A 56,025-nucleotide genomic window follows, 5' to 3' on the forward strand; every position below is an offset into this window, starting at 1 on the left:
GATCATCCGGGTTGCCGTGCGGGTAGAAGATCTCCACCCCGTCCTCGTCGGTGACGCTGGTCGGCGCCCCGTCGTCCTTGCGTTTGGTGGGCGCGCCGTTCTGGGTGCGGTACTCCACGTCCATCTCCGCGCGGGTCGCGGCCTTCGCGGCGCGACGATCTGCCTGCTCCTTCTTCTTCTCCGCGCGAGTGGGCCGGGAGTGATCGTCCAGGCGCAGGTCGGTGCCACGCGGGCCGCCCAGGTGTTCGGCGCCGGCAGCCATGGTGGGCTCCCAGTCGAAGACCACACCATCAGCCTCGGAGCCGATGACCACCGCATCGCCAGGCTTGGCGCCCTGCTTGAAGAGCTCATCCTCGATGCCCACCGCGACCAGCCGGTCGGCCAGGTAGCCCACGGCCTCATCGTTGCCGAAGTCGGTCTGCAGGATCCAGCGCTCGGGCTTGTCACCGCGCACGCGCCACAGCGGCTCCCCGCCCTTGGACTCCGCGGTGATGGTGAACTGCTTGCGGTTCACTGCCCGCGGCCGCACCGTGACCGGCACCGGTGCAGGTTCGATCTCGCGCTGGGCGCGCGCCTGCAGCACCAGCTCGGCCATCGCGAAGCCCAGGTCACGCAGGCCCTCGCGGTTCAGCGCGGAGACGTCGAAGACCCGATAGCCGCGAGCCGTGAGATCGGCCCGCACCATCTCTGCCATCGCCGCCCCATCAGGGAGGTCTGTCTTGTTCAGCGCGATCAGCCGGGGACGCTCGTTCAGCGGGACCGCGTTCGAGGAGGCGTCCTCGGTGCCACCGGCACCTTCGACCTTGTCCGGGGCGTAGGCGGCGAGCTCGGCCTCGATGGCATCGAGGTCGCCCAGCGGATCACGATCGGTCTCCAGAGAGGCGCAGTCGAGCACGTGTACCAGGGCGGCGCAGCGTTCCACATGGCGCAGGAACTCGTGTCCCAGACCCCGGCCCTCGGCGGCTCCGGGGATCAGCCCGGGCACATCAGCCACGGTGAACCGGGTCTCGCCGGCCTGGACCACTCCCAGGTTCGGCACCAGAGTGGTGAAGGGGTAGTCCGCGATCTTCGGCCGCGCGGCGCTCATCGCCGCGATCAGGCTCGACTTGCCCGCTGAGGGGAAGCCGACCAGGGCGATGTCCGCGACGGACTTCAGCTCCAGGACGACGTCGTTGGCCTCACCGGGAGTGCCCAGCAGCGCGAATCCGGGGGCCTTGCGCTTCTTCGAGGCGAGCGAGGCGTTGCCCAGCCCGCCCTGACCTCCTTCAGCGATCGTGAACCGGGCGCCGGGCTCGACGAGGTCGGCCAGGACGCGGCCCTCGCGATCTTTCACCACGGTCCCCTCGGGCACCGGGAGCTCCAGCACCGGGCCCCGGGTGCCGTGCCTCAGGTCACCCTGGCCCACTCCCCCGTTCTCGCCGTGGCGGTGCGGGCGGTGGTGGTACTCCAGCAGCGTGGTGGTCTGCGGGTCCACCACCAGCACCACGGAGCCGCCGTCGCCGCCGTTGCCGCCGTCCGGGCCGCCGAGGGGCTTGAACTTCTCGCGGTGCACGGAGACGCAGCCGTGGCCACCGTTACCGCCTGTGGTGTGGAGGACCACTCGGTCGACGAAATGTGCCATGGCTGGAGACTCCTTGAAGAAAATTCTGACTTAAGACAAGTCGAGGGTGGGCCCATCAAGTGGGCCCACCCTCGACTTTACGTACGAAACGTCTGTGCAGGCCTGGATCAGGCTGCTGGGACGATGTTGACGACCTTCCGGCCGCGGCGGCTGCCGAACTCGACAGCGCCTTCGGCCAGTGCGAAGAGGGTGTCATCGCCGCCGCGCCCGACGTTCACGCCGGGGTGGAACTTGGTGCCGCGCTGGCGGATCAGGATCTCGCCAGCGGAGACGTTCTGGCCGCCGAAGCGCTTCACGCCCAGGTACTGGGCGTTGGAATCGCGGCCGTTGCGAGTCGAGCTCGCACCTTTTTTATGTGCCATTGGGTCTGCCTACCTCTCAGGAAGAACGGGGAATCTACGAACCTGGAACGCCTCAGGCGATCGAGGTCACCTTGATGCGGGTGAGTTCCGAACGGTGACCCTGGCGCTTGCGGTAGCCGGTCTTGTTCTTGAACTTCTCAATGACGATCTTCTTACCGCGGATGTTCTCCAGGACCTCGGCCTCGACCGAGACCTTGGCGAGCTCATCTGCTGCGGTAGTGACCTTGTCCCCGTCCACCAGCATCACTGCCGGCAGCTTAATGGTGCTGCCTGCCGCGCCCGGAACTCGGTCAACGGTCACGAGGTCTCCAACGGAAACCTTTTCCTGGCGGCCGCCAGCGCGGACAATCGCGTACACCACTTGGGACTCACTTCTCTCGATGATCATTCGGACTAAAACCAATCGCGCAGATCGCGGGTGATCTCCCCGAGGGAGACTCTCCGCAGATCCGCGCGGAAGACATGTCGGTGCTTATCACACCAAGGGTCAACCTTACGCGAGGAGCCTGGGGACAGCAAGTTGGCCGAGCCCGCCTCCCCGGAAGGGGTGAGCGGGCTCGGCCCACCGACTACTCGGGACGGGAGATCTCCTCGGCCTTGACCCCGACGCCGAACATCACCGGCTCGCTGGCCGGCTTCTTCTTCGGCGTCTCGACCGCGCCCTGCTCGGTCTGAGCCGAAGAGAAGGTCTTGCCCGCTGGCTTCTCTGCGGCGGCGATCTGCTGGACCTCACCGGAGGCCCCCTGGACGGATCCGGCGGCACGACGACGACGGCGGGTCGGTGCCGGGCTGCGCGGTTCACGCGAGTCCAGCGCCTGACCCAGGGTGTCCAGCGAGGCCTGCTTGTCCTTGCCCGAGGCGCCAGCCGAGGCGGAAGCCTTCTGGTCGCGCTTCTCGGCGCGCGGAAGCGGAACCTCCTCGCCGCCGATCCGCAACACCTTCTCGGCAGGAGCATCCGTGGACGCATCCGGGGCCTTGGAGGTCCCGGATTCGGACTTCGCAGCATCGGATGTCACAGCATCGGACTTGGCTGCGTCGGGCTGCCCGGCCTCGGCTTTGGCAGAGCCCGCACGAGTGCCGGCGTCGCTGTCCGAAGCGGCCGCGTCGGCCGGTCCGGAGCTGCTCTGCGCCGTGCTGTTCTGTGCCGTGCTGCCCGCGGGCTGGCTGGCGCTGCGGCGGCCTCGGCGGCGGGTCGGACGTGAGCCTGTGCCGGAATCGGCGCCGGAGCCGGACTGCGCGTTCTGCCCGGAACGGCCGCCGTCGTTGCTGTTCTTCTCAGGCTCGTCGGCCTTGGCACGGTCGCCCTCGGTGGAGCGCTGCTCTTCCTCGGCGTGCTTGGAGGCGGTCGCGGCGGCGACCTGAGCCAGCGCCTGGCGGGCCTTCTCCTGGCGCTGCTTCTCCTCTGCGCTGACCTCGTGGGAAGACTGCTGGGCGGGCTGGGCGGCGTCCTGGTCATCCTCGGGGCGGCGGCCCTTGGACTTGCGCCGCTTCTTCGGCGCCCGTGCCTTCTGCGGCTCCCCGTGCGAGGTGAAGGATCCGCCGTGCTCCACCGGTTCTGGGTGGGTGATCACGCCGCGTCCAGCGCAGTGCTCGCAGTCCTCGGAGAAGACCTCCAGGAGTCCGGTGCCCATGCGCTTGCGCGTCATCTGGATCAGCCCGAGTGAGGTCACCTCGGCGACCTGATGCTTGGTCCGGTCACGGCCCAGGCACTCGACGAGGCGGCGCAGCACCAGATCCCGGTTGACCTCAAGGACCATGTCGATGAAGTCGACCACGATGATCCCACCGATGTCGCGCAGACGCAGCTGACGCACCAGCTCCTCGGCGGCTTCGAGGTTGTTCTTGGTGACGGTCTCCTCGAGGTTTCCGCCGGATCCGACGAACTTGCCGGTGTTGACATCGACCACGGTCATCGCCTCGGTGCGGTCGAAGACCAGCGAACCGCCGGAGGGCAGGTTGACCTTGCGGTCCAGCGCCTTGTTCAGCTGCTCGTCGATCCGGTGGTGGGCGAAGATGTCGTTGCTCTTCTGCTCCTCCGGGATCCACTGCTGCAGCCGATCGAGAAGGTGCGGGGCCACATAGGTGACATAGGCCTCGATGTTGTCCCAGGTCTCTTCGCCCTGGACCTCCATGGAGGAGAAGTCCTCGTTGAAGACGTCGCGGACCACCTTGATCGTCAGGTCCGGTTCGGCGTAGAAGAGCTCGGGTGCGAGGACCTTCTTGTCCTCGGACTGGCGCTGGATCTGCTCCCAGAGCGCGCGCAGCCGGTTGATGTCGTTGGTCAGCTCCTCCTCCGAGGCGCCCTCCGCGGCGGTGCGCACGATCACACCGGCGTTGTCCGGCATGTGATCCTTCAGGACCTTCTTCAGCCGGGCCCGCTCGGTGTCGGGCAGCTTCCGTGAGATCCCGGTCATCGAACCGCCGGGGACGAAGACCAGGTAGCGGCCGGGCAGCGAGATCTGGCTGGTGAGCCGGGCACCCTTATGTCCCACCGGGTCCTTGGTGACCTGGACCAGCACGGAGTCCCCGGACTTCAGGGCGTTCTCGATCTTCCGGGGTCCACCGTTGAGGCGGGACGCGGCCCAGTCGACCTCACCGGCGTAGAGCACGGCATTGCGGCCTCGTCCGATGTCCACGAAGGCCGCCTCCATGGAGGGCAGCACGTTCTGGACCTTGCCCAGGTAGACGTTGCCGATCAGCGAGTCCTGGGTGGTGTGCGAGACGTAATGCTCAGCGAGCACACCGTCTTCGAGCACACCGATCTGGATCCGCTCCCCACGCTGGCGCACGATCATCTTGCGGTCCACGGACTCGCGGCGAGCCAGGAACTCGGCCTCGGTGATCACCTGCCGGCGGCGACCGGTGTCCCGGGAGGAGCGACGGCGCTGCCGCTTGGCCTCAAGCCGAGTGGAACCCTTGAGCCCGGTGACCTTGTCCGACGCGGGAGCCTCTGCGGCTTCGCGCGGGGCGCGCACCCGGGTCACGGTGTGCGCATCATCCTCGTTGGACTCCACCTCAAGGTCGGAGCTGCCACGACGACGACGCCGCCGCTTGCGGATCACCGGCGAGTCATCCTCGGAGGAGTTCTCACCGGTGGCGGCGCGGCCCTGCTCACCGGAGGCGGAGGAATCAGCGTTCTTCGACGCCGAGCCCTTGGATTCGTCCTTGCTCTCGGAGTCGCGCTGACCCGTCGGATCCTGCCCGCGTCCAGCGTCCGAAGATCCGGAATCGCCGGAGTCCGAGGAACCCTCGGAGCCGCGATTCTTGTTCCGGCCGCCGCGGCGACGCTTCCGACGCGACCGGCGCCCTGATCCGTCGCCGTCCTGATCCTCATCTGAGGAGGAGTCCCAGCCCTGCGAGTCTTCCTCGGCCGAGGTCCGGTCCTGCTGGTGCTCGGCCTGCTGGTTCCCGGACTGCGATGACTCGTTGCGCTCGGACCGATCGTTCTTCCCGGAACGGCCCTCGCGGGAGCCGGTCGAATCGTCTTTGGCGCTGCTGCGAGCCTTGACGGTGGCAAGGTCGGGCGCCTGGAAGAGCACGTTGACGGCGTCGTCCTGCACGGTGGGTCCAGCGGCATCCGTCTCATCGGCCTCAGCGGCGTCCTCGGCGGGCTCTGCGCTCTGCTTCGGCGGCTGTGGTGCACTGAACGGATTGAAGATGTCGTTGTTGCCCGCGGTGTCGTCTGCGGGGGTCTCGGGGTGGGACATTATGGAGTTGCTCCTGACCGCTCCCACGGTGCCACACTCACCGCATCTGCGGCTCTGCTTAGGTGGATTCAGCCGGTCGCGTTGACCCTGGCTCTCACAAAGGGTGCGACCTGCTCATTCCACATATTGATGTTGTCTCAAACCTATTGTTCCCAGCTCCACTGGCTTTCCGGGCGCTGCTCCGATTCTCACGGAGCGCGCTCTGCGCGGCCTTCCAGTGGCTGTTCATCGCTCCCTCGCCTCCGCAGTGACGGTATCTCACAGCGGGTTCTCTGCGGCTGGGGTGATGCCATACAAGCCTTCTCGGTCTGCGGGTGTGGTCCGCGCGCCGATGTGACTCAGTATCGCATACCGCTCCAGATATCTTGCGTAGAATCCCCGCATGGCCCCACACCGAACTGATCAGCTGATTCGCCCACGCGTCGCCTCCACGCGATCGGTCGGGGTCTGGCTGCTGCTGACCTCGATCGTGGCGGCGGTGGCCAGCGGGCTGTTGATGTACGAGCGGATCCAGCTCTGGCGCGATGCGGACTACACCACCGCCTGCGATATCAATCCCTGGGTCTCCTGTGGCCTGGTCATGGACTCCTGGCAGGCTTCGAGCTTCGGATTCCCGAACATCTTCCTCGGCGTCGTGGGATTCCCGCTGGCCATCCTGGTGGCGGTGACCATCCTCGGCCGGGTCCCGCTGCCCCGCTGGTACTGGCTCGGTCTGCAGGCCGGGGTGACCTTCGCACTCGGTTTCTGCATCTGGCTGTGGTCCCAGGCGGTGTTCGTGATCGGCGCCCTCTGCCCCTACTGCATGGTGGTCTGGGCGGCGGTCATCCCGATGTTCGTGATCGTGACTGCGCGCAACATCGCCACCGGCGCGCTCCCGGTGGGTCCCGGGCTGCAGAAGTTCTCCGTTGACTGGTGGTGGGTGGCGATCGTCCTGATCTACCTGGTGGTGGTGGGCAGCATCATCCTCCAGTTCCCCCAGGCCTTCACCGGCTGAGGGTTACCGCTTGCCGCTGAGATATCGTGGAAACCGGCGCGGGACCCGCGCCGAACGTGTGACCTGCAGATATTGAGGAGCTGGCAATGCCCCAGACCGTGAATGCCGTCGTCGTCAAAGAGAAGGACGGTCCCGCCGTCCTTGAGCAGATCATCGTCCCGGACCCGATCGCCGGCGAGGTGGTGGTCGATGTCCTGACCTGCGGCGTGTGCCAGACCGACCAGCATTACCAACAGGGTGAGGTGGGAGACAACTTCCCCTACCTGCTCGGCCACGAGGCCACCGGGCGGGTCTCGGAGATCGGCGAGGGCGTCACCAACGTCAAGGTCGGGGACACCGTGATCTTGAACTGGCGCGCGGTCTGCGGGGAATGCCGCGCCTGCCGCAAGGGCGAGCCGAAGTACTGCTTCGACACCCACAACGCGCAGCAGCAGATGACCCTCACCGACGGCACGCCTCTTGAGGCGGCTCTGGGCATCGGGGCCTTCGCCGAGAAGACCCTGGTCGCCGCCGGACAGTGCACCCTCATCGAAGACGTCCCGGCCGAGTCCAATGCCGCGGTGGGTCTGCTGGGCTGCGGGATCATGGCCGGCATCGGTGCCGCGATCAACACCGGAGAGGTCAAGCGCGGCGAGTCCGTGGCTGTGATCGGCGCCGGCGGCGTGGGCACCGCTGCGGTGCTCGGGGCGAAGCTGGCCGGAGCCACCACGATCATCGCGGTGGACCTGGATGAGCGGAAGCTCACCAAGGCCGCCGAGCTCGGCGCCACCCACACGATCAACTCCAAGGAGTCCGACGCCGTGGAGAGAATCCGCGAGCTGACCGGCGGATTCGGCGCTGATCTGGTCATCGACGCCGTGGGCCGCCCCGAGACCTATAAACAGGCGTTCTACGCCCGCGATCTCGCCGGACGCGTGGTGCTGGTCGGGGTCCCTGACCCCTCCCACACCTTGGAGCTGCCACTGGCTGACGTCTTCGGCCGCGGCGGCTCGCTGAAGTCCTCCTGGTACGGCGACTGCCTGCCCTCCCGAGACTTCCCGATGCTGGTCAGCCACTACCGCAACGGCAATCTCGACCTCGACGCCTTCGTCACCGAACGGGTGTCTCTCGATCAGGTCCAGGAAGCCTTCGACACGATGAACCGCGGCGAGGTGCTGCGCTCGGTGGTCGAGCTGCAGTCCTCCACGCAGAATTGAGGAACCCCATGAGCACCAGCTTTGAGAATCTCGTCACCTCCGGAACGTTCTCCCTCGACGGCGGAACCTGGGATGTGGACAACAACGTCTGGATCATCGGCGATGAGCACGAGGTGATCATCATCGACCCGGCGCATGACGCCGACGCCGTGGCCAATGCCGTGGGAGAGCGCTCAGTGAGCGCGATCCTGCTCACCCACGGGCACGACGACCACATCAGTCAGGCCCTGGAGGTGCAGAAGCGCCTCGGCGGCAGGATCCATCTGAACCCGGAGGATCAGATGCTCTGGGATGCGGTGCATGAGGGAACGGTGCCCGATGTGCACATCAACGACGGCGACGTGTTCACCGTGGGAGACGCCACCCTGGTCGCGATCCACACCCCCGGCCACTCCCCCGGGTCCACCTGCTTCTACTCTGAGTCGCTGACCGGGCCTGATGGGACCACCCAGCCGGTGCTGTTCTCCGGAGACACGTTGTTCTCCGGAGGCCCCGGCGCGACGGGTCGGTCCTACTCGAGCTTCGAGACCATCATCGAGTCGATCCGGACTCGACTGTTCCAGGAGCTGCCGTCCGAGACCGTGGTCAACACCGGGCACGGCCCGTCGACCATGATCGGGTCCGAGTCTCCGCAGCTGCAGGAATGGATCGATCGCGGGGAGTGAGCGGCCGCTTGAACTGATCAGCAGCAGATGCTGCTCAGCCGCGTGCAGCGGCGCTGGAAGGGATCGGCGAGGGCTCGTCTATCTCTTCCAGCATCCAGCGCTGGCGATAGACCTGAAGCACAGCCGCTTCGATCTTCTCCACGGTGGTATCCACCCCGAGGTCGGTGATCGCCCCGGCGGTGAGCGGGTCCCAGGGGATCCCGAGCGCCGCGTAGGCGCCGGAGAGCACCCTTCGGATCGGGGCTCCGTCCTCGACGATGACCGAGGAGGAGAACAGCCAGCCGGAGCTGATCACTCGCTGGGCGGTTCCGATGAGCTTGATCCTGAGATCCGGTTCCTCCCGGGAAATTCCGTGGACCGAATGATCGCCCGGGCAGTACTCCCCCGGGATCGGTCCCAGACGGGCTGTGACGCCTGCAATCTCCAGCGCTTCGCATAGCAGCTCGCCGAACTCGGTGAACCTGGTCTGAGAGTGCCGGATCGGATCGGGGTCCGGCTCGATGTGGTCGATCACCAGAGAACCGTGATGATAAGCCGCCGCGCGGCCCCCGGCGCGACGCACCAACGGTGTGAAACCTTCGTCCCGGCAGACCTGGGCGGCGTCGTCGAACCCGGGAAGCCGCTCGTCCCGCTGCCCGAAGGCCACTGTGGGTTCCGGCCGGTAGAGCCGCAACAGCGGTGCGACCCCACGGTCAGCCGGACTCTGTTCGTTCCGGGTTCGACCCGCGGCGCGCGTGCGTCGCAACAGAGACAGGGCCAGCTCCAGATCGGCCTCGGCGCCGTGGCTGGCGCTCTGCCGGTAGACCTGGAGCGGCCCTGTGTCTGTCATGGGTAGGTGCACGAGTGGATCAGAAGTCCCAGTCGTCGTCCTCGGTCTCCTCGGCCTTGCCGATCACATAGGAGGACCCGGAGCCGGAGAAGAAGTCGTGGTTCTCGTCGGCGTTGGGGCTCAGTGCGGAGAGGATCGCGGGGTTCACCTCGCTGATCTCTTTGGGGAACATCGCCTCGTAGCCCAGGTTCATCAGGGCCTTGTTGGCGTTGTAGTGCAGGAACTTCTTGACGTCCTCGCTCAGGCCCACGCCGTCGTAGAGGTCGTGGGTGTACTGCAGCTCGTTCTCGTAGAGCTCGTACATCAGCTCGTAGGTGTAGTCCTTGAGCTCCTGCTGACGCTCCGGGCTCTCCTGCTCGAGGGCCCGCTGATACTTGTACCCGATGTAGTACCCGTGCACGGCCTCGTCACGGATGATCAGTCGAATGATGTCCGCGGTGTTGGTCAGCTTTGCCCGCGAAGACCAGTGCATCGGCAGGTAGAAACCGGAGTAGAAGAGGAAGGACTCCAGGATGGTCGAGGCCACCCGCTTCTTCAGTCCGTCATCGCCGTGGTAGTAGTCCATGACGATCTGCGCCTTGCGCTGCAGGTTCACGTTCTCCTTGGACCAGCGGAACGCCTCGTCGATCTCCTTGGTGGAGCACAGCGTGGAGAAGATCTGCGAGTAGGACTTGGCGTGGACCGACTCCATGAAGGAGATGTTGGTCAGCACCGCCTCCTCGTGCTGGGTCAGGGCATGCGGGATCAGCGCCACGGCACCGACGGTGCCCTGGATGGTGTCCAGCAGGGTGAGTCCGGTGAAGACCCGCATGGTGAGGGTCTTCTCCTCCTCGGTCAGCGTGGCCCAGGACTGGACGTCGTTGGACAGCGGCACCTTCTCCGGCAGCCAGAAGTTGTTGACCAGCCGGTTCCAGACTTCGCTGTCCTTCTCGTCTTCCAGGCGATTCCAGTTGATCGCCTCGACGTGCTCGAGGAGCGCTTTAGATGATGTCAACGTCAGGAGTCTCTTTCTACAAGAAGCGGGGTTCCGGATGGGGCCGTGGTGGTCACGACCCGGATGGGCCCGAGGGTCAGAGCATGCAGGAGACGCAGCCGTCGACCTCGGTGCCTTCCAGCGCGAGCTGACGCAGGCGGATGTAGTAGAGCGTCTTGATGCCCTTGCGCCATGCGTAGATCTGCGCCTTGTTGATGTCTCGGGTGCTGGCGGTGTCCTTGAAGAACAGCGTCAGGGACAGGCCCTGGTCCACGTGCTGAGTGGCAGCGGCGTAGGTGTCGATGATCTTCTCGTAGCCGATCTCATAGGCATCCTGGTAGTACTCCAGGTTGTCGTTGGTGAGATAGGGCGCCGGGTAGTAGACCCGCCCGAGCTTGCCCTCCTTGCGGATCTCGATCTTCGAGGCCACCGGGTGGATCGAGGAGGTCGAGTTGTTGATGTAGGAGATCGAGCCGGTGGGCGGCACGGCCTGCAGGTTCTGGTTGTAGATCCCGTGGGCCATGACCGAAGCCTTGAGCTCACGCCAGTCGGCCTGGGAGGGGATGTCCACGTGGGCGAAGAGCTCTCGGACCTTCTCGGTCGCCGGTGCCCAGACCTGCTCGGTGTACTTCTCGAAGAACTCACCGGAGGCGTACTGCGAGTTCTCGAAGCCGTCAAAGCTCTGACCGGTCTCGATCGCGAGCTGGTTCGAGGCGCGCAGCGCGTGGAAGAGCACCGTGTAGAAGTAGATGTTGGTGAAGTCGATGCCCTCTTCGGACCCATAGTGGACGCGTTCCCGCGCCAGGTAGCCGTGCAGGTTCATCTGCCCCAGACCGATCGCGTGGGAGCGGCGGTTGCCTTCGGCGATGGAGGGCACCGAGTTGATGTAGGACATGTCCGAGACGGCAGTCAGGGTGCGGATCGCGGTCTCGATGGTCTGTCCGAAGTGCGGGGAGTCCATCGCCTTGGCGATGTTCATCGAGCCCAGGTTGCAGGAGATGTCCTTGCCGATCTCCGAGTAGCTCAGATCGTCGGCGAACTCGCTGGGCTCTGAGACCTGCAGGATCTCCGAGCACAGGTTGGACATGGAGATCCGACCGGCGATCGGGTTCGCCCGGTTCACCGTGTCCTCGAACATCACGTAAGGGTAGCCGGACTCGAACTGGATCTCGGCCAGGGTCTGGAAGAACTCGCGGGCGTTGATCTTGGTCTTGCGGATCCGCGCGTCGTCGACCATCTCGTGATACTTCTCGGTCACAGAGATCTCGCTGAACGCCTTGCCGTAGACGCGCTGAACGTCATAGGGGCTGAACAGGTACATCGGCTCGTTCTTCTTGGCGAGCTCGAAGGTGATGTCGGGGACGACGACGCCGAGCGAGAGCGTCTTGATCCGGATCTTCTCGTCCGCGTTCTCCCGCTTGGTGTCGAGGAACCGGAAGATGTCCGGGTGGTGGGCGTTGAGGTACACCGCGCCTGCGCCCTGGCGTGCTCCGAGTTGGTTGGCGTAGGAGAAGGAGTCTTCCAGCAGCTTCATCACCGGGATCACCCCGGAGGACTGGTTCTGGATGTGCTTGATCGGGGCGCCGTTCTCGCGGATGTTCGTCAGCGAGAGCGCCACGCCTCCCCCGCGCTTGGAGAGCTGCAGCGAGGAGTTGATGGCGCGCGCGATGGACTCCATGTTGTCCTCGATGCGCAGCAGGAAGCAGGAGACCAGCTCGCCGCGCTGCTTCTTCCCGGAGTTCAGGAAGGTCGGGGTCGCGGGCTGGAACCGGCCGGAGATCATCTCATCGACCATCTTGTTCGCCAGCTGCTCGTCGCCGCGGGCCAGGTGCAGCGCAACCATGGTGACCCGGTCCTCGTAGCGCTCCAGGTAGCGATCGCCGTCGAAGGTCTTCAGCGCGTAGGAGGTGTAGAACTTGAAGGCACCGAGGAAGGTCGGGAAGCGGAACTTCGCGGCGTAGGCGCGGTCGAAGATGGCGCTGATGAATTCCTGGGAATACTGCTCGAGCGTCTCCGGCTCGTAGTAGTCGTTCTTGACCAGGTAGCCGAGCTTCTCCTCCAGGTTATGGAAGAAGACCGTGTTGGTGTTCACGTGGTCCAGGAAGTACTGCCGCGCCGCGAGCTGATCGGCCTCGAACTGGATCTCTCCGTCGGGGCCGTAGAGGTTGAGCATCGCGTTGAGCTCGTGGTAGCTCAGGCCCTGCCACTGGGCGGGCATGACTTTGGCCAGCGGTGCGTCCATGGAGGTTCCGCCCTGCTGTGCGGTGCTCGCCGCGTTCAATGGCTTGGTTGCTGTTTCCAAAACTCTTCCAATCCCGATTCGACTGTGGCCACGTCTTCTGCGGTGCCCATCAGTTCGAATCTGTAGAGGTGAGGGACTCGGCACTTGGCGGCGACGATGTCCCCGGCGATGCAGTAGCTCTCGTGAAAATTCGTGTTGCCCGCGCCGATCACTCCGCGCAGCAGGTTCCTGTTGGATTCGACATTGAGGAACTTGATGACCTGTTTCGGCACCGAGCCTTCGCCGGCGTCGGCTCCATAGGACGGAAGCACCAGCACGAAGGGACGCTCCGCGGCCAGGGTCTCATCCTTGGTGCGCAGCGGAAGCCTGGCGATCTCCCCCGCCCCGCGCTGAAGCTTCTCCACGAAGCGGTGCGTGTTGTTCGACACCGAGGAGAAGTAGATCAGCCGTGCGCTGGTGTTCACGGCTGCATCAGGCGACCGAGCTGATCGCAGCGTGCTGTACGGCCAGCTCGGAGATCTTGTCGGGACGGAATCCGGACCAATGATCGGCCTCGGTGATGACTACGGGGGCCTGCATGTAGCCCAGGCCGCGCAGCCGCTCCAGGGCCTCGGGGTCCTGGGTGATGTCGACGGTCTCGTAGGTCACGCCGTTCTTGTCCAGGGCGCGGTAAGTGGCGTTGCACTGGACGCAGGCGGGCTTGGTGTAGACAGTGACAGACATGGGACTCCCCGATTCGAGCGTGACGTTTTGGCTATGCCTCAATACTACATCTTGGGTCTTCAGATATCAGCAGCCACTAGATGATGTACTTGCACCCGTGTAGTTCTCCACCGGCTCTCCACAGGACCTGTGGACCGAGACTCCCCTGCAATGACGCGGAAGCGACGCCCATGCCCGGCGTTCCTCCACAGCTGTGGACTCCGATACTCCCAAGAAGAAGTTTCTGTCAGCGGCGCGTGTCTCGGCGTGTCTGATGCCCCAGAGCAGAAGATGTTGCGTCTGAGCCCTCGGGTTTTCACCAGATGTTGTGGTTGAGGTCTCCATTGCAGCCTCCAGGGCCAGGGCTGCGGCATCCAGCCTATCCGGCGGGCGGACCCGCCGCGCTCCGGCATGCCTTCGAGGGACTTCACAGCCAGTGCGTTTAGGGTCGAGAATCGAAGCACCGGTCCCGTGACCGACGACTCACCGTGGTGAGACCCTGAGACCCCAGAGGAGAACTTCCCCCATGTCCGCTGGACACGCTCCTGCCACCGACAGCCAGTTTCTGCCCGTTGAAGCCCCGGACGAGGTCTCGCTGAACACCAGGCTCCGGGTGCCGCCCGGGAAGGATCTGGCCCCGCAGGCACCTGCGGAGAAGAAGCCACAGCGCAGCGAGTCCGAGGTCTACCGGCAGCTGCTCTCAGAGCTGCACAGCAGCGCCGGGGAGGAGAACGACGGGGTGGCGGTCCGGATGGTCGACATCCGGCGTCAGCTCACCGAGTTCCAGCTGCACTATAAGTTCGGCATGGATGAGGTGCTCACCAAGATCAACGTGCTGCGGGAGGAGTTCGAACATACCCGCGACTACTCCCCCATCGAGCATGTGAACTACCGGCTGAAGTCCCTGGACCGGATCCTGGACAAGGTGCAGCGCTATGGCTGTGAACCCACGCTGGAGAGCATCCGGCACTCCATCCGAGACATCGCGGGAATCAGAATCACCTGCTCCTTCGTCTCCGATGCCTACTGGGTCGCGGAGATGCTCTGCAGCCAGCCGGATCTGCGGGTGGTCGAGGTCAAGGACTACATCCGCAACCCCAAGCTCAACGGGTACCAGAGCCTGCATGTGATCGTCCAGGTCCCGGTCTTCCTCTCCAACCGCACCGAGTTCGTCTACGTGGAGGTCCAGATCCGCACGGTTGCGATGGACTTCTGGGCTTCTCTGGAGCACAAGATCTACTACACCTACGACGGCGAGGTCCCTGGCGACATCCTCGATGAGCTGCGCGACGCCGCCGTGAAGGCCGCCGCACTGGATGCGCAGATGGCCTCCATCCGGGACCGGGTGACCGCACTGAAGGATCAGGCGCCGGTCTCCGGCCAGGGTGCCACCGGGCCGACTCCTCCGGATCGGGCGACGACCGGGGCATGGTTCCCCTCCGACGACGCGATGGGGACCACCTGGAAGTGGGAGGACATCGCCAAGCACGCCGGCGGACCCCACGAGTCGCCCCAGAGCTGATTCGTTACGGGGCTGAGCCGCCCCAGAGCTGCGCGAAATGCTGGATCGGGCCGTGGCCCTGTCCGACGTCGAGGCGTTCAGAGTCCTGCAGGGCTTCGGTCATCCACTCCTTGACCACCGGCAGCGCGGCCGAGAAGCTGAAGCCCCGGGCTGCCAGGGTGGCCAGAGCCGCCGAGACCGAACACCCGGTCCCGTGCGTGTTCTGGGTCGGGATCCTGGGCGAGACGAACCGCTCCTCATCCGGGCGCACACCGGCCTGGGCAGGGTAGACCAGGGTGTCCACGACGAGTTCCTGCGCCGAGGCGTCGTCCAGGTGCCCACCCTTGGCCAGGACCACCACCTGGTGCGCATCGGCGACGGTGCGGGCTTGGGCGATCAGGCCTTCGGGATCACCGGCGGGCTCCTCCCCGGCCAGCAGCGCCAGTTCCGGCACGTTCGGGGTGATCAGATCCGCCCGGCGCAGAAACTCCAGCAGCGCAGACTCTGCGGCGGCGTCGAGCAGTCGGTCACCGGAGGTCGCGACCATGACCGGGTCCAGCACCAGCACCGGAAGAGACCGGCCGCCAACCTCACGGTCGCCAACCCCGCGCCCGCCGTGGGCACTGCCGAGGAGACCACTGCCGCCGTCGTCACCGGGCGCACCGAGGCTGTCCAGCCAATCGACCACGGCGCGGATGGTGTCCTCTGTGCCCAACATGCCGATCTTGATCGCGTCGATCGCGACATCCTCGGAGACCGCATCCAGCTGGGCACGCAGGAAGCTCACCGGAGGCAGGTGGATCTCCCGCACCCCCAGGGTGTTCTGCGCCACCAGCGCGGTCACCGCGCACATCCCGTAGCCACGATGCGCGGCGATGCTCTTCAGGTCCGCCTGGATGCCGGCCCCTCCGGTGGGGTCGGTGCCGGCGATCGAGAGGATGTTTGGGATGCTGCGCGGTGACAGAGGGCTCATGGCTCCATGCTAATCGGCCGGCGCTGCTGCGCTCAGCCGCTCCGGCGCTCTGCGACCAGGGCGGGTCCAGGATCGTGCCGCCAGGTGCAGGTGCAGGTGAAGGGCAGTCAGTCGATCACGGTGTGGCTGCCCACGCGCCGGTCATCATCAGCTCCGGTGACCTCTCCGGTCTCATAATCGACCTCGAGCGCCTGGACCGAGCCGAAGCCTCCCCATTCATCGGGCCACACCTGCAGCTCCCAACCAAGGTCCTCGAGTGCCTCCCGGGTCTGCTCATCCGGCTCGTCGTCGAGGACCAGGAGCTCATCTTCTGCGATGAGCCGGAAACGCAGTCCGTCCACGGCCTCCTGCAGCGGTGCGTCCTGGAGCCCCCACTGGGTGAGCACGGTGCCCATGATGTTCAGGATTTGATGCCCCCCGGGGGTGCCGATGCCCAGGACCGGACGCTGCTGGTCATCAAGGACGATGGTGGGCATCGACCAGGTCACGGACTTCCGGCCCGGCTCTGGTTGGTTCGCCGGAGAGTCCACTGCTTCGAACCTGCTGAGCTGGTTGTTCAGGAAGAACCCTCCGCTGACCTCACCGGCGCCCCAGAAGTTCGTCAGCGTGTTGGTCATCGAGACCATGATGCCCTCATCGTCGACCACCGAGACATGCGTGGTGTTGGCGTCCTGTGGCGCCTGCGCCTTAGGAGCACCCGCCTGCGCCTGGGGAGCATCCCCCTGAGCCTGCGCGGAATCATCACCGGGATCCTGATCGGGATCCTGCGCTGCGGACTGTGTGGAGACCTCCATGGCGGCGTTGGACTCCGCGTCGGTGATCTCCTCGACCGGGACCTGGACGAAGGCGGGGTCCCCGATCTCGGTGAGCACGGTCTCCTCCGCGACCAGCCAGGCCTCGGAGAGGGTCTGGATGTACTCGGCGGACCCCGGCTCGAGCTCCGCGATGCCCTGGGACTCCGCGATCTGGAGCAGCTGCACCAGGGCCGGGCCGGGCAGCGCCGGTGCGGCCGCGAGGACCTGGTAGTCGCCGAACTCCCCGGAGACCGGCTCGGCGGCGGTGACCTCATAGTCAGCCAGGGTCTGCGCGTCGATGCCCTCGACCTGGGTCAGCTGCTCGGCGAGGCTGCCGGTGTAGAAGGACTCCCAGCCCTCGGCGGCGAGGGTCTCAAGGGTGCTGGCGAGGTCGGTCTGGACAAGCTGGTCTCCGGACTCCAGCGGCTCGCCGTCGACCTCGAAGGGTTCGACCCCGGCGATGGCCTCGGGGCCGAGGTCCTCGGTCATCCGGGTGGCCAGGAAGTCATAGACCTCGAAGCCCTCGGAGGCGAGCTGCTGGGCGGGCTGGATCAGCCGGTCCCAGTCCAGGCTGCCGTGTTCCTGATGCAGGCGTCCCATGCCGGCGACGAAGCCGGGGGCACCGATGCCGGTCTCTGGGATCTCCCCGTCCACACCGACCATCTCGCGGTAGTCATAGAAGAGCGGGTCCCCGTCCTGTCCGGCGATGACCACCGATCCGCCGCCGCCGAGACCTGAGGCGAAGGGTTCGACCACCGACATCGCGAAGGCGGCGGCGATGGCGGCGTCCACGGAGTTCCCGCCCTCGGTGAGGACCTGTTCTCCAGCCTCGACGGCGAGCGGATGTCCCGCGCTGACTCCCTGCTGGGTGAGGGTGTCCTCCACCGGCTCAGGGGTGCTGGTGGGTTCTTCAGGGGTTTCGCTGGGTGCCGGTGGCGGTGGTGGCGGGGGCTCCTCCTCGGCGGCGCAGGCGGAGAGCAGACCGAAGCCTGCCAGCACCGCAGTGGCCCGGATGGCTTGGCTGCGCAACCGCACGCTGTGCGCCGGTCGGGTCCCTGTCCGGTGCGGCGTGAGCAGGTGTGGGCGCGGCGGGCGGTTCTTCGGCTGCATGTTTCGTCTCCCTCAGGAAGGCGTCGGCTTCTGTTCCATGGATGATCCGGGCTTCGCCCGGCGCGGGTAGGGGCGGGCGAGCTGACGGCGACGGTGCCGTTCGGGGAGGCGGTAGCTGACTCGCAGGAAGGCCGGCGTCTTGCGCAGCAGCGTCTCCAGCGGGCCGTAGCGGAAGTTCGCCATCCAGACCACGGCGAAGAGGATCAGCGCCAGCATGATCGCGCAGCTGATCAAGAAGCCCTGCAGCGGCTCTTCAGGCCCGGGGTAGATCAACAGCGCGATGATCACCAGGTGCGCGGTATAGGCGGTGAGCGGCATCTGGCCCACCGCGACCAGCAGCCGGATCCGCTGGTTGAAGTAGGGCACGACGATGAGCAGGATCCCCAGCACCATCACCGCGGTGCCGCTGGAGCTGATCAGCCACAGCGGCATCTGAGAATGGCCCACCGCGGAGATCAGGCGATCGAAGCCGACCTCAGAGGTGTCCGGCTCGCCGAGGACCCGGACCAGCACCTCGGAGGCTCCGAAGGCGCCGAACCCGGTGATGGCTCCGAGGTAGACCAGGCGCCGCTGCACCTTCGCGTTGCCCAGCGGCTGGCGGCCCAGCCAGACCCCGAGGAAGAACGGCGCGATCCAGACCACCAGAGGATAAGGCCCGGAGATCAGGATGGCACCCAGGATCTGGAACGGGGAGTCCCCGATCTGAGCCGGCTCGATGTGGAAATCGGTGCTCTGCCGCGCCAGGATCCACAGCACCGGGCCCAGCAGCGCCGAGGCGGCGGCGGAGAAGAACAGCCACCGGGTGGACATCTTGACCATGAAGGCGGCCAGGAAGAACAGCGCGGCGTAGGTGGAGAGGATCACGTTGACCCCGTGCTCCAGGGTCTGCAGCCCCAGGCCCAGGCCCAGCAGCAGCAGTCCGCGCCAGAGCAGCGTGCTGCGCCGGGTGATGCCCTTGGTCAGCGAGCGGCGAGCCAGAAACGTCACGCCGATGCCGGCGAGGACCACGAAGAGGATGGAGGCCCGACCGTTGAGCGCCCGCACGATCCACGAGGCCCAGCCGTCGTCGTTGTACGGGCCGACATTGACGATGATCATGCCGAAGACCGCCGCGGCCCGCGCCACATCGAGGGCATACAGACGACTCAGTCCGCGAGCTTGGGAGCTCAGCATGCGGCAGGGTCCTCCTCGCCAGATCGGTCAAGTACCTCAGAACTGTACCTCTCGGTCCTGCCCATTGGCTCGACATCCTCCCTCCGGCCAGTCGGGCCTCAGAGCAGCACCGCGCCGAGCAGACCGGCGCCGATCACCACGGCCCAGGCCGGTGCCCGCCAGCTGTTCAATGCGACGAAGGCCAGCACGGCGAGCACCAGCGCCTCGATTCCGACCTCGAGCACGCCGGCGGTGAAGACCGGGGTGTACAGCGCGGCGGCCAGGATGCCCACGACGCCGGCGTTGACCCCCATGAGCGCCTTCTGCGCGGAGGTGCTGCCGCGCAGCCGCTCCCAGAACGGCAGCGCCGCGATCACCAGCAGCGCGGCGGGGAGGAAGATCGCCAGCACTGCGACGGCGGCGCCCACCAGGCCCGAGGGCTCACCGGTGCTGGAGGCGCCGAGGAATCCGGCGAAGGTGAACAGCGGGCCGGGGACCGCCTGGGCGGCGCCATAGCCGGCGAGGAACACCTCCGGGTCCACCAGGGTCGGCACGGTCTCGGCCTGGAGCAGCGGCAGCACCACGTGGCCTCCCCCGAAGACCAGCGACCCGGCGCGGTAGAAGGAGTCCAGCATCGCCGCCCAGCCTGCCCCTGTGGCGGCGGCGAGCACCGGAAGTCCCGCCAGCAGCCCGAGGAAGACCCCTGAGGCGGTCCAGGCGGCACGCCGGGAGACGCGCACCGGGAAGGCGTCCTCGGGGCGGGGTCCGCTCTGCGGGGGACGCAGCCAGAACCACCCGATGATGCCGGCCAGCAGGATCGCGGCCACGGTGACGAAGGGGTTCGGGACCAGCAGCACCAGCACCATCGCGGCGGCGGCGATGGTGGCGCGGGGAGCGTCCGGGGTCAGCGTCTTGGCCATCGAGAGCACCGCATGGGCGACCACCGCCACCGCGGCGGCCTTGAGCCCATCGATCCACCCGGCCTCGGCGAGATCCCCAGCCTGCTGGAGGCCCAGAGCGAAGGCCACCAGGAGCACCACCGAGGGCATCGTGAAGGCGAACCACGCCGCGAGCATCCCGGGGTAGCCTGCCCGCTGCAGGCCCAGGGCCATGCCCACCTGGCTCGACGCCGGGCCGGGCAGGAACTGACACAGCCCCACCAGGTCGGCATAGGCCTTCTCGGTGAGCCAGCGACGGCGGGTGACGAAGGCGTCGCGGAAATAGGCCAGGTGCGCCACGGGACCGCCGAAGGAGGTCAGCCCCAGGCGCAGGAAGACCAGGAACACCTCCCCCACGGTGCCGGGATGGCGGGAGACCGACGGCGGTGCGCCGTCGTCCTCGGGGTGTGGGGAACGCTGAGTCATCAGCGCACACACTTGAGCAGGAAGGTTAACAGCAGTTGAACAGCCCTGATGCCCGGGTTGGTACCCTTCAGCGAGACTCGAGCCACCGGAAGCGGTGCCGGCGGGCCGTTGGAGAATGGAGACGGATATGAGGATGGCGGCCGCTGAACTGGCTCCGCTGCTGCGCGGCGCGCTGGAACACCAGGTCAGCGAGCGTGGGCTGCTTCCGTGGCGGCTGCCCGCCGCCGCGCGGCGTCAGACCACCGACCCCGGCGTGGAGCGCGTGGCCGCCCAGCCCAGCGGAGTCCATCTGGCCTTCCGCACCGAGGCCACCACGCTGGTGCTGATCACCCACCCGACTCGCGACGTCACCGGGAATCAGGTCCCGAAGAGCGGAGTCTACGACGTGTTAGTCGACGGGGAGCTCTATGCGCAGCTTCACTCCCCCGTGCAGGGTGTCGGCACGACCCGGCGCAGCGACCCGGTCACCGGTGAGGTCTCCACCAGCGTGGGAGCCGACGCCCGGATCGAGCTGCCGCAGCTTCCGCCCGGCGCCCACGACGTGCAGATCTGGCTGCCCCACGACGAGCGGACCGAGCTGGCGGCCCTTGAATCAGACGCCGAGCTGATCCCGTCGGACTCCGCGGGAACCACCCGCTGGCTGCACCACGGGAGCTCGATCAGCCACGGCTTCGCGGTCTCCCACCCCACCGGGACCTGGCCCGTGGTCGCGGCTCAGACGGCCGGAGTCCAGCTCACCAACCTTGGGCTCGCCGGTCAGGCGATGCTCGATCCGTTCACCGCGCGCACGATCCGCTCCGCCGAGGCCGATGTGATCAGTCTGAAGCTCGGGATCAACATCACCAACGGGGACACCATGCGGCTGCGCACCTTCGTCCCGGCGGTGCACGGCTTCCTCGACACGATCCGGGAGGGCCGCCACGCGCGGACTCCGCTGCTGCTGATCTCCCCTTTGCACTGCGCGATCCAGGAGACCCGACCCGGCCCGGTGCAGATGCAGCTGCTGGACTCCGGTCCGCGCTTCTCCGCCATGGGCGACCCGGCCGAGGTGGCCTCCGGGAAGCTCACCCTGCAGGTGATCCGCCGCACGCTGCGCGAGATCGTGCAGTCTCGGCGGGCGCAGGACCCGCAGCTGCATCTCCTCGATGGCCTGGAGCTCTTCGGGGCCAGGGATGAGGCTGAGCTGCCGATGGCGGATCAGCTGCACCCCGAGACCCAGGCGCAGCGGCGGATCGGGCAGCGCTTCGCAAATGTTGCACTCTCCCGCGGGGGCCCGCTGAACCTGGGATGATTCAAGGCGTGCTTCTGGAAGACATGCCTCCCCGCGCGTGGATCGCCACCACGCTGCAATGGATCCGCACGATCGCGCTCGCCACGCTGTTCCTCGCCCTGGGCCAGGTCCTCGACGCCACGCTCGCCCAGCAGGAGAGCTCCGGTGCGCTCCTGCTGGCCGGCGTCGCCGGGATCCTTGCGGTGACCTGCGCCGGGGTCGCCGCGGCGGTCCCGCCCCGATTGCGCGCCGTGGAGGAGCAGCGCTGGCGCGGCAGCGGGATCCGGGCGGCCCTGGGCCGTGATCCGGCCCAGGCCGCACCCACAGGCGCTGCAGGCCATGCGGCCACCGGCGGTGGGATGCCCGGCGGAGCCAGCGGTCGTCCCAGCACTGCCGGCGGGCGACCCAGTGCTGGCGGGCGGCCCAGTGCTGCCGGCGGGCGACCCGGCACCGGTGAGGCGGAGCTGCTCACCGGAGGAGTGGAACGCATCGCAGAGTATCGCGCCGAGTTCCTGGGCCCGGCGCTGGCCGCGTTCACCGCCCCGGCGCTGGTGCTGCTGTTGCTGGGGATCTTCGTGGACCCGGTGATCGCGGTCGTTCTGCTCGTCCTGGTGCTGCTGGTCCCGGTGCTGGTGAGGTTCTTCCTCGCGCGCTTCCGCGGGCCCACCGCCGCCTATCGCCGTCTCGCGGGGCAGGCCACGGCCAAGTTCCAGGAGGTGCTGCGTTCGCTCGGCGGGCTGGTGCTGCTCGGAGCCGAGGACGCCGGTCGGCGCAGCGTGGCCGAAGCCGCCGCGGCGCTGCGGGTCCAGGCGGTGGCCCTGCTCAAACGCAGCCAGCTGATGATCCTGGTCAACGACGCGCTCTTCTCCCTGGTCATGATCACCGCCGCCGTCGGGCTGGCCCTGTGGCGCTTCGACGCCGGCATGATCACCGTCGGCGGGTTCCTCGCCGTCCTGCTGCTCGCCACGCTGCTCTACGAACCCATCGACAAGCTCGGCCGTACCTTCTATGTGGCCATGGCCGGGCGGACCCAGCAGGGCCTGTTCACCCAGACGCTCACGACGCCGGAGGCAAGTGCATCGAGCAGGACACCCCCGACGACGACGTCGCCAGCTGTCCCTGCGGCTGATGCTCCTGCTGCAGGGAAGTCAACAGAGACACCGACCGGGCAACCGGACGAGGCGGCGTTCGGGCCAGGCCGCGGCTCCGCTGAGCTGCTGCGCCTGGAAGACCTCGGCGTGGAGCGCGGCGGACGCGGCGTGTTGCGCGGGGTCACCCTCAGCGTCCCGCGCGGTGCCGTCCTCGCCGTCGTCGGCCCCTCCGGTGCGGGTAAGTCCACGCTGGCCGCGGTGCTCCAAGGGCTGCTCCCGGCAGCCTCGGGTCAGCTGCTACTGGAAGGTCATCCCGCCGATCCCGCGGCGCTGCAGCAGGCTGCGGTGACCGTGCCGCAGAAGCCGTTCATCTTCTCAGGCACGGTGGCCGAGAATCTCCGGCTCGCCCGCCCGGAGGCCTCAGAGGACCAGCTCTGGAAGGTGCTCGCCCAAGCGCGCCTGGATGCGGAGATCGCCGCGAAGCCACACGGCCTGGACACCCAGGTCGGTGAGGACGGCGGGTCCCTCTCCGGAGGGCAGATCCGGCGCCTGGCGATCGCCCGTGCGCTGCTCTCCGGCGCAAAGCTGCTGATCCTTGACGAGCCCACGGCTGACCTGGATCGCCGGGCCGAACGCCTGGTCGATGAGTCCCTGCGCAGCCTCGCCGGGGACCACACGCTGATCATCATCGCGCATCGACTCGCGACCACCCGCTGGGCCGAGAAGGTGCTGGTGCTCGAAGCCGGGGAGACCGCGGCGCTGGGCTCCCCCGATGAGCTTCTCGCCCAGACCGGCTACTACGCGCAGGCCACTGCAGGAGAAGGAGAAGACCGATGATCGCCCACCTGCTCAGACTGGCCAAGGGCTCGGCGGGGCTGCTGGCGCTCTCCGCCTTCGCCCGCACGCTGACCCTGCTCTGCGGGGCAGCGCTGCTGCTCTACCCGGCCTGGCTGGTCGGACGCCTGGCCGATGATCAGGACATCCCCCCGCTGGGCACCGTCATCGCGGTGATGATCGCGCTGGCCGCAGCCAAGGGGCTCACCCGCTACGCCGAGCAGCTCTCCGGGCACACCGCGGCCTTCGCGCTGCTGGAGCAGCTGCGGGTCCGGCTCTACGAGAAGCTGATCCCGCTGGCTCCGGCGGTGACCGCCTCCCGGGGAAGCGGTCGGCTGCTCTCGGCAGCCACCCGCGACGTGGACCGGGTGGAGGTATTCTTTGCGCACACCCTGGCTCCGGTGGTGACAGCGGTGCTGATCCCCGCCGCCGCCGTCGTGCTGACCTGGAGCCTGACCGGGCCGGGGCTCGGAGGCGCGCTGCTGGTGATCTATCTGGCAGCTGCCGCCATGCTCATCGGCATCGGCCGCCGCGGCGGACGCGCCACCAGCACCGTCCAGGTGCGCGCGCGAGGTGCGTTGGCCCAGGAGATCAGCGACGATCTGCGCGGCCGTTCGGAGATCACGATCTTCGGCGCCCAGGAACAGCGCGCCCAGCGCGTGGACCGTCTCGGCGCACAGATCGGGGCAGGCTCCCGGGGCGCCTCGGTGCTGCAGGGACTCCGTGCGGCGGCCGGGCAGGGCTGGCAGGTGCTCGCCCTGCTGGTGCTGCTGCTGCTCGGGCTGCCCCAGGTCCAGGATGCAGTATTCGGCTACACCGAGCTGCTGCTGGTGCTGGCCCTGGTGCCAGGCACCGCACCGGCCCTTGCCGCCATCGAAGCGCTCGGCATCTCGCTGCCCGCGGCGCTGGCATCGGCGGCGAACCTGCGCGAGCTCGAAGAGAGCTCCCCGGCGGTCCGTGAGCCGACCCGCCCGGCCCCGGTGACCACCGAAGCCGACGGCGCGGCCTCGGTGTCCTTCCAGGGGGTCAGGTTCGGCTACCCCGGCACCTCACGGGAGGTGCTCGAGGGTGTGGATCTGCACATCGAACCCGGTCAGGTGGCTGCCGTCGTCGGGGTCAGCGGATCTGGGAAGTCCACACTGGCGGCGCTGCTCACCCGGGTCTGGGACCCGCAGGAAGGCCAGGTCCGGCTCGGCGGGACCGATGTCCGGGAGCTCTCCCTGGCCACGCTGCGCGAGCAGATCACCGTGGTGGAGCAGCGCCCGGTGATGATCAGCGGCAGCATCCGGGAGAACCTGCTGCTGGGCAGCCCCGAAGCCACCGATGAGCAGGTGCTCGCCGTGTGCCGCTGGGCCTGCCTGGACACCGACATCGAGGCGATGCCCCAGGGCCTGGACACCGAGCTGGGAACTGAGGGGGCGCGTCTCTCCGGCGGGCAGGCGCAGCGCCTGGCGCTGGCCCGCGGGTACCTGCGTGCCAGCCCGGTGCTGATCCTCGACGAGATCACCTCGGCCCAGGATCCGCTGACCCAGGCCGAGATCCTGCGCCGGATGCCTGAGGCCACCAGCGCCACGGTGATCATGATCGCGCACCGCTCGGCGGTCCTGCGCCACGTGCACAGCGTCTATGAGATTGACGCCGGGCAGATCACAGCAGCAGCTCGGCCAGCATCGGGAGCGTGAGCAGGCAGGCCAGGGTGCTGGTCACCAGGATCGAGGCGGCGAGTCGTCCGTCGCCCTCGTACTGCTGGGTGAAGAGGTAGACCGTGGTCGAGGAGGGCATGGCGGCGATGATGATCAGGGTTCCGGCCCAGATCGGTCCGAGCTGGTCATAGAAGGGAAGCACGGCCAGCCAGGTCAGCACCGGCAGGATCAGGATCTTGCCGGTGGTTCCCAGCGTGATCAGGCGTTTGGGCACTCCTCCGCTGCGGATCCCCTCGATCGCCGGGTGCAGCGCGAGTCCCACGCAGAACAGCGCCAGCGGCACCGCCGTCTCCCCCAGCAGGCTCACCGACTCATCGACCGGCGCCGGCAGCCGCAACGGGCTGAAGACCACCAGCAGCGCCAGCGCCATGGCGATGAACACCGGGTTCAGCAGCAGCGCGCGCTTCAGGATCGGTCCGATCTGGGTGCGCAGCAGATGCCAGACCCCGCTGAGTCCTCCGGTCCCTTCAGGAGTTTCAGGCGCTGACCCGGCGGCAGATCGGTGGTACTCGGCAGATCGCTGCTCCGCGCGGGCGGTCACGACGGTGCGGACCAGCGGGTAGCCGTTGAGGTAGATCAGGTTGTGCAGCATGTGCACGATTCCGGCTGCCAGGCCGGCCTCGGGTCCCAGCACGCTGATCGAGACCGGGATCCCGAAGTACCCGACATTGCCGAAGCTGCCAGCCAGCGAGGTCGCCGCGGCGCCTTTTCGGCCGCGGGCCCCGAAGAGCCAGCTGGCGTAGTACAGCCCGATGGAGACCAGCGGGGTCACCACGGCGACGATGACCACCGCGAGCACCGGGAAGCCCGCCGTGGGCGGTGCGGTGACCATGGCGGAGTAGATGAAGGTGGGCAGCGCGAAGTAGAACAGGAAGCCGTTGAGGTGGTCCTGGCCGCTGCGAAAACGCGGGATGAACCCCGCGGCGAAGCCCACGCCGATCACCAGGAACATCGGGCCGATCACGGCGAGCATCGCCACCATCAGCGTCTCCCCCCTCGGAGCCTGACCTGCCTGGCGGAGGGCGCAGGCCCTCGGCTCACCAGCGCAGCCTCAATGAGGTCTTCCGGCCCAGGCCAGGCAGGCCGAAGACATCGGGGCGTCCCGCGGTGACTCCGGCCAGCGGGTCGCTCTGCAGCGGGCCTGTCTGCAACGGGCTGGTCTCCGGCGGCTCGGTCTGCAACGGGCTGGTCTCCGGCGGGACGGCCGTGGGCGGGTCGGTCAACACCGGGGCAGCCGTGGCCGGCGCCGTCTGCCGCGCCGGCTCGGTGGGCTGGTGGGCGCTGCCCGCGGCGTCGTCGTCCTGCCCCGGCCCATGCACGGCCGGTGCCGGGGAGCGGAGGATGTCCTTCTCGGGGTCCAGGATCTCGCGGACCACCTGGACCATCAGGTAGATCAAGGTGGCCATATGGGCGAGTATCCCAAGGTGGTAGGCCCAGTCGATGAGCTCGGTGCCACCGGCGAACTCCCCGCCGGAGGTGATCTTCGCGCTCATCATCCACACCGAGACCCAGTGGAAGACCTCTGCGGCCTGCCACACCAGGTATCCGCGGACCTTCGGGCGGGCCAGCACCAGCAGCGGGATCAGCCACATCACGAACTGCGGAGAGTACACCTTGCCCAGCAGCAGGAAGCTGGCCACGATCAGGAAGCACAGCTGCGCCATCCGTGGCCGGGTCGGCGCCGCCCAGCCGAGGTAGGCCACGCCGAGGCAGCACACCAGGAAGAGGCCGTTGGAGAGCAGGGAGAACCCGGCGCCGTCCAAGGGCAGCCAGGTGAAGAACAGCCACACCGAGGAGAAGCTGACGTCTCGCTCGGATGAGAATCGGTAGAAGGTGGACCACTGCTCGAACTGCAGGATCATGAACGGCAGGTTCACCGCCAGCCAGGTGAGCGCCGCGGCGAGCGTGGTCGCGGCGAAGGAGCGCAGCCGCCCGCTGCGCAGGCAGAGCACCAGGATCGCTCCCAGGAAGAACAGCGGATAGAGCTTCATCGCCGCGCCCAGGCCGATCAGCACACCGGCCCAGATCGGATGCGACCGGCCCCAGAGCAGCAGCGCCAGCGCGCCCAGAAACACCGCCCACATGTCCCAGTTGATCGAGAGCGACAGGATGATCCCCGGCGCCAGGGCGACCAACAGCGCGTCCTGCCGGCGATTCCCAGCGGTGGAGTAGGCCGTGGCCAGCACCACACCGAGCCAGCACAGGACCACGGCGAAGTGGTTGAGGTCGTAGAAGGCCAGGATGCGCTCGTCGGTGATGCCCTCGCCGGGGACCAGCAGAGCGAGCACTCCGGCCACCATCACCAGCAGCACCGGGTACTCCATGACCTGATCGGCTGGGACGTCGTCGACGAAGGGGAACAGGCCCTCGGCGAGCCCGCGCTGGCTGAACAGCAGCGAGAAGTCGGAATAACACATGTGGATGTGCTGGTCAGGGTCGGTCCAGCCGTTGACCCGGCACCATTGCACCGCCACCACGGAGAGCGCAGCGCCCAGGGTGGTGGCGGCGAGCAGCAGCCAGAGCAGTCGGGAGCCGGGGAGCTTCACGTGGTGTCCTTCTCGTAGATGTCCTCGGCCGCCCAGGAGGTGCGCGGCGGGGTCAATCCTCTCAGCCGCTGCCACCCGTGCTGCGCATTCCAGCGCTGGGAGCGGCGCCGCATGTCGAAGAAGTCGGTGGTGTTGGGGTCCAGGAAGACCACGTAGATCAGGTACAGCGTCACCACGGTGACGGCGATGGTGTGAATCGCTGCCGCGTCGATCCATTGCGCCACCGAGAGCTGCCCGACCATGGAGAGCAGCACCATCACGGTGAAGACCGTGGTGACCAGGACCAGGACTCGTCCGCGGTAGACATGGACCACTGCGTAGAACGGCAGCAGCCAGAGCAGGTACCAGGGTTGGATGATCGAGGAGGTCAGCACCACCAGGGTCAGGCCGTAGCCGGCCCAGAGGACCGGGTTCCCGACGGCGCGGCGCAGCAGCATCCACGCGAGCACGCCTCCCGCCGCGGCGCGGGCCAGGGTGTAGATGATCTCCGTGACGCTGGCGGCCTCGACTCCGGTGAGTGCTTCCGCGGCGGCGCCGATCCCGATTCCCAGCAGGCCCACCGGGGCGGCCTGCAGCACTGCGGCACCCGCACCGAGCGCGGAGGCGATCCAGCCCAGCCCGATGCCCAGCGCCGCGCCGCCGGCGATCAGCAGCACAGCGGCCGCGGTGCCGCCGATAGCCCATTCACGGAACCGGTCTCGCAGCGCGGCGGTGTCGCGCAGCGGGAGCAGCAGGATGAAGGGCAGCACCACCATCGCGATGGGCTTCACCGCGATCGCCGCGACCAACAACACGATGCACAGCAGGCGTTTCCTCCGCAGCCCGGCGAGCGTGCCGGCGAGCATCAGACCGATCATCAAGGCGTCGTTATGCGCCGCCGGGATGAAGACCAGCAGGGTCAGCGGGTTCAGCAGGCACAGCCAGAGCGCCCAGGAGGGCTCCGAGCCGAAGGCCTTCGCCAGGCGCGGGATGCAATAGAGCATCAGCGCGATCCCGAGCAGTGAGAGCGCCCGGAACATCGCGATCGCGACCTCCGGGATCCCCCCGGAGAGGAACCAGACCAGCTGCGCGAGCACCAGGAACAGCGGACCGTAGGGCGAGGGGGATTCCGCCCAGAGCCCATCGGCTCCCTCCATGAACCAGCCGGGCAGCTCCGAGACGCCATGTTCATAGGGATTGAGCCCTGCGTGCAGCACCCGGCCCTGGGCCAGGTAGGAGTAGACGTCGCGGGAGAAGATCGGCAGGGTGAACATCAGCGGGGTGGCCCACATCAGCAGCGTTCGGCGCATCAGCGGTGTGGTCCGGGCGGACCAGGAGCCCACCCGCTGTGAGAGTCGCAGCCAGGATCGCAGCAGCAGCAGCGCTCCCAGGACCAGCAGCACGGTGCAGGTCACCACTCCCGCCGTCGTCGTGCGCAGCGGCAGCAGCACCGGGTTCAGCGCGAGCAGCGACTGCGGGGTCATGGCCAGCCAGCCGACCCCCCAGGACCCGAGCATGATCATGATCGAGGCGAGCAGGCCCTGCCGTGCGGTGTGCGAGGCGGCGGCCTCCTCTCCGCCGATCAGCCAGGCGGTCGGTGGCCACTGGCCCAGGAAGGACCGGGCGCGCAGCGCGTTGCGTGAGACGGGATTAGCGCGCACCGGGGGCGCTCTCCTCTCCCGCGGGTGCGGCGCCCGGATTCTTCAGCGGTGAGCCGCCGGACTCGCCCCGGGCCGCAGGCGCGGTGACAGCCGCGGGGCTGACAGCTCCGGCGGTGTCTTCAGCGGGACTGGCGGCTTCGGCGGGACTGGCGGCCGCGCCGTCGTCGGTGGTGTCTACGGTGGTGTCTTCGCGCGGGCCGGATCGTCGTCCCCCCAGCCGGGGCCACTCCCAGCGGACTGAGGGCAGTCCCCAGCCGTCCCAGAGGACCCAGCGGGTCTGTCGGTCCAGCAGGGCCAGCCAGACGATGCAGATCCAGGAGACCGCTATTGAAAGTGCGATCATCTGCTGATCCAGTCCGAGGAACTGGTAGATCGAGAGTTGGTCTGAGGCGCCGAAGGCCAGGAAGAAGGCGATGGTGAACACCACCCACTTGAACTGCCAGTCTTTGCGGATCCCGGTGATCGCGAAGAGCGGCAGCAGCCACAGCAGGTACCAGGGCTGGATGATCGGTGAGAGCACCACCAGGGCGGTGAACGCCCAGACCATGCGCTGGACGATGAACCGCTCATCCCCGCGGAACATCAGCCAGAGCACCACCGCCACCGAGAGGATCCGCCCGGCCACTTTGAAGATCTCCAGGGTCCAGCCGCTGTCCAGGCCGAAGGAGCGCAGCAGGGTGCTCAGCCAGCCGTCGGCGATCCCGATCGGGGACCAGAAGACGCTGCCAGTGCCGGTGCCGGCGAGCACCGCGAGCCAGCCGAAGCCGTAGCCCTGCAGAAGGCCGATGCTGATCATGACCGCGGCGGCGATGCCGGCGGTGAGGAACCAGTAGCGGAACTTCCGGGACCAGGAGGCGCCGGGGCCGGCCCAGAGCAGCCCGATGAAGGGCAGCAGCACGATGGTGATCGGTTTGATCCCGATCGAGACCACCACCAGCAGCGTGGCGAGCACTCCCCTGCCATGCGCTGCGGCGTAGACCCCGGCCAGCGCGAAGCCGACCATGATGGCGTCATTGTGGGCGCTGGAGATGAAGCTGATGATCAGCAGCGGGTTCGCCAGCGTTATCCACTGTGCCCGGGCGGGGTCGACCCCGTGTAGCCGGGCGAGCTTCGGCACGAAGATCATCATCATGATCACCCCGCCCACGCAGGCGAGCCGGAAGAGGAAGAGCGCCAGGTCGGGACTGTCTGCGCTGACGCTCATCACCGCGGCCTCGAGCCAGAGGAACAGCGGACCATAGGGGGTCTCTGATTCAGCCCAGAGGATGTCTGTGCCGAGCTGGAACCAGTTGTTCAAGGTGGAGACCCCGGTGGTGTAGGGGTCCTGACCGGCCAGCACCAGGCGTCCCTGGTTGAGGTAGGCGAAGACGTCGCGGGAGAAGATCGGGATGGTCACCAGCTGCGGGAGCGACCAGAGCACGACGGCGGCGTTGACGGTGCGCAGCGATCCTGCGGGCCAGTGCTTCGACTGATCAGGGTTCTCCAAGACGCGACCCAGCCGCAGCCAGGCGCGCAGCATCACCCAGCACCCCAGAGTCAGCGCGATCGTGGCGACGACGACGCCGACCGGTTCGGTGCGGAACGTGATGATCCACGGCTGACGGGACAATGGGGAGACGCTGACCAGCCAGCCGACGCCGAAGGATCCCAGCAGCACCAGCATCGAGCCGAGCAGGCCTTCGAGAAGCGGGGACCAGATGCTCTTGGGGCGGGTGGAGGAGCGCAGGATGTGCAGCCAGATGTCCCGTTTCCGCTGTCTGCCGCCGACGGGCGACGTGGTCCGGGGGCGTGCGGGGTTGCCGAGCCCGAGGGGACCCTCAGCACCTCCCGGTGCGGGGCTGTTCTCGGTGGCTCCAGCCTCAGCGCTCATCGCCTTTGAATTTATCACCACTGCCCGGGCTGACCCCGGTGCCCGAAGGGCTGTCGGTAGAGTACGAAGCGTGACTTCCCAAGAGACTGAGACCAACGCCTCATCCAGCTCCACCACGCAGACCCGCCCCGGCGGCTCCTGGGCCGGCCGGATGGTCTGGATCGACTGCGAGATGACCGGCCTGGACCCTGACCACGACGTCCTGGTGGAGATCGCGGCGCTGGTCACCGACGCCGACCTGAACATCCTCGGCGAGGGCGTCCAGGTGGTCATCACCCCGGACCCGGCGGAACGGATCGAGACCATGGCCCCGATCGTGCAGAAGATGCACACCGCCTCCGGGCTGTTGGAGGACCTCCGGCACGGGGTCTCGGTGCAGACCGCGGAGCAGCGCGTGCTGGAGTACATCAAGGCGTGGATCCCGGAGGCGGGGGTCGCCCCGCTGGCTGGAAACTCGATCCACGCGGACAAGGCCTTCCTGCGTGTGGCCATGCCGGAGCTCATGAAGCACCTGCATTACCGGCTCATCGACGTCTCCACGATCAAGGAGCTCTCCGCCCGGTGGTACCCGGAGGCGAAGAAGTCCGCTCCCGCGAAGACCGGAAATCACCGCGCACTGGGCGACATCCGGGACTCCATCGAGGAGCTGCGTCATTACCGGCGGACGGTCTTCAAACCGAGCTGAGACGATTTCCGGATTCCCAGGAGATCTGTGTAGACTGATCTGCGTTGCTTTCAGCCCTTCCAGGCTGATCCGCAGCGGCTCCGAAGCCGGTCTCGGCTTCACATGGTGGGCGTAGCTCAGCTGGTAGAGCATCGCGTTGTGGTCGCGAGGGTCGCGGGTTCAAGCCCCGTCGCTCACCCCATGGAACGGCCCTGGTCATCTGACCAGGGCCGTTTTTCGTTGTTCGCTTCCTGTGGCGGGCCTCATCTGGTGGGCTCTGCCGTGCGCACGCGCGGTCCTGACTAGGCGGCGGGTTCCCGCCGGCGCCGCTGTTCATTGATGCTTTCCACGGCTTCCAGGGCGGCCCTGCCCGCACGCGCGGCCGTGATGATGTCCTCGAAGGCTGCATAGGAGCTGCCCAGATCTCGCGCCTCCCGCGCGGCGTGGGCCTCCAGCCGATGCTTGTCCACGTCCAGCAGCGCCAGGTGCGCCTGCTTCTCCAGTTGGGCCCGAGTACTCATGTCGTCGCGTCCCCTCCACCAGTGATTGCAAATGGTCTATGGGTTACGTCTCTCGGGTGGGATGCGTTCAACGCCGGGGCGAAGTTTTTCGGAGATTCTCTCAGTGTCCAGGTGGACAGTCCTTCCTGGGGTCAGTTCCAGGGTCGGCCCGCGACGAGCACTGGGAGCTCTTTCGGTCATAAGCCCCGGTTCAATCTTGCATCGGTTCTCCAGATCAATGGTGCCTCGCTGTTGTGTCGCGGGACATGTCAGAGGCTCTGTCTACTATCGCGGCAAGAACAAACTCAAAAGTCTGACAGTGCAACTCAAAGGCGATTTGTGCGGGACTATCAGTCATACGACTGGTCCCGCAGATCGTATTCGCCGCCCGATGATGAGGTCTTGTTCGAGTCTTGTGGTTCTCTCCTCCTCGCCATAATGTGAACAGCCAGGGGGACGACAACTGCCGAAACGTAAACCGTATCTGAGCGTTCACTCGCGCCGAGAGGAAATCATGTCCGCACCCACCCACGAGTACCCCTATCCCCCGCCTCAGCAGCAGCAGCCCCCTTCCAGCAAAGGTCTGGGGATCGCATCCATGGTGTCGGGAATCGTCGCCATCGTGCTGAGCTTCATTCCCGTTGTTGGGTTCCTGAGTTTCATCCTTGGTCCTATCGCCGTCATCCTTGGCATCATCGCGATCCTCAAAAAGTCCGGTCGCGGACAGGGGATTGCCGGGATCATCACCGGCGCGCTGGGCTTCGTCATCGTCACGCTTGGCACGATCCTGTTCAGTGCTGCACTGCTGTCTATTGATGAAGAGATGCAGAGCGCCGATGAGTCAATCACCGATGAGACAGAGAGCTCGCCGGAACCGGAGGAATCCGCAGCAGCCGAAGAGTCTGCCCCGGCCGAGCAAGGTGAACCGGCGGAGGTCGCAGCGGAAGCTGAGCGGACTGAGGAGGACCTGGCGCAGGAAGTCGAGGAAGACACACCGGACTCGAGCAGCGGTGAGGCTAACGCACTCGCATCCGCCGAGTCCTACCTGAGCTTCTCTGGCTTCTCGCGTTCAGGCCTGATCGAACAGCTGGAGTTCGAGGGATACTCCACCGAAGAGGCTGAGTATGCGGTGGAGAACGTGGAGGTGGACTGGAGCGAGCAGGCGGCACGGTCCGCCGAGTCCTACCTGAGCTTCTCTGGCTTCTCGCGTTCAGGCCTGATCGAACAGCTGGAGTTCGAGGGATACTCCACCGAGGACGCTGAGAACGCGGTGGAGAACCTGGAAGTGGACTGGAACGAGCAGGCAGCACGGTCCGCGGAGTCATACCTGGAGTTCGGCTCATTCTCGCTGCAGGGACTGATTGATCAGCTCGTATTCGAGGGCTACACGCAGGAGCAGGCAGAGTACGGCGCCAATCAGGTCTACTAGAGCACCGATCGCTGAGCCGCCCCGTCCAGGTCGTTTCCTGGACGGGGCCTCTCGAACGCCGAGCCGATACGCGGACGTCTCGCACAAAGCGACATCAGCTGGAGCCGACCACCCCGCCGCCGCCAGTCCCCAGTTATGGCTGAATACCCTCGGACTCGCCACACTGGTCACATGATCCGCTGTGATTCGGTCTCGGCATGACTACCGAACAGGATGTCCGCCGCCTGGCACTGGACCTTCCGGAGGTCATCGAACGGCCCTCCTGGGGGACCCCGGGGTTCTACGTCCGGGGCAGGATCTTCGCTCGAATACACGAAGCCCCGGGGATCCTGATCTGTTGGCGCAGCAGCTTGGAGGAACGTGAAGCCCTGCTCCAGTCAGACCCGGTGAAGTTCTTCACCACGGATCACTTCCGGGATCACACCAGTGTGCTGGTGCGGCTGGATCATGTGGATGCGCAGGAGCTGAGAGAACTGCTGCAGGAGGCGTGGGAGGCCCGCGCTCCGAAACGCCTGCGCGACCAGCTCGGCTAGCCGATCGCCTGATCCCACCGGCTGAGTTCACCTCCGGAGCCCACCTTCTCAGGGCGCCTTCTGAACGCGACGCGCGCAGCGCAGCCCTGGAAGGTTCGGCGCCGGAAAGTCCGGCGCCGCTCGCCCGTCGTGCCGCCCAAGACCCAGATACGAATCCGGTCCGCTTCGATTTCGCAGCAAATCGACCTCGCGTCGTGATCACCGAACCCTGCTTACTGCGTAGGGTTGCGTGCATGGACCTTCTCCCTGCGAACTGGCTGGCTGCTGGCGCGATCACCATCCTGGCAGTCGCTGCCGTGGTGGTGGCCATAGCGCGGGGTCACCTCGGTCGGGACGCCCGGATCACTGCCTCCCACCAACCCGGGACCATCACGCTGACCAGCAGCATCGACGCAACAGTCGTCGCCATTCTCAACGAGCGGGACAGCCTCGCAGAGGCCCTGCAGCGTGAACCGGTGGAGCTTCCGATCACGCTCACGGCAGGAGAACCGTTCACCCTGACCTACCCAGCCTCCGCCGAACGCCCGCCACGCAGTGTGCTGCTGCGACTGAAGGACGGTGCGATCAAGCACGTGGACCTCCCCCGCGTCTGAACCGGGCCAATCACGCCCCGTGACCTGCGGCTTCACACGTCGTTGTCAGATTTCGGCTGTAAGCACACGCCAAGCCAGGCAGGATACGCTTCCCGAGGCAGTGATCGGCAACCGATCACCAACTGGGCATCGCTTGCCCGATAACGCGTCACCAGACCGGGAGGAACTCCGTGCAGGAAATCGCGATACCGGCGCTCGTCGACGTGCCGTCCGAGATGAACATCACCGATCTGCTTCAGCAGCAGCGCAGCGAGGACCCTGAGAACATCCTGTTCACCCGACGCGATGCCGCCGGTGGCTGGGTGGACGTCTCCGCTCGGGATTTCCATGCCGATGTCACGGCGCTGGCCAAGGGCCTGCTCCAGCACGGCGTGGCAGCCGGAGACCGGGTCGGGCTGATGTCCGCAACCCGGTACGAATGGAGCCTGCTGGACTTCGCGCTCTGGTACGCCGGTGCGGTCTCGGTGCCGGTCTATGAGACCTCCTCCGCGTCACAGCTCGCGTGGATCGCCGAGGACTCCGGGCTCAGCCTGGTCTTCGCCGAAACCCCAGAGAACCGGGAGACCATCCTCGAGGGGTTGGCGAGCTCGGGACTCCCGAAAGCTCCGGACGTGCTGCTCATGGAGACCAGTGTTCTTGATCGGCTCCGGGACGCCGGGCGCGCCGTCACAGATCAGGTATTGGAAGCCCGGCGGGCCGCCGCCGTCGGCGAGGATCTCGCGACCATCATCTACACCTCCGGCGCCACCGGTCGTCCCAAAGGCTGCGAGCTGACCCACGCAAACTTCGTGGAGCACAGCCTGCAGACCCTTGCCGCCATGGACGGAGTGGTCGGCAAGCACTCCTCCACCGTCTTGTTCCTCCCCATGGCCCATGTCTTCGCCCGGTTCATCTCCGTGATCTTCATCGCCGCAGGCGGACGGGTCGCACACACCCCCGACATCAAGCAGCTCATCGAAGACCTGGGTGTGATTCGTCCGACCTTCCTGCTCGGGGTTCCCCGAGTCTTTGAAAAGATCTACAACGCTGCGGCGCTGAAGGCCGAGGGCGACGGCAAGAAGCGGATCTTCGCGGCCGCGGCAGACACCGCGGTGGCCTGGTCCCAGGCCAGCGCAGACGGCGGTGCCCCACTGGGCCTGCGCCTGAAGCACGCGCTGTTCAGCAGACTGGTCTACTCGAAACTGCGTCGCCGGATGGGTGGGAACGTCACCCATGCGTTCTCCGGCGGCTCACCTCTGGGTGAACGTCTGGGTCACTTCTTCCACGGCGTCGGCATCCAGATCATCGAAGGCTACGGTCTCACCGAGACCACGGCCCCGGTCACCGGGAACATCCCGTCCGTCTACCGGATCGGCACCGTCGGCATTCCGCTGCCGGGCAACGCCGTCCGGGTCGAGGCCGACGGCGAACTGCTGGTCCGCGGCAGCAGCGTCTTCCGTGGCTACCGCAACCGGCCCGAGCTCAACGCCGAGTCCTTCTCCACCGACGGCTGGTTCTACACCGGGGACCTCGGACGCCTCGACGAGGCGGGACGGCTGATCATCACCGGACGCAAGAAGGAGATCCTGGTGACAGCCGGCGGGAAGAACGTCGCCCCGGCACAGCTGGAAGACGCCATCCGTGCAGACCTGCTGGTCTCCCAGGCTGTGGTCGTCGGAGACGGAAAGCCCTTCATCAGCGCGATGATCACCCTCGACGGAGATGTCATGCCTGCGTGGCTGCGCAGCAAAGGACTGGACCCAGACACCTCGATGAAGGAGCTCACCGAACACCCCGAGGTCCTGGCGCACCTGCAGCAGGTCATCGACTCCACCAATGCGAGCGTCTCGAAGGCAGAGTCGATTCGCAGCTTCACCGTGCTCGAGGACGACTTCACCATCGATTCAGGGCACCTGACACCTTCGTTGAAGATCCGCCGTGCCGAGGTCATGCATGACTTCCAGCGGGTCGTGGAGAACCTCTACGAGAAGGCCGCAGCCCGCACCAAGCGCCACGGATAACAGAGAATCAGCGGGCTCGGCCCGGGTTGCTGGTGACACCGTCTGCCTCCAAGATCCGAGGGACCCGCTGGTCAGGACCGCGACTGTGTTGCCATCACATGACACGGCATGACAAGAGCTTAGGCACCGCAGTGATGGTGGCTCCAGTGCCTACGCCTGAGGACGACGGCGGGGCCGCTCTCCCCCTCAGCCTCAGCGTGAGTCTCAGTGCCGTGGTTCCCAGCGGAAAAATCGCTTGGCCAAGATCACGCCGATGACGACCCAGGCCAGGGTCGGGGGCAGCAGCAGGAGATTGTCGATCAGGTCGGTGCCGCCGTTCCAGGCATTGATGGTCAGCTCGGTCGCCGCACCACCGGGCAGTGCTCGCTTGAGCATGCCCAGGTCCTCGGTTCCGGTGAACCCGATCCAGAACGCGATCGCGGAGGTGCCCATGGTGACTGGCAGCGTGGTGACCTGCGCGTGCTCTGGTGAGGTGGTGATCCCGGCGGTGGCCAGGGCCAGGCCGAGCATCATCAGCACCAGGGAGAGCCCGGAGAGGATCAGCAGCGGAATCTCTGCCGGTGCCTCGGTGAGCACCGCGAGCACGGCAAGCACCGCAGTGACCTGGATGATCCCGATCAGCGCTGGGGGTCCCAGGATCCCGGCCAGCGCAACTGGGTCGCTGACCGCGGTGGAGCGCAGCCGCTTGAGGAAGAGAGTCTGCCGGCGGGCGGCCAGGGTGGTCACGGCGGTGGAGTACAGGCCCATGCTGATAAGGATCATCATGAAGGCCCCGGCGAGGAATCCGATGCCGGTGGGGACCTGGCTGAAAGCGTCGCGCTGGGCGATGAAGAGCAGGCTCAGACCCACGGGGATGACGGTGGCGCTGAAGAAGACCATCCGGTTGCGAATGATCTGTCGCAGCTCGCTGCGAGCGATGGTGAGCATGTGAGACTCCTTAGATGGCGTCGTGGGTGAAGAGAGGCGTCGTGAGTGAGGACAGGTGTGCGGGTCAGTCGCGGGTGATCGAGCGGAACACGTCATCGAGCCGGGTGGGTCCCGCGGCGAGGTCGCGCAGCTCGGTACCCGTCTCCTGAGCCCAAGACAGCAGGGTGTGCAGGTCCTGCTGGAGTCCGTGCGTCTCGATGAGCAGGGTGCCGTTGCCGGTGTGAGAGCTTTCCAACGGAAGCTGCGGGGCGTCCATGGGAAGCTGGAAGGTGATCGTGCCGGGCAGGGTCTGGGTCAGTTCTGAGACGGTGCCCTGCATCCGGAAGGTCCCTTCGTGCATGAGTCCGATCCGGTCCGCACGCTGCTGAGCCTCTTCCAAGTAGTGGGTGGTCAGCACGATGGTCGCGCCGTCTTCACGGAGCCGGTCCACCACGTCCCAGAGGTCGTCGCGGGAGGCCACGTCCAGACCAGTGGTGGGCTCGTCCAGGAAGACCAGCTCTGGTGACCCGTAGATGGCGGTGGCGAAGTCCAGTCGGCGCTTCTCACCACCGGAAAGGGCAGAGACCCGGGTGTCGGCCTTGGTGGTGAGTCCGACGACGTCGAGCACCCGGCTGGGATGGTCACGGCGCCCGGTCAGGCCCCCGATCAGGGTTACGGTCTCCCCGGCGCTCAGGTCAGCGGCGAAGCCACTGTCCTGGAGCATGATGCCCATTCGGGGGCGAACGGCCTTGCGGTTGCACGGGTGCTCACCGAGGATCGAGACCTTGCCTGAGGAGGCGGTGCGGTGGCCTTCGATGACCTCCAGAGTGGAGGTCTTGCCGGCGCCGTTGGTGCCGAGCAGGGCGTAGAGTTCGCCCCGTCGGACATCGAAGGTGAGGTCTTTGACAGCGTGGAAATCGCCGTAGCGGACGTTGAGGCGTTCGACGTTGATGACGGTGTCTGTGTTCATGCTCCTATTCCACGCCTGGGCGGGCCGACGCGGCAGTCATAGATTGTCAGCAGCGACCATGACGTTTTGTCACTGCCGGGCGGCAGCCGGATCCGAGAAGATGAAGGACCATGAGAACTCATAAGACCGGACTGCGAGGAACGAGCTGATGTCATCGACCTCCGTCGAGGCGCAACGACGCATGCACCGTGCCACGGTGCTCACCACTGTGGTGGCCATCGCGCCGGTGGCTCTGGCGATCGTGGCGATGACCTCAGACTCGTGGCGCGAAGGAATCGGCTTCAGCCTCGGGATCCTCCTCACGTTCCTGGTGCTGCTGGAGTGGAACCCGCGGGATCATCCGGTCTCCACCAGCCTGGCGCTCACCTTCTCGTTCCTGGTCTGGATCGTCTGCGCGGTGCTGGCGTTGAATCCGGTGGCGTTCTTCGGAGCCGCGATGCTCAGCGGAGTTTTGATACCCCAGCTACGCCAGAGACAGCTGGTCTGGATCGTCGGACTCGGGGTGGTGATCGCTGGGATCGGCTGCCTCTATTTTCTGAGTGAACCCGTGACCTGGATCGACGTCACCCGATACGTCCTGGTGCCGGGCGGGCTGAGCGTGTTTGTGGCCGCCGTGCTGCTCATGATGCGGGGCTACTGGCGGATCCTTCAGGATCTGGAGACCGCCCAGGAGGCGGAGGCTGAACTAGGCATCATGCGGGAGCGGATGCGCTTCGCCAGCGACCTCCACGACATCCAGGGGCACACCCTGCACATGGTCAACCTCAAGGTGGCCCTGGCCGAAGAGCTGCTGGCGCGGGATCCGGAACGGGCACGAGTCGAGCTGCGCGAGGTCTACGACCAGGTCGATGAGACCATCCGAGAGACCAAGAACCTCGCCTACGCCCAGCGCAAGCTGAACTTCAGCGCCGAGCTGGAGAACGCGAAGAATCTTCTCGAGGCGGTCGGGGTCCGGGTGCGGATCAGTCGGCATGGACAGATCAGGGCGGGTCTGGATGAGCTTCTGGGCCAGGTGCTGCGCGAGACCACCACCAATATCCTGCGCCATGCCGATCCCACCGAGGTGCAGATCCGGATCTCCGAGAGCGAGATGGTCGTGGACAACGACGGCGCGGCGGAAGGCCCACTGCCACCGCTCAGCGGGCTCTCGGTGCTGCGCCAGCGTGTCGCCGACGCCGGAGGTCGGCTCCGCGTCGAGCAGGCCTCCGGGACGTTCAGCACCTCCGCCAGCTTCCTGGATGCGGGGTCACTCACCCCCGAGGCTGAGTCAGAACCGCAGCGGAGCGCGACGTGATCCGAGTCCTTCTGGTCGACGACGAGGCGCTGCTGCGCTCGGCACTGGCCGCGCTGCTGCCGTTGAAGGCCCAGATCAGCGTGGTGGCCGAGGCCGCTGACGGGGCGGGCGCCGTCGCCGCGGTGCTGGAGCATCGTCCCGATGTGGTGGTGATCGACTTGGAGATGCCGGGGATGGACGGTCTCGCCGCGGTGGAACGGATTCAAGCGGAGAACCAGGAGCAGGTGGTGCTGATGCTGACCCGCCACGCTCGTCCCGGGGTGCTGCGCCGGGCGCTGAAGCTCGGGGTCCGCGGATTCGTGAGCAAGTCCGCGCACCCCACGCTGATCGCCGAGGTGATCGAGACGCTGCACGCCGGCAAACGCTGGATCGACCCGGACATCTCCGCGCTGGCGGTGGTTGATGACTCTCCCCTGACCGACCGGGAGCTCGACGTGCTGCGCGAAACCCTCCAGGGGTCTTCTGTGGCTGAGATCGCCGGTCGGCTCTACCTGGCCGAAGGCACGGTGCGCAATTACCTCTCCAACGCGATGCAGAAGACCCAGACGCCGAATCGCCGGGAGGCCGCGCGCTACGCGCGCTCCCGGGAGTGGCTCTGAGCCTGCAGCCCCCTCCCCCCGGGTCAACCCCGCCCGGAAGCTCGAGGCCACCTGGCGGAACGGCGCACGCCGGGATCGAGTCGGCACGGCCGAGACCGGCCGCGTCAGGCACCCGCCAGCTCGATGAGCCGGCGCACCGTGTTGAGGTTCCGCGCGGTCCCGGTCACCCCCAGCGTCCTGGAGATCGCAAGATCCTTCATCTGCGGCGCGCCCGCTCCTTCCGCGTAGCGCAGGTGCATCTCTCGGCCGATCACTTGCCACCGGTCCTCGCCGGTCTCCAGCGCACTCGCGGCCTGCACCGCGTCAGGCGTCGGTGGTGCCTGCAGAAAAGTGATGTAGGAGAACCGGGGGTCGATCACGTCGAAGGGGTGGGCCTGTAGGGCATCGAGCACTTCATCATGGGATCGACTGATCACCTCGCGGAAGAAGCCGAACCGTACCTGCACCGCGGCTTCAAGCGCGCGATCGAAGTCCTCAGGCAGGCCCGGCGGGATGCAGAGCAGGTTCCCGGAGGCGATATAGCTCGAGACCTCGGAGGCGCCCAGCGACTCCGCCAGGGCGCGCCACTGGGCCATCGGCAGCTTCGCCGTGCCACCGACGTTCACGGCCCGGACCAGGATGATCCTGCGAGTCACGGCGGGCAGCTCACCTGGAGGTCGCGGGCTGGTCCTGAAGCCGCTTGTCCTGCAGGTCCGGAACCACCATGACCGGTCCGGCTGCGCGCAGCAGCACACCGCGGGAGACCGAGCCCATCAGCGCTCCGGTGAACCCGCCCCGCCCTCTGGTGCCCACCACGGTGAGCTGGGCCTCTCGGGTCTGCTTGGCCAGCAGGGCCACGGGGTCACCGGGCTTCACCGCCGCGGTGACGTCCAGCGCGGGGAAGTGTGTCTTGACCCAGCGGATCTCCTCTTCCAGGGACTTCTCCAGCTGCGTCTTGCGCCGGTCGGTGACGCCCTCATCCGTCGAGTCCAGCTCGGGGTACCAGTCGAGCCACCCCTCCAGAGACGGCAGCGCGAGCAGCATGTGCAGAGTGACGCTTCGGTTCAACGCCGACTGCGCCGCCTGGAGCACTGCGACCCGACTCGGCGCCGAAAGGTCGATGCCGACGACCACCGGACGCCGGTCACGTCCGGCGGTGAAACGCTCGGCCCCTTCGGACTCGTTCACCTCGTACTGCCGGGTGACCACCACCGTGGGGCAGTGCGCGTGCGCGGGCAGCGCCGTGGAGACCGAACCCAGCACTCGCCCCAGGAAGCCTCCTCGACCCCGGGCACCGACCACCGCCAGCTCCGCCACGGTGGAGAGATCCACCAGCACTCCCGCCGCATCTCCGCGTTCGGTCCGGTAGATCACCTTCCCCGGATAGTGCTGGAGATACTCCCGGGCTTCGAGGAGCACCTTCTTGGCCGCAGCGACTGCGACCTCAGCCTCAGACTTCTCCGGCACCGCGGCCAGGGTGGTGTAGATCCGGGCGGGCACGCTGAACGCACTGACCACCGTGAGCACCCTCCCGCTGCGCTGCGCGGCGAGGGCACCGTAGTGCAGGGCGAGGAAGGACTGTTTGGACCCGTCGAATCCGACCAGCACCCCCAGGTCACGGGTGGCGGGATCGAATGCGACAGGTCGGGGTGCTGTGTACGCGTCGTTGTCCATGACCAACCTCCACCGGGGGTCTGACGACATCGAGGCGAGCGACGGCCCCCATTGTTGGAATTCGTCCGCCTCATTCTTGATCCTATTCCGGTGCCCCAGATCAGGGAACCACCACAGCGCGACCACGCAGGTCGCCGTCGTGAAGCTTGCGGTAGGCCTCGGGGGCCTGATCCAAGGAGAAGCGTTCGATCTCCACAGCCAGCTGACCGGTCCGGGCGAGTTCGAGGACCTCCATGAGTTCGGGCCGGGACCCCCAGTATGGTGCGCGGATCCTGGATCCGAACGGCTGTCCCAGCAGGCCCACGGTGGTCTGCACGGCCCCCGCGCCCACCAGCACCAGATCGGTGCGGGGACCGCTGAGCGAACGCACGATCTGCAGCACCGGTTCGTTGGTGACGAAGTCGAAGACTGCCGCCACCGGCTCGGGGCCCACGGCTTCGGCCACCCGAGCCGCGGCCGTGTCATCGGAGAGAAACGCGTGATGGGCCCCGACCTCCCGCGCGAAGTCAAGCTTGGATGCGCTGATATCCAGGGCGATCACGGTGGCTGAGGTCAGGGTGCGCAGCAGCTGGACTGCGACGTGTCCCAGGCCGCCGACGCCGATCACCACCGCCACGCTGCCGGGGACCAGCAGCTCCAGGGAACCCTCGATCGCGTGGTACGGGGTGAGACCGGCGTCGGTCAGGGACACCGTGGCCGAAGGGTCGAGCCCACCCAGTGGGAGCAGCAGGCGCGGATCCGGGACGATCATGTATTCGGCCATCGCGCCGTCGCGACCCAGGCCAGGCGGGACGATCCCCAGGGCGGCTGCATGGCTGCAGTAGTTCTCCGCTCCCTGGGCGCAGCTATGGCAACGTCCGCAGCCCTGCGGACCATAGACGGCCACGGCGTCACCGATCTCGACGCCCAGGGCCCCCTCGCCGAGTGCGTCGACGACGCCGACCGCCTCATGTCCCAGCGTCATGGGCAGCGGATAGCCGAAGCCGGCGTACTCCTGGTCGCTGAGTCCCATCACGAAGCTGTCGGAATGGCAGGCTCCGGCCGCTGTGACGCGCAGCCGCACCGCACCAGGGCCCGGTTGCGGAGTCGGAACGTCGCGCACTTCCGTCGGCTGCCCGATCGTCACATACTGCAGAGCCTTCATGGTGATCCCTCCAGGTCTTTCGGTTCACTCTCTGGTGCCGTTGCCGACCCGACAAGGGCCGAAAGTCCTTCTGACTGGCGGAGAGAGACCGAATCACCCGCAATCCTGCTCGAGATTGGCTTGACTCATCAGCATTCCCAAGCTGCTCTAAGCTGTTTCCCCACCTGGATCCTGAAGAGTTTTCTCTGCAGGGTCTAAAGACCCTAGATTTCTCGATTAACGGACGTACCGTGAGGCCATGGACTCTTCACCTGCGCACGACGACTCTTCACATGAGCAAGACACCGATCGGGATCCTGGCGTCCTGGTCGGCCTGGACGGCTCGGCCGCCAGTGAACGCGCCTTCCGCGCCGGGCTGAGGATCGCCCAGCAGCGAGGGCTTCCGATGCGCCTGGTCGGCACGTTTCCTCGTCCCGTCGTGACCGACGCCTACTACGTCCCGACGATGGAGGAGTACTTCGAGACCGTGGTGCAGGAGGTGCACAAGATGCTGCGTGGCTATGCCGCGCAAGCGGAGAAATCCGGGGTCACAGTCACCACCCGAGCCGTACAGGGTGACCCGAGCTCGGAGCTCCTGGCGGAGACTCGATCCGCCCAGGTGGTGGTGGTGGGCAAGCGCGGACGCAACCGCTTTGCCGGCCGAGTTCTCGGCAGCGTCTCAGCCAAGCTGGCCGCGCACGCTCACTGCCCCACCCTGGTGGTTCCCGAGAAGTGGCACAACGAGTCTTCCACCGAGCTGCTTGCTCCCGCCCAGGACCTCCCTTCGGAGAAGTCCGGTGCGGCGGAGCCGCTGCGTCAGGTGGAGGAGTCGCACCCGAGGTCCCATGAGCGGCGCCACTTCGCCAATGTGACGCGCGACCTGAACTTTGACTCTGAGATCGTCGTCGGGATCGACGTCGAGACCGAAGCCCAAGAGGTCCTGACCCTGGCGGCACAGGCCGCTTCCTTGTTGCAGAACCCGCTGACGCTGGTCTCTGCGGCCCCGCTGAACCCGCAGGGACACTGGTACCCGAACACCGTGGAGCACAATCTCGAGATCCCCAACCTGCGACGCCCCTACACCGAGCACCTGCAGCAATCAGCAGACCGGGTCTCTGCGGAGTTCCCGGAACTGGCTGTCCGGTGGCAGTTCTTCGACGGCTCCCCGGCCGGGGTGCTCTCGGAGGCCTCGCGGACCGCTGCACTGGTGGTGCTGGGCACGCGAGGCCACGGAGGCTTCTCCGGACTGCTCCTGGGCTCGGTCAGCCAGGCAGTGCTCAATCGCGCAGTGTGCCCGGTCCTCGTCGTCCCGACCCGTGGACGCTGAAGGGGGACCCGCCGTGATCCTGGAACACGCCGACGGCGACCCGATCCTTGTGCTGGATGAGGATCAGATCTGGGCACTGCTGGAACGCGGCCGATTCGGGCGCCTCATCGTCGTCCTGGGCCAGCGAGCAGATGTCTTTCCCATCAACTACGCAACGGCCCCCGACCGCAGCCTGATCTTCCGCACGGCACCGGGGACGAAGCTCGCCAAGCTCGCCATCAACGAGGACGTCCTCTTCGAGGCCGATCAGATCTCGGAGGACACCGCCTGGTCGGTCACGGTGCGCGGGACGGCGCAGTGGCTGCATAGCTCCGCTGAGATCGAGGAGGCCGAGCAGCTACAGCTGCGTCCATGGGTGCCGACCTATAAGGACAACTACGTTCGGGTGATCCCTTCCGAGGTCAGCGGTCGCCACTTCCAGTTCGGACCACATCCGGAACGGGAACTCGGAGAGGGAACCGGTGGTGGCTGATCAGTGGATGATCCCTGGCTGATCAGTCAGTGCGCCGGCCCTTGAGGAAATAGGCGATCGGGCCGATGTAGTTGATCCCGATGATGCCCGCCCAGACACCCTTCTTGCCGTTGACCTGATGCACGGGCCGGCGGGCGAGATCGATCCAGGCCGTCACCGCCAGCGAGATCTGCACCGCAGCGAGCACCATGGCAAGGGCTCGTCGTTCAGGGCTCATCTGTTTCCACTGCTTCTTGGTGTGCTGCTTCTTGCTCAGCCGTTTCTTCGCCCGCTTGCTCATGAAGCACTCCTTCTCACGGTTCCACTCAGGAATTCCTACGCAGGCACACGCGCTCCCCCAGGCTCAAGCTCCACAGATCATGACGGGCGTACCTCGAGACGGTTCTCGATCGCGGTCACACCTGGGGAGATCCACGCGGCGAGACCCGCCTGCCGTTTCTCAGCCAGAGACTCCACATGGCCGGTCAACACGGCGATCCGCCCGGTGATGGTGACGACCACGTGGTCAGCATCGATCTGGGGGTCGCGGAAACAGGCGTTGCGCAGCCGCTCTTCAGCGTTGCGCAATGGGGTCCGGGCGGCGGTGGCAATCAGGTTCTGCACCGATTCCACTCCGGTGGCCCGGCGCGCGGCCAGCTCCGCAGCATCGCGCTGGTAGATCCAGTCGACTTCACCCTGCAGGATCACGCAGCGGTCGTGGACCTGCGCAGTCACAGACCCTTCGGGGAGCTCGGAGATGCGTCTGAGCTCTACCTCTACTGCGCCTGTGAGCAAGGCACTGGTATCAGTCTGTGCCACGGCTGCGGTCTGCATCGGCGACGTCCTCCCAACCTTGGACCGGTGCTGCACGCAATCGCGTGCCCGAAACCACTGTGCTGCGTGGGTCACACAAGGTCGTAGTGCCATTGGTCCCACCGAGCTCAGGAGAGGAACGCTGGGACTGGATGCTTCGGCAGTGAGAAGCTTGGGATATGACCAAGCACCGCATCTACACGATGAGTTTCGCCAGCGTCTACCCGCACTACGTGGCCAAGGCCGAGCGCAAGGGGCATACCCAGGCCGAAGTGGATGAGATCATCTGTTGGCTCACCGGGTACTCTGCGGAGCAGCTGCAGACGGTTCTGGCCGAGGAGGTGGACTTCGAGAGGTTCTTTGCCCAGGCCCCGGCGATGAACCCGAACCGCTCCCTGATCACCGGGGTGATCTGCGGGGTCCGGGTGGAGGAGATCGAGGAGCCGCTGATGCGCGAGATCCGCTACCTGGACAAGCTCATCGACGAGATGGCCCGGGGCAAGAAGATGGAAAAGGTGCTGCGCGGCTGAGTTTTTGGCTGATTCCCTCGCAGAGCCCTTGGTCAGCCCTCCGCGGTGAAGCCCCCGGTGAGCCTGCCCGGATCAGGACCAGTCCACGCTCAGGTACTGCACCTCGGTGAACTCCTCCATGCCGAATCTGCCACCCTCACGCCCGATCCCGGCCTGTTTGACCCCGCCGAACGGAGCGCTGGGGTCCGAGACGATTCCGCGATTGACCCCGACCATCCCGACCTCCAGCCGCTCGGCGATCTTCATCGCGGCCTGCAGCCTCCCGGCGTAGACATAGCCGGCAAGCCCGACCTCTGCGGCGTTGGCGAGTTCGATCACGGCATCCAGATCGGTCCACGCCACCACGGGTGCCACGGGTCCGAAGATCTCCTCGCGGAGGATCTCCGCGTCTGTGGGCACCCCGGTGAGCAGCGTCGGGGCGATAAACGCCCGGTTCAGGTCCTGGGGCAGGTGTGCCTCGGCGGCGATCACCGCACCCTGTTCCCGGGCACCACGGATCAGTTCCCGGATCTGCTCGGCCGCCTGCTCGGTGATCACCGGACCGATCTCGGCGCCGTCGGCAGGGTCGCCCACACGCAGCGCGGCGATCCGGGCGCCGAACTTCTCGGTGAACTCCCCCAGCACCTCCTGGTGCACGTAGAAGCGGTTCGCCGCAGTGCACGCCTGACCACCGTTGCGGAACTTCGCGAGCATCGCCCCGTCCACTGCGGCGTCGACGTCAGCGTCGGCGGTCACGATGAACGGCGCGTTCCCGCCCAGCTCCATGGAGGTGTTCACCACCCGCTCGGCGCATTGGGCCAGCAGCCGCCGCCCGACGCCGGTGGAGCCGGTGAAGGAGAGCTTGCGCACCCGGTCATCGGCGAGCCAGGCGGTGACCACCCGGCTGGCGGAGCTCGACGCCGCCACCTGCACCACGCCTTCCGGCACGCCGGCCTCGGTGAGGATCTCGGCGATCGCGAAAGCGGTCAGCGGGGTCTCACTGGCGGGCTTGAGCAGCACCGAGCAGCCGGACGCCAGGGCGGGGCCGATCTTGCGAGTCGCCATTGCGGCCGGGAAGTTCCATGGGGTGATCAGCACCGCGACCCCCACCGGGTGCCGGGTCACCACGTTCCGGACTCCCCCGGCCGGCGCCTCGGTGTACTCACCAGGGGTGCGCACGGCCTCCTCGGCGTACCAGCGGAAGAACTCCGCGGCGTAGCTGACCTCGGCGGCGGCGTCGGCCTTCGACTTTCCGTTCTCGGCGACGATCAGGTCGCGCAGCCGCTCCGCCTGCTCCTGCATCCCCCGATACGCGGCCATGAGCACCTCGGAACGGTGCCGCGGCGCGGTGGCGCGCCAGGTCCGGAACCCCGCCTGAGCGGCGTCGACCATGGCGGCGGCCTCTTGGGCAGAGTGGTCACGGACCCGGTCCAGCACGGCTCCGGTGGCAGGATTGCGCACCGCCAGGTGAGGGTGCTCCGGCTGCTCCGCGGTGTGCTCCGGCGGGTGGACGGCCGGACTGTCAGTGGCGGACTGGGCGGTGTTCTCAGGGTGCATCGGTGGCCTCCAGGAAGATTCCGGCGAAGAAGTCTGCCAGCGCCGAGGTATCGGTCAGCGGCAGCACATGGGCGACGTATTGATCCGGGCGCACGACGACGACGCAGCCCTCCCGGCTGATCCCGCGTTCGTCGAAGATGTCGTGTTCCGGGTTGACCCCGAAGATCCGGTCCCTGGCGGTGAGCCCGAAGGGACCCACCGTGGGCCGGAAGGCCCGCGGGGCGTCGGTGACGTCGAACTTCTCATGTGCCTGCTGGTAGATGACCTTGATGTCGAAGAGCGTGTCCTCGTCCTGAGCCTGCGGGGTGTGGCGCCGCACCGGGGAGGCTGGGTCGGTGTGCAGCCAGTGCGCCCAGTGCGCCAGCGCCGAAGGTTCAGCCGTGTGCGGTGCTCCGGGCGCCGGGGCGTCGGCGAAGGCGTAGATCCGCCACCGCCCGTCGGCGGTCGCCAGGTGCCCCAGCTGCAGCGGGTTGCCGTCGCTGACCCGGTTCACCAGAGCCGACTTGAATCGTTTGCCCACCGGGTACCCGGTGGCGAGCTCCTGGTGGGTGGCCTCACCGGTGATCATCGAAGGGGTGTACTCGGTCATGAACCCGGCCGGGAACTCGATGGTCTTGACGTAGAAGTCCTCCAGCGAGGAGGGATCCTCCATCTCCTCGGGCTTCTGCGCCATCAGGGTGGACCACTGCTTGTCGAAGTCGATGAGGTTCTGCGCGATGACCTGACGCTCCGCGGAGTAGGTGCTCAGCAAGGTGGCGGGGCTGCGACCGGTGAGCACCTGACCCAGCTTCCACCCCAGGTTGAAGCCATCCTGCATGGACACGTTCATACCCTGGCCGGCCTTCGCGCTGTGCGTGTGACAGGCGTCCCCGGCGATGAAGACCCGGGGGTCGCGCTGAGAAGTGAGCTCGGCGGGCACGTCGTCGAACCTGTCCGTCACCCGGTGTCCGACCTCGTAGACGCTGTGCCAAGCCACGTGCTTCACCTCCACCGTGTAGGGGTGCATGATCCGGTTGGCGTTCTCGACGATCTCCTCCACGCTGGTCTTGCGGACCTGGGCGCCCTCCCCCGGCTGAACCTCCCCGAGGTCCACATACATCCGGAACAGGTGCCCGCCCTCGCGCGGGATCAGCAGGATGCTGCCGCCGGAGCGGGACTGGATGGCACACTTGCGCCGGATGTCCGGGAAGTCGGTGACGGCCAGGACATCCATCACGCCCCAGGCGTGATTCGCCCGGTCCCCCTGAAGGGTACGACCGATCGCGGCGCGGACTCCGCTGCGGGCCCCGTCGGCACCGAGCACGTACTTCGCCCAGACGGTGCGCTCGGCACCTGGCCCCGCCGTGGAGCCGGCACCGGCACCAGCAGTGCGGCGCAGGGTCACCTCGACCGGGTGCTCCCCGGACTCGTGCACGGTCAGTCCCAGGAACTCCCAGCCGAAGTCGGGGGACATCCGGGAGGGCGAGTTCGCCATGGATTCCCCGAAGTAGTCCAGGACCCGCGCCTGGTTGACGATCAGGTGTGGGAACTCACTGATCCCATGCGGGTCATCGGCGGGGCGCGCGGTGCGCACGATGTTCTGCGGTGCCTCCGGGTCGGGCTTCCAGAACGCCATCTCGGTGATGTGGTACGCCTCATTGGAGATCTCATCGGCGAAGCCGAAAGCCTGGAAGGTCTCCACGCTGCGGGCCTGGATGCCGTCGGCCTGCCCGACCTCGAGCCGACCCGGCCGCTTCTCGATGATCCGGGTATGGACCTGCGGGAACTGCGCCAGCTGCGCGGCGGCGATCATCCCGGCCGGGCCGGTTCCCACGATGAGCACGTCCATGTGCTCCGGAAGCTCCTGCGGCCGGTCGAGTCCGACCCCGGCGGGCGCCTGGACCCGGGGGTTCTGTGAGACGTAGCCATGATGGTGAAACTGCATGAATGACTCCTCAGTCTGCGGTGCGTGGGATGAAGTCCGCGGCGAGCTGCTCCGAGCCGCGCGCCACCAGCGAGACGTCGGCGCCCACGAGCACCCAGGCGGCTCCGGCCTCGAGGTAGTCCCGGGCGGCCGCCGGGTCGAAGGCGTTGACTCCAGCGGTCTTGCCGGCGCGCTTCGCGGCGGCGAAGGTGGTCTTCACGGCCTCGATCACCCGGGGGTGGGTCTGGCGACCCAGCAGCCCCATAGAGGCGGCGAGATCGCTGGGACCTGCGAAGATCCCCGCGACCCCGGACACCGCCGCGATGGCCTCGGCGTTCTCGACGCCCTCAGCGGTCTCGATCTGGAGGTAGACGCTCACCTGGGAGGCGGCGTCCTGAAGATAGTTCTGCACCCGGTTCCACCGACCCGAGCGAGCCAGCGCGTTGCCGATTCCGCGCTGCCCGGCCGGGGGGTAGGCAGCGGCGGCGGCGACCGCGCGAGCCTGCTCGGGGGTGGAGATCATCGGGACCAGCAAGTTCTGAACCCCGAGGTCCAGCACCTGCTTGATGGTGACCGGGTCCCCCGATGAGACTCTCACCAGCGGGGTGACGGGGTACCCGCTGAGCGCGTGGAGCTGGGCGAGCACGGACTCCAGCCCGTTGGGGGCGTGCTCCATATCGATGAGCACCAGGTCCAGTCCGGAGCCGGCCATGATCTCGGCCATCACCGGGGAGCCGGAGCAGACCCATCCCCCGATCAGCGGGCGGTCAGCGGCGTCGAGCACCCGGTCCAGGGTGGGGTTCAGTTGAAGCGGCATGTCAGGGTTCCTAGTTCTCCGTAGTCGCAGGTCACGGTGTCCCCGCGTTCCACCCACATCGGTCGGGTGAAGGATCCGGCGAGGATCAGCTCCCCGGCCTGCAGGCTGTCTCCATGGGAGGCGAGCTTGTTCGTCAGCCAGACCACGCCCATGGCGGGATGGTTCAGCACGGCGGCGGCCACGCCGGACTCCTCGATGGTCTCGTTGCGGTAGAGCAGCGCGGAGACCCAGCGCAGGTCCACCGCGCCGGGGGCCACCGGGTTGCCGCCGTAGACCATCCCGCCCATGGCGGCGTTGTCGCTGATCGTGTCCACGATGGTCCGCCCGGTCATCTCGATCCGACTGGAGAGGATCTCCAGGGCGGGCACCACGTAGTCGGTGGCGTCGAGCACGTCGAACACCGTGATACCGGGACCCTTCAGCGGCTTGCCTAGCTTGAAGGCGAGCTCCACCTCGATCCGGACGTTGGAGAACCGGTCATGGTCGATCACCGAGCCGTTCTCGAAGACCATGTCGTCGAAGATCGCCCCGTAGTCGGGTTCGGTGATCCCGGTGGCCACCTGCATCACCTTGGAGGTGAGTCCGATCTTGCGGCCCACCAGCCGGCGCCCGGAGGCGACGGCGCGGCGTCTCCATTCGTTCTGCACCGCATAGGAGTCCTCAATGGTCATCTCCGGGTACCGGGTGGTCAGCAGCGGGATCATGCTCCGCTGCGCCTCGGCGGCGGCGAGCTCATCGGCAATGGTGGTGATCTCATCTGGTGTCAGCATCGTCATCTCCTGGTCTCTGGTCTCAGCAGCCTCAGAGCTGGTGGCCCAGCTTGTACTCGCCCTGTTTCCAGGAGGGCATGGAGTCCTCGTCGTCCTTGCGGGTGTAGGAGAAGCCGTCGGCGCCGATGGTCACGTCCATCTCGGAGCTTTCGGTGCGCTCCACCGCGGGCACCGGGCGCCCGTGCAGGTCCAGCACCGTGGAGGCTTCGGTGTACCAGGACGGGACCACCGGGTTGCCCCACCAGTCGCGGCGCTGGTTGTCGTGCACGTCCCAGGTCACCACGGGGTTGTCCGGGTCTCCGGTGTAGTAGTCCTGGGTGTAGATCTCGATCCGGTGCCCGTCGGGATCACGGATGTAGAGGTAGAAGGCGTTGGAGACGCCGTGGCGGCCGGGGCCGCGCTCGATGTGATCGGAGAGCCGCAGCGCGCCGAGCTTGTCGCAGATCGCGAGCACGTTGTGCTTCTCATGGGTGGCGAAGGCCACGTGATGCATCCGGGGGCCGGCTCCTCCGGTCATCGCGGTGTCATGCACGGTGGGCTTGCGGCGCATCCAGGCCGCGTAGGTGGTGCCGTGCTCATCCTGGATGTCCTCGGTGACCCGGAAACCGAGATCCTCCATATAGGCCACGGCCTTGGGCACATCCGGGGTTACCTGGTTGAAGTGATCCAGCCGGACCAGCGCGCCGGGGGTGTAGAGGTCATAGCGCCAGGCGAGGCGTTCAACATGCTCCACGTCGTGGAAGAACTCGTAGGGGAAGCCCAGCGGGTCCTGGACCCGCACCGAGTCTCCGATCCCGCGGGTGAAGCCTTCCCTGTTGCGGATGACCTCGCAGCCGAGCTCGCGGTAGAACGCCTCGGCCTTGTCCAGGTCCTCAGGGCTGCGCACCCGGTAGGAGAAGGCGGCGACGGCGGCGGTCTCGCCTCGGCGCAGCACCAGGTTGTGGTGGATGAACTCCTCCATGGAGCGCAGGTAGATCGCGTCCTCATCCTCGGCGGTGACCGTGAGGTCCAGGACATCGACGTAGAAGTCGCGGGAGCGCTGCAGATCGGTGACGATCAGCTCCATATAGGCGCAGCGCAGGATGTCCGGCGCCGGGGAGGAGGGAGTGGGGATCCGGTCCTGGGTGGGGTTCTCTGTCATCTGAAGCGTCCTTGCTCGATGGTGAAAGGTGGGGGGTATCAGGTGCGGGCGGCTCAGTCGGCTTTGCCGAAGACCGGGTTGTGCACCTCGCCGAGGTTGATGTGCACCGCCTGCTGGTCGGTGTAGAAGTCCAGCGACCGGTAGCCGCCCTCGTGGCCCAGACCGGAGGCTTTGACCCCGCCGAAGGGGGTGCGCAGGTCCCGGACGTTGTTCGAGTTCAGCCAGACCATCCCGGCCTGGACGGACTGGGCGAAGTTATGCGATCGCTTGAGATCGTTGGTCCAGATATAGGCGGCCAGCCCGTACTTGGTGTTGTTCGCCAGCTCGAGCGCCTCAGCCTCGGAGTCGAAGGGGGTGATCGCGACCACCGGGCCGAAGATCTCCTCTTGGAAGATCCGCGCCTCGGGTGCCACATCGGCGAAGACCGTAGGGGCGACGAAGTTTCCGGTGGGGAAGCCTTCTGGGCGTCCGCCGCCGGCGAGGAGCCGGGCCTCCTGCTTGCCGATCTCGATATAACTCATCACCTTCTCGAAGTGCTCCGGGTGCACCAGCGCGCCGACCTCGGTCGCTGGCTCGTGCGGCAGCCCCACCTTGACCCGCGCGGCCTGGGCCGCGTAGCGCTCGATGAACTCGGCATAGATGCTGCGCTCCACCAGGATCCGACTGCCAGCGGTGCAGCGCTCGCCGTTGAGCGAGAACACCCCGAAGATGGTCGCGTTGATCGCCGCTTCGAGGTCCGCGTCGGCGAAGACGACGGCGGGAGACTTCCCTCCGAGCTCCATGGAGAGGCCCTTCAGGGCCGGTGCCGCGTTGGCGAAGATGGTCTGTCCGGTGCTGGATTCTCCGGTGAAGGAGATCAGCGGTACATCGGGGTGCTTCACCAGGGCGTCCCCGGCCTGTTCCCCGAGCCCGTTGACCAGGTTGAACACGCCCCGTGGCAGTCCGGCCTCCTCGAAGATCCCGGACCAGAGGCTGGCTGAGAGCGGGGTGAACTCGGCGGGCTTGAGCACCACGGAGTTCCCTGCGGCCAGAGCGGGGGCCAGCTTCCAGCTCTCAAGCATGAACGGAGTGTTCCAGGGCGTGATCAGCCCGGCCACGCCGATGGGCTTGCGGCTGACGTAGTTGATCTGCCGTCCCGGCACCTTATAGACGTCGTCGGCCTGGGCGACGATCAGGTCCGCGAAGAAGCGGAAGTTTTCTGCGGCGCGTCGGGCCTGCCCGAGTGCTTGGGTGATGGGCAGGCCGGAGTCGAAGGATTCGAGTTCGGCGAGCCGCTCCCCGCGAGCCTCGACGAGGTCCGCGATCCGGTGCAGCACCCGAGAGCGTTCCCGCGGCAGGGTCTCCCGCCAGGGGCCGGTCTCGAAGGCATGGGTTGCTGCGGCGACGGCGAGGTCGACGTCGGCCTTGGTGCCGGCGGCGGCCCGGAGGTAGGCCTCGTTGGTCACCGGGTTGAGCACCTCGAAGCTGCCGCCCTCGGCGGAGTCGACGTGCTCGCCGTCGATGTAGTGCTGGATCCGCTCCGGCAGGTCAGCCGGAACGGGGCTCTGGTAGTCGTTCATCTCTGGGGGGTCTCCTTAGGAAGAATTGCGCTGCTGGCGGTAGGCCTCGACGGTGCGCCATTTGTGCTGGCGCACGGCCATCTCGATCTCCAGCGGCTCGGCGTTCTCGCGGATGAGTCTCAGGATCTCGTCGTGTTCTTGGACCGAGCGTGGCGCCCGGCCCGGAACGAAGGCGAAGGTGGAGCTGCGCAGCCCGGACATCCGGTTCCAGCCGCGGTCGGCGAGTTCGGAGATGTGCGGGTTGGGGCAGCGCTGGAAGAGTGCCCGGTGGAACTTCTCGTTGAGCGAGGTGAAGGCCACCGGGTCGAAGTCTTCCAACATGGCGCGCATGGAATCGTTGATCGCCTGGGCCCGGGCAAGGTCCGCGTCGTCCATCCAGGGCAGCGCCAGCGCGGTCGCGGCGCCTTCGAGGACACCGAGGGTCTGCATGGTGTCGATGTACTCGTCCTGGTTCACCATGGCCACCCGGGCGCCGACGTTGCGCTCGAACTCGACCAGCCCCTCCGCCTCCAGGCGGCGCACCGCCTCCCGAACCGGGACCACGCTGATGCCCAGCTCCTTGGCGATGGACCCGAGCACCAGCCGGTAGCCCGGGTTGAACTCGCGACCGATGATCCGCTCCCGGATCCAGCTGTAGGTCAGCTCCGACTTGCTGATCCGCTCATCGATGCGGATCACGGACCCTGCCCCTCGATCACAGGGGCCTCCGCGCCGGCGCGGCCCTGCTCAGCCTGGTAGCGGCTGCGCCACGTGGAGTTCATCGGGAACAGCCCGTCCACAGGGTGCCCGGCCTTGACCTGCTCTGCGATCCAGGCGTCCTCAGCCTCCTTGACCAGGGCCGCCTCGGCCACCTCCGCCGCGAGCGAGGGTGGGAGCACGATCGCCCCGTCGTCGTCGCCGACGATGATGTCGCCGGGCTGGACGGTGGCTCCCCCGCAGGCCACGGTGAGATCGAAGTCCCAGGGCACGTGCTTGCGTCCGAGCACAGCCGGGTGCGGGCCCTGGCTGAAGACCGGCAGCCCGATCTCCGCGACGGTGGCATAGTCGCGGACTCCGCCGTCGGTGACGACGCCGGCGGCACCACGCAGCTGGGCGCGCAGCGCGAGGATGTCTCCCAGCGTGCCCGATCCGCGCTCACCGCGGGCCTCGATCACGATGACCTCTCCGGGATGCACCGAGTCGAACACCTGCTTCTGGGCATTGAAGCCCCCGCCGTGGGAGGCGAAGAGGTCCTCGCGGTGCGGCACGAAGCGCAGCGTGCGGGCGGTGCCGATCAGCTTCTGCCCGGGTCGGGTGGGCCGCACGCCGTCGATGGTGACGTTGTGGTAGCCACGCTTGCGCATCTCTTGGGAGAGTGCGGCGACCGGCACCTGTTCCAGCGCGTCATAGAGGTCGGGGTCGACCCCGGGGGCGGGCTTCGGGGGCAGTCCGGCGGCCCGGCGGGATCCCCAGGCCTCCTCGCGCTGGGTGTCATCCACGCTGGGCAGTGCACCCAGCGCCGGGTCGAAGGGCTCGGTGCCCTCGGTCACCGGGCTGATCAGGCGTCCGCTGCTGAGCCCCCCGGCGGCGTCGACCTCCACCGCGATGGTGTCCCCTGGTTCCGCCACGGAGGCCCCGGCCGGGGTGCCAGTGAGGATCACGTCACCAGGATGCAGGGTCAGGTGCTGGGAGAGATCAGCGATGAGCTGGGTGAGGGGGAAGATCATGGAGCCGGTGGCGCCGTCCTGGACCAGGTGGCCGTTCTTCCAGGTGCGCACGCGCAGCTTCAGCGGGTT

The 56,025-nt window shown here is 67.0% G+C and carries 50 protein-coding genes and 1 tRNA gene (2 of these 51 cut by a window edge); 18 read left to right on the top strand and 33 right to left on the bottom strand.

Annotated features, from left to right (window positions below; all coding sequences use genetic code 11):
- From obgE to HNR24_RS03365, 4 genes are all read right to left on the bottom strand, one after another.
- On the bottom strand, window positions 1-1,621 hold the 5' portion of the coding sequence (gene obgE, locus HNR24_RS03350; protein WP_083504942.1) for a GTPase ObgE. It extends 50 nt beyond the left edge of the window; only the first 1,621 of its 1,671 coding nucleotides appear in the window; its start codon is at window positions 1,619-1,621; its stop codon lies beyond the left edge, outside the window.
- 107 nt (window positions 1,622-1,728) lie between these two features.
- Window positions 1,729-1,983, bottom strand: a complete 255-nt coding sequence (gene rpmA / locus HNR24_RS03355; protein ID WP_036475435.1) for a 50S ribosomal protein L27 — start codon at window positions 1,981-1,983, stop codon at window positions 1,729-1,731.
- Between the two features lie 52 nt (window positions 1,984-2,035).
- The gene (gene rplU / locus HNR24_RS03360) at window positions 2,036-2,344 is read right to left on the bottom strand and encodes a 50S ribosomal protein L21 (RefSeq protein ID WP_058889479.1); all 309 of its coding nucleotides are present in this window, start codon (window positions 2,342-2,344) and stop codon (window positions 2,036-2,038) included.
- Window positions 2,345-2,552: 208 nt separating this feature from the next.
- Entirely contained in the window at window positions 2,553-5,690 is a 3,138-nt protein-coding gene (locus HNR24_RS03365) for an Rne/Rng family ribonuclease (protein ID WP_182495007.1), read from the bottom strand.
- Between the two features lie 382 nt (window positions 5,691-6,072).
- Here HNR24_RS03365 and HNR24_RS03370 point away from each other — a divergent pair, with 382 nt between their 5' ends.
- The 3 genes from HNR24_RS03370 (at window position 6,073) to HNR24_RS03380 (ending at window position 8,545) form a co-directional block, all read left to right on the top strand.
- Entirely contained in the window at window positions 6,073-6,684 is a 612-nt protein-coding gene (locus tag HNR24_RS03370; protein ID WP_182495008.1) for a vitamin K epoxide reductase family protein, read from the top strand.
- An 86-nt stretch (window positions 6,685-6,770) separates the two neighbouring features.
- Complete coding sequence (locus HNR24_RS03375; protein ID WP_182495009.1) at window positions 6,771-7,880, top strand: S-(hydroxymethyl)mycothiol dehydrogenase; 1,110 nt, start codon at window positions 6,771-6,773, stop codon at window positions 7,878-7,880.
- 8 nt (window positions 7,881-7,888) lie between these two features.
- Window positions 7,889-8,545, top strand: coding sequence for an MBL fold metallo-hydrolase (locus HNR24_RS03380; protein WP_182495010.1), 657 nt, complete (start codon window positions 7,889-7,891; stop codon window positions 8,543-8,545).
- Window positions 8,546-8,579: 34 nt separating this feature from the next.
- On the opposite strand, the gene HNR24_RS03385 is transcribed toward HNR24_RS03380, so the two are convergent.
- The 5 genes from HNR24_RS03385 to nrdH all read right to left on the bottom strand — a co-directional run bounded on the left by HNR24_RS03385 (window position 8,580) and on the right by nrdH (window position 13,312).
- Entirely contained in the window at window positions 8,580-9,374 is a 795-nt protein-coding gene (locus HNR24_RS03385) for a lipoate--protein ligase family protein (protein WP_259392393.1), read from the bottom strand.
- Between the two features lie 19 nt (window positions 9,375-9,393).
- Window positions 9,394-10,368 carry a class 1b ribonucleoside-diphosphate reductase subunit beta gene (gene nrdF / locus HNR24_RS03390; RefSeq protein WP_058889215.1) on the bottom strand — a complete coding sequence of 325 codons (975 nt, stop codon included), beginning with the start codon at window positions 10,366-10,368 and terminating at the stop codon, window positions 9,394-9,396.
- Window positions 10,369-10,444: 76 nt separating this feature from the next.
- Window positions 10,445-12,589: a class 1b ribonucleoside-diphosphate reductase subunit alpha gene (gene nrdE / locus HNR24_RS03395; protein ID WP_182495011.1), complete on the bottom strand. Its 2,145-nt coding sequence runs from the start codon at window positions 12,587-12,589 to the stop codon at window positions 10,445-10,447.
- A gap of 35 nt (window positions 12,590-12,624) precedes the next feature.
- Window positions 12,625-13,053, bottom strand: a complete 429-nt coding sequence (gene nrdI, locus HNR24_RS03400; RefSeq protein WP_310735376.1) for a class Ib ribonucleoside-diphosphate reductase assembly flavoprotein NrdI — start codon at window positions 13,051-13,053, stop codon at window positions 12,625-12,627.
- 7 nt (window positions 13,054-13,060) lie between these two features.
- Window positions 13,061-13,312 (bottom strand): glutaredoxin-like protein NrdH, encoded by a 252-nt coding sequence (nrdH, locus tag HNR24_RS03405; protein ID WP_058889217.1) that lies wholly within the window; start codon window positions 13,310-13,312, stop codon window positions 13,061-13,063.
- Window positions 13,313-13,817: 505 nt separating this feature from the next.
- Between nrdH and HNR24_RS03410 the strand changes: the two genes are divergently transcribed.
- A complete protein-coding gene (locus HNR24_RS03410; RefSeq protein ID WP_259392394.1) occupies window positions 13,818-14,813 on the top strand; it encodes a GTP pyrophosphokinase in 996 nt (331 codons plus the stop codon).
- Window positions 14,814-14,817: 4 nt separating this feature from the next.
- Here HNR24_RS03410 and HNR24_RS03415 read toward each other — a convergent pair whose 3' ends face one another.
- The 4 genes from HNR24_RS03415 to chrA form a co-directional block, all read right to left on the bottom strand.
- Window positions 14,818-15,765 (bottom strand): bifunctional hydroxymethylpyrimidine kinase/phosphomethylpyrimidine kinase, encoded by a 948-nt coding sequence (locus HNR24_RS03415; protein WP_182495012.1) that lies wholly within the window; start codon window positions 15,763-15,765, stop codon window positions 14,818-14,820.
- Window positions 15,766-15,872: 107 nt separating this feature from the next.
- Complete coding sequence (locus HNR24_RS03420; protein WP_058889219.1) at window positions 15,873-17,669, bottom strand: gamma-glutamyltransferase; 1,797 nt, start codon at window positions 17,667-17,669, stop codon at window positions 15,873-15,875.
- A gap of 12 nt (window positions 17,670-17,681) precedes the next feature.
- Window positions 17,682-18,842, bottom strand: a complete 1,161-nt coding sequence (locus tag HNR24_RS03425) for a DUF418 domain-containing protein (protein ID WP_058889220.1) — start codon at window positions 18,840-18,842, stop codon at window positions 17,682-17,684.
- A gap of 98 nt (window positions 18,843-18,940) precedes the next feature.
- Window positions 18,941-20,185: a chromate efflux transporter gene (gene chrA / locus HNR24_RS03430; protein WP_058889481.1), complete on the bottom strand. Its 1,245-nt coding sequence runs from the start codon at window positions 20,183-20,185 to the stop codon at window positions 18,941-18,943.
- A gap of 133 nt (window positions 20,186-20,318) precedes the next feature.
- On the opposite strand from chrA, the gene HNR24_RS03435 reads away from it, so the two are divergent.
- Genes HNR24_RS03435 through HNR24_RS03445 form a run of 3 tightly spaced genes read left to right on the top strand, consistent with a single transcriptional unit; the run spans window position 20,319 to window position 25,062 of the window.
- Entirely contained in the window at window positions 20,319-21,476 is a 1,158-nt protein-coding gene (locus tag HNR24_RS03435) for an SGNH/GDSL hydrolase family protein (RefSeq protein WP_198144734.1), read from the top strand.
- Window positions 21,477-21,484: 8 nt separating this feature from the next.
- Complete coding sequence (locus HNR24_RS03440; protein WP_182495014.1) at window positions 21,485-23,383, top strand: ABC transporter ATP-binding protein; 1,899 nt, start codon at window positions 21,485-21,487, stop codon at window positions 23,381-23,383.
- Window positions 23,380-25,062, top strand: a complete 1,683-nt coding sequence (locus tag HNR24_RS03445) for an amino acid ABC transporter ATP-binding/permease protein (protein ID WP_182495015.1) — start codon at window positions 23,380-23,382, stop codon at window positions 25,060-25,062. Before HNR24_RS03440 ends, HNR24_RS03445 begins: the two co-directional genes overlap by 4 nt.
- On the opposite strand, the gene HNR24_RS03450 is transcribed toward HNR24_RS03445, so the two are convergent.
- Genes HNR24_RS03450 through mptB (HNR24_RS03460) form a run of 4 tightly spaced genes read right to left on the bottom strand, consistent with a single transcriptional unit; the run spans window position 25,028 to window position 31,139 of the window.
- Window positions 25,028-26,065 (bottom strand): AEC family transporter, encoded by a 1,038-nt coding sequence (locus HNR24_RS03450; protein ID WP_182495016.1) that lies wholly within the window; start codon window positions 26,063-26,065, stop codon window positions 25,028-25,030. The genes HNR24_RS03445 and HNR24_RS03450 overlap by 35 nt on opposite strands.
- 55 nt (window positions 26,066-26,120) lie before the next feature.
- Complete coding sequence (locus HNR24_RS03455; protein ID WP_310735377.1) at window positions 26,121-27,629, bottom strand: glycosyltransferase family 87 protein; 1,509 nt, start codon at window positions 27,627-27,629, stop codon at window positions 26,121-26,123.
- Entirely contained in the window at window positions 27,626-29,269 is a 1,644-nt protein-coding gene (gene mptB / locus HNR24_RS13930) for a polyprenol phosphomannose-dependent alpha 1,6 mannosyltransferase MptB (protein ID WP_310735378.1), read from the bottom strand. Before mptB (HNR24_RS13930) ends, HNR24_RS03455 begins: the two co-directional genes overlap by 4 nt.
- The gene (gene mptB, locus HNR24_RS03460; protein WP_182495017.1) at window positions 29,259-31,139 is read right to left on the bottom strand and encodes a polyprenol phosphomannose-dependent alpha 1,6 mannosyltransferase MptB; all 1,881 of its coding nucleotides are present in this window, start codon (window positions 31,137-31,139) and stop codon (window positions 29,259-29,261) included. The genes mptB (HNR24_RS13930) and mptB (HNR24_RS03460) overlap by 11 nt, the downstream gene beginning before the upstream one ends.
- 70 nt (window positions 31,140-31,209) lie before the next feature.
- Here mptB (HNR24_RS03460) and orn point away from each other — a divergent pair, with 70 nt between their 5' ends.
- Entirely contained in the window at window positions 31,210-31,824 is a 615-nt protein-coding gene (gene orn, locus HNR24_RS03465) for an oligoribonuclease (RefSeq protein ID WP_310735379.1), read from the top strand.
- 105 nt (window positions 31,825-31,929) lie between these two features.
- A tRNA-His gene (locus HNR24_RS03470) sits at window positions 31,930-32,005 on the top strand.
- A 100-nt stretch (window positions 32,006-32,105) separates the two neighbouring features.
- On the opposite strand, the gene HNR24_RS03475 is transcribed toward HNR24_RS03470, so the two are convergent.
- Entirely contained in the window at window positions 32,106-32,324 is a 219-nt protein-coding gene (locus HNR24_RS03475) for a hypothetical protein (RefSeq protein WP_058889228.1), read from the bottom strand.
- Between the two features lie 493 nt (window positions 32,325-32,817).
- Here HNR24_RS03475 and HNR24_RS03480 point away from each other — a divergent pair, with 493 nt between their 5' ends.
- From HNR24_RS03480 to HNR24_RS03495, 4 genes are all read left to right on the top strand, one after another.
- A complete protein-coding gene (locus HNR24_RS03480) occupies window positions 32,818-33,732 on the top strand; it encodes an Ltp family lipoprotein (RefSeq protein WP_182495018.1) in 915 nt (304 codons plus the stop codon).
- Between the two features lie 197 nt (window positions 33,733-33,929).
- Entirely contained in the window at window positions 33,930-34,265 is a 336-nt protein-coding gene (locus HNR24_RS03485; protein ID WP_058889230.1) for an MmcQ/YjbR family DNA-binding protein, read from the top strand.
- A 233-nt stretch (window positions 34,266-34,498) separates the two neighbouring features.
- The gene (locus HNR24_RS03490) at window positions 34,499-34,858 is read left to right on the top strand and encodes a hypothetical protein (RefSeq protein WP_182495019.1); all 360 of its coding nucleotides are present in this window, start codon (window positions 34,499-34,501) and stop codon (window positions 34,856-34,858) included.
- Window positions 34,859-35,028: 170 nt separating this feature from the next.
- Entirely contained in the window at window positions 35,029-36,858 is a 1,830-nt protein-coding gene (locus tag HNR24_RS03495) for an AMP-dependent synthetase/ligase (protein WP_182495020.1), read from the top strand.
- Between the two features lie 204 nt (window positions 36,859-37,062).
- Here the strand turns inward: HNR24_RS03495 and HNR24_RS03500 are convergent, their stop codons facing one another.
- Entirely contained in the window at window positions 37,063-37,785 is a 723-nt protein-coding gene (locus HNR24_RS03500; protein WP_182495021.1) for an ABC transporter permease, read from the bottom strand.
- 64 nt (window positions 37,786-37,849) lie between these two features.
- The gene (locus tag HNR24_RS03505; RefSeq protein ID WP_182495022.1) at window positions 37,850-38,734 is read right to left on the bottom strand and encodes an ABC transporter ATP-binding protein; all 885 of its coding nucleotides are present in this window, start codon (window positions 38,732-38,734) and stop codon (window positions 37,850-37,852) included.
- Between the two features lie 148 nt (window positions 38,735-38,882).
- On the opposite strand from HNR24_RS03505, the gene HNR24_RS03510 reads away from it, so the two are divergent.
- Window positions 38,883-40,028: a sensor histidine kinase gene (locus tag HNR24_RS03510; protein WP_182495023.1), complete on the top strand. Its 1,146-nt coding sequence runs from the start codon at window positions 38,883-38,885 to the stop codon at window positions 40,026-40,028.
- A complete protein-coding gene (locus HNR24_RS03515) occupies window positions 40,025-40,627 on the top strand; it encodes a response regulator transcription factor (RefSeq protein ID WP_182495024.1) in 603 nt (200 codons plus the stop codon). Before HNR24_RS03510 ends, HNR24_RS03515 begins: the two co-directional genes overlap by 4 nt.
- Window positions 40,628-40,731: 104 nt before the next feature.
- On the opposite strand, the gene HNR24_RS03520 is transcribed toward HNR24_RS03515, so the two are convergent.
- From HNR24_RS03520 to HNR24_RS03530, 3 genes are all read right to left on the bottom strand, one after another.
- Window positions 40,732-41,262 carry a DUF1697 domain-containing protein gene (locus HNR24_RS03520; RefSeq protein ID WP_182495025.1) on the bottom strand — a complete coding sequence of 177 codons (531 nt, stop codon included), beginning with the start codon at window positions 41,260-41,262 and terminating at the stop codon, window positions 40,732-40,734.
- Window positions 41,263-41,272: 10 nt separating this feature from the next.
- Window positions 41,273-42,280, bottom strand: a complete 1,008-nt coding sequence (locus HNR24_RS03525) for a universal stress protein (protein WP_182495026.1) — start codon at window positions 42,278-42,280, stop codon at window positions 41,273-41,275.
- A 100-nt stretch (window positions 42,281-42,380) separates the two neighbouring features.
- Window positions 42,381-43,424, bottom strand: a complete 1,044-nt coding sequence (locus HNR24_RS03530) for an NAD(P)-dependent alcohol dehydrogenase (RefSeq protein ID WP_182495027.1) — start codon at window positions 43,422-43,424, stop codon at window positions 42,381-42,383.
- Window positions 43,425-43,662: 238 nt separating this feature from the next.
- Between HNR24_RS03530 and HNR24_RS03535 the strand changes: the two genes are divergently transcribed.
- A complete protein-coding gene (locus tag HNR24_RS03535; RefSeq protein WP_220477151.1) occupies window positions 43,663-44,730 on the top strand; it encodes a universal stress protein in 1,068 nt (355 codons plus the stop codon).
- Window positions 44,720-45,202, top strand: a complete 483-nt coding sequence (locus HNR24_RS03540) for a pyridoxamine 5'-phosphate oxidase family protein (protein WP_310735380.1) — start codon at window positions 44,720-44,722, stop codon at window positions 45,200-45,202. The genes HNR24_RS03535 and HNR24_RS03540 overlap by 11 nt, the downstream gene beginning before the upstream one ends.
- A gap of 22 nt (window positions 45,203-45,224) precedes the next feature.
- Here the strand turns inward: HNR24_RS03540 and HNR24_RS03545 are convergent, their stop codons facing one another.
- Both HNR24_RS03545 and HNR24_RS03550 read right to left on the bottom strand, forming a co-directional pair.
- Window positions 45,225-45,482 (bottom strand): PLD nuclease N-terminal domain-containing protein, encoded by a 258-nt coding sequence (locus HNR24_RS03545; RefSeq protein WP_182495028.1) that lies wholly within the window; start codon window positions 45,480-45,482, stop codon window positions 45,225-45,227.
- Between the two features lie 77 nt (window positions 45,483-45,559).
- Window positions 45,560-46,000 carry a BON domain-containing protein gene (locus HNR24_RS03550; protein WP_182495029.1) on the bottom strand — a complete coding sequence of 147 codons (441 nt, stop codon included), beginning with the start codon at window positions 45,998-46,000 and terminating at the stop codon, window positions 45,560-45,562.
- A gap of 173 nt (window positions 46,001-46,173) precedes the next feature.
- On the opposite strand from HNR24_RS03550, the gene HNR24_RS03555 reads away from it, so the two are divergent.
- Window positions 46,174-46,524 (top strand): DUF2200 domain-containing protein, encoded by a 351-nt coding sequence (locus HNR24_RS03555; RefSeq protein WP_182495030.1) that lies wholly within the window; start codon window positions 46,174-46,176, stop codon window positions 46,522-46,524.
- Between the two features lie 72 nt (window positions 46,525-46,596).
- Here HNR24_RS03555 and HNR24_RS03560 read toward each other — a convergent pair whose 3' ends face one another.
- The 8 genes in view from HNR24_RS03560 to HNR24_RS03595 are tightly spaced (at most 53 nt apart) and all read right to left on the bottom strand, a layout consistent with a single transcriptional unit that may run on beyond the window.
- Window positions 46,597-48,060 carry an NAD-dependent succinate-semialdehyde dehydrogenase gene (locus HNR24_RS03560; protein WP_182495031.1) on the bottom strand — a complete coding sequence of 488 codons (1,464 nt, stop codon included), beginning with the start codon at window positions 48,058-48,060 and terminating at the stop codon, window positions 46,597-46,599.
- On the bottom strand, window positions 48,050-49,984 hold the full coding sequence (locus HNR24_RS03565) for an FAD-binding monooxygenase (protein ID WP_182495032.1): 1,935 nt from the start codon (window positions 49,982-49,984) through the stop codon (window positions 48,050-48,052). Before HNR24_RS03565 ends, HNR24_RS03560 begins: the two co-directional genes overlap by 11 nt.
- Window positions 49,985-49,994: 10 nt before the next feature.
- On the bottom strand, window positions 49,995-50,780 hold the full coding sequence (locus tag HNR24_RS03570) for an HpcH/HpaI aldolase family protein (protein ID WP_058889246.1): 786 nt from the start codon (window positions 50,778-50,780) through the stop codon (window positions 49,995-49,997).
- Window positions 50,765-51,550: a 2-oxo-hept-4-ene-1,7-dioate hydratase gene (gene hpaH / locus HNR24_RS03575; protein ID WP_058889247.1), complete on the bottom strand. Its 786-nt coding sequence runs from the start codon at window positions 51,548-51,550 to the stop codon at window positions 50,765-50,767. The genes HNR24_RS03570 and hpaH overlap by 16 nt, the downstream gene beginning before the upstream one ends.
- A gap of 31 nt (window positions 51,551-51,581) precedes the next feature.
- Entirely contained in the window at window positions 51,582-52,691 is a 1,110-nt protein-coding gene (gene hpaD / locus HNR24_RS03580) for a 3,4-dihydroxyphenylacetate 2,3-dioxygenase (RefSeq protein ID WP_083504946.1), read from the bottom strand.
- 53 nt (window positions 52,692-52,744) lie between these two features.
- On the bottom strand, window positions 52,745-54,250 hold the full coding sequence (gene hpaE / locus HNR24_RS03585; RefSeq protein WP_058889249.1) for a 5-carboxymethyl-2-hydroxymuconate semialdehyde dehydrogenase: 1,506 nt from the start codon (window positions 54,248-54,250) through the stop codon (window positions 52,745-52,747).
- Window positions 54,251-54,265: 15 nt separating this feature from the next.
- Complete coding sequence (locus HNR24_RS03590) at window positions 54,266-54,928, bottom strand: GntR family transcriptional regulator (protein ID WP_232301799.1); 663 nt, start codon at window positions 54,926-54,928, stop codon at window positions 54,266-54,268.
- Window positions 54,925-56,025: the 3' portion of a fumarylacetoacetate hydrolase family protein gene (locus HNR24_RS03595; RefSeq protein ID WP_182495033.1), read on the bottom strand. 387 nt of this gene lie beyond the right edge of the window; 1,101 of the gene's 1,488 nt are visible here — the last part of the coding sequence; its start codon lies beyond the right edge, outside the window; the stop codon is at window positions 54,925-54,927. The genes HNR24_RS03590 and HNR24_RS03595 overlap by 4 nt, the downstream gene beginning before the upstream one ends.

Source organism: Nesterenkonia sandarakina, from assembly GCF_014138825.1.
In the GTDB taxonomy this organism is placed as follows: domain Bacteria; phylum Actinomycetota; class Actinomycetes; order Actinomycetales; family Micrococcaceae; genus Nesterenkonia; species Nesterenkonia sandarakina.

Excerpts from the sequence above, each read along its gene's own strand:
- HNR24_RS03525 (WP_182495026.1), bottom strand. The coding sequence starts at position 42,280 with ATGGACAACGACGCGTACACAGCACCCCGACCTGTCGCATTCGATCCC.
- rpmA (WP_036475435.1), bottom strand. The coding sequence starts at position 1,983 with ATGGCACATAAAAAAGGTGCGAGCTCGACTCGCAACGGCCGCGATTCC.
- HNR24_RS03380 (WP_182495010.1), top strand. The coding sequence starts at position 7,889 with ATGAGCACCAGCTTTGAGAATCTCGTCACCTCCGGAACGTTCTCCCTC.
- hpaE (WP_058889249.1), bottom strand. The coding sequence starts at position 54,250 with ATGAACGACTACCAGAGCCCCGTTCCGGCTGACCTGCCGGAGCGGATC.
- HNR24_RS03555 (WP_182495030.1), top strand. The coding sequence starts at position 46,174 with ATGACCAAGCACCGCATCTACACGATGAGTTTCGCCAGCGTCTACCCG.
- nrdH (WP_058889217.1), bottom strand. The coding sequence starts at position 13,312 with ATGTCTGTCACTGTCTACACCAAGCCCGCCTGCGTCCAGTGCAACGCC.
- HNR24_RS03505 (WP_182495022.1), bottom strand. The coding sequence starts at position 38,734 with ATGAACACAGACACCGTCATCAACGTCGAACGCCTCAACGTCCGCTAC.
- HNR24_RS03545 (WP_182495028.1), bottom strand. The coding sequence starts at position 45,482 with ATGAGCAAGCGGGCGAAGAAACGGCTGAGCAAGAAGCAGCACACCAAG.
- HNR24_RS03480 (WP_182495018.1), top strand. The coding sequence starts at position 32,818 with ATGTCCGCACCCACCCACGAGTACCCCTATCCCCCGCCTCAGCAGCAG.
- HNR24_RS03370 (WP_182495008.1), top strand. The coding sequence starts at position 6,073 with ATGGCCCCACACCGAACTGATCAGCTGATTCGCCCACGCGTCGCCTCC.
- HNR24_RS03425 (WP_058889220.1), bottom strand. The coding sequence starts at position 18,842 with ATGCTGAGCTCCCAAGCTCGCGGACTGAGTCGTCTGTATGCCCTCGAT.
- HNR24_RS03365 (WP_182495007.1), bottom strand. The coding sequence starts at position 5,690 with ATGTCCCACCCCGAGACCCCCGCAGACGACACCGCGGGCAACAACGAC.
- HNR24_RS03445 (WP_182495015.1), top strand. The coding sequence starts at position 23,380 with ATGATCGCCCACCTGCTCAGACTGGCCAAGGGCTCGGCGGGGCTGCTG.
- HNR24_RS03410 (WP_259392394.1), top strand. The coding sequence starts at position 13,818 with ATGTCCGCTGGACACGCTCCTGCCACCGACAGCCAGTTTCTGCCCGTT.
- HNR24_RS03535 (WP_220477151.1), top strand. The coding sequence starts at position 43,663 with ATGGACTCTTCACCTGCGCACGACGACTCTTCACATGAGCAAGACACC.
- hpaH (WP_058889247.1), bottom strand. The coding sequence starts at position 51,550 with ATGCTGACACCAGATGAGATCACCACCATTGCCGATGAGCTCGCCGCC.
- HNR24_RS03490 (WP_182495019.1), top strand. The coding sequence starts at position 34,499 with ATGGACCTTCTCCCTGCGAACTGGCTGGCTGCTGGCGCGATCACCATC.
- HNR24_RS03510 (WP_182495023.1), top strand. The coding sequence starts at position 38,883 with ATGTCATCGACCTCCGTCGAGGCGCAACGACGCATGCACCGTGCCACG.
- nrdE (WP_182495011.1), bottom strand. The coding sequence starts at position 12,589 with ATGGACGCACCGCTGGCCAAAGTCATGCCCGCCCAGTGGCAGGGCCTG.
- HNR24_RS03570 (WP_058889246.1), bottom strand. The coding sequence starts at position 50,780 with ATGCCGCTTCAACTGAACCCCACCCTGGACCGGGTGCTCGACGCCGCT.
- hpaD (WP_083504946.1), bottom strand. The coding sequence starts at position 52,691 with ATGACAGAGAACCCCACCCAGGACCGGATCCCCACTCCCTCCTCCCCG.
- HNR24_RS03565 (WP_182495032.1), bottom strand. The coding sequence starts at position 49,984 with ATGCAGTTTCACCATCATGGCTACGTCTCACAGAACCCCCGGGTCCAG.
- HNR24_RS03415 (WP_182495012.1), bottom strand. The coding sequence starts at position 15,765 with ATGAGCCCTCTGTCACCGCGCAGCATCCCAAACATCCTCTCGATCGCC.
- HNR24_RS03475 (WP_058889228.1), bottom strand. The coding sequence starts at position 32,324 with ATGAGTACTCGGGCCCAACTGGAGAAGCAGGCGCACCTGGCGCTGCTG.
- chrA (WP_058889481.1), bottom strand. The coding sequence starts at position 20,185 with ATGACTCAGCGTTCCCCACACCCCGAGGACGACGGCGCACCGCCGTCG.
- HNR24_RS03560 (WP_182495031.1), bottom strand. The coding sequence starts at position 48,060 with ATGCACCCTGAGAACACCGCCCAGTCCGCCACTGACAGTCCGGCCGTC.
- HNR24_RS03435 (WP_198144734.1), top strand. The coding sequence starts at position 20,319 with ATGGCGGCCGCTGAACTGGCTCCGCTGCTGCGCGGCGCGCTGGAACAC.
- HNR24_RS03485 (WP_058889230.1), top strand. The coding sequence starts at position 33,930 with ATGACTACCGAACAGGATGTCCGCCGCCTGGCACTGGACCTTCCGGAG.
- mptB (WP_182495017.1), bottom strand. The coding sequence starts at position 31,139 with ATGAGCGCTGAGGCTGGAGCCACCGAGAACAGCCCCGCACCGGGAGGT.
- HNR24_RS03500 (WP_182495021.1), bottom strand. The coding sequence starts at position 37,785 with ATGCTCACCATCGCTCGCAGCGAGCTGCGACAGATCATTCGCAACCGG.
- HNR24_RS03450 (WP_182495016.1), bottom strand. The coding sequence starts at position 26,065 with ATGGTGGCGATGCTCGCCGTGATCGGCCCGATGTTCCTGGTGATCGGC.
- HNR24_RS03420 (WP_058889219.1), bottom strand. The coding sequence starts at position 17,669 with ATGCAGCCGAAGAACCGCCCGCCGCGCCCACACCTGCTCACGCCGCAC.
- HNR24_RS03385 (WP_259392393.1), bottom strand. The coding sequence starts at position 9,374 with ATGACAGACACAGGGCCGCTCCAGGTCTACCGGCAGAGCGCCAGCCAC.
- HNR24_RS03375 (WP_182495009.1), top strand. The coding sequence starts at position 6,771 with ATGCCCCAGACCGTGAATGCCGTCGTCGTCAAAGAGAAGGACGGTCCC.
- HNR24_RS03530 (WP_182495027.1), bottom strand. The coding sequence starts at position 43,424 with ATGAAGGCTCTGCAGTATGTGACGATCGGGCAGCCGACGGAAGTGCGC.